Origin of the sequence: Variovorax sp. OV084 (assembly GCF_900111625.1) — a bacterium.
Taxonomy (GTDB): domain Bacteria; phylum Pseudomonadota; class Gammaproteobacteria; order Burkholderiales; family Burkholderiaceae_C; genus Variovorax.
Window position 1 is genome coordinate 53,121 of sequence record NZ_FOII01000010.1, and the last position, 54,549, is coordinate 107,669.

The window sequence follows — 54,549 nt, forward strand, 5'->3', positions numbered from 1 at the left end:
CCCCAGGGCCCGGTGTGCAGGATGTCCTTGGCGTAAATCGGCAGCAGCGCCACCGCGCCGCCCAGCAGCACCGCGAACAGATCGAGCGAGACTGCGCCGAGCACGGGCTTGCGCTTCCAGATGAAATCGACGCCCGCGAACACGGTGGCCAGCGTCACCGGCTCGCGCGCGGCCGGCGTGTAGGCGTAGCGAAGCCGCAGCACCAGCGCGCAGGCGACGACAAAGAAGGCCACGCTGGCGCCGTAGACCACCGCCATGCCCGCCACGAACAGCAGCCCGCCGAGGGCCGGCCCGCCGATGATCGCCCCCTGCATGCCCGCCGAGCTGAAGGCCATCGCGCGCGACAGCATGGTGGGCGGCACCAGCAGCGGCGTCAGCGCCTGCTGCGCCGGCATCTGGAAAGCCCGCACGGCGCCCAGCACCAGGGACAGGCCCAGCAGCAGGCCGCGCGAATCATGCTTTTCCAGCACCGCCAGCAGCAGCACGAGCGCCACCAGCCCCTGTACCGCGAAACAGGCCGCCACGATGCGGCCCCGGTGGTGGCGGTCGACGACGTGGCCGGCCAGCAGCGCCAGCAGCAGCGCGGGCACGAACTGGTAGAGGCCGACGAGGCCCAGGTCCCAGGCGCTGCTGGTGAGCTCGTACATGTGCCAGCCGATGGCCACCAGCAACATCTGCGAGGCGGCGGTGCCGAACAGGCGCGCCGTCCACATCTGCATGAACGGGCGTTCGCGCGTCAGGTCGGAAAAGCTGGGGGGAGAAGAGGAAACGGAGGCTGGGGCGGGGCCGGACATCCGCTCAAGGATAGCCGAGGCCGGATGAGCGGGGCATGAGGGGCCGGGAACGCGGGAGCAGGCCGCCATCGCGCTATCTACACTCTGCGGCATCCATGACGACCGCGCCGCCGCTCCTGCAACCCGTTCACGAAGACCCGCACCTGCTGGTGCTCGACAAGCCCGCCGGCCTGCTCTGCGTGCCCGGCCGTGGCGAGGACAAGCAGGACTGCCTGAGCGCACGCGCCATGCGGCAGTGGCCCGACGCGCTGATCGTGCACCGGCTCGACATGGCCACGAGCGGGCTGGTGGTCATGGCACGCGGCATCGAAATGCAGCGTGCGCTGAGCGCGGCCTTTGCCGAGCGCCGAATACACAAGCGCTACGAAGCCATCGTCGATGGCGCGATGCCGCTGCTGGAAGACTGGTCGCTGATCGATGCACCGCTGATGGCCGACTGGCCGCGCAGGCCGCTGCAGAAGACCGACCCGGCCGGTAAGCCCAGCGTCACGCGATGGAAGGCGATTTCATTGCTGCCCGGCGAGCCTGCCGCGACCCATGTGCTGCTGGAGCCGCTGACGGGCCGTTCGCATCAGCTGCGCGTGCACCTGCTGTCGATCGGGAACCCGATTCTTGGCGATGCGCTGTACGGCGATGCCGCCTTGCAGGCACGCGCGCCACGGCTGCTGTTGCATGCGAGCGAGCTGGGGTTCGTGCACCCAGTGACGCAGCAGGAGCTTTACTTCAAACGGCCGCCCGATTTCGCCGTCGTTTCCTGACCAATCAGTCAGCCTCCCTTGACGACCAGCACCGGCATGTTGGCGTCCTGCAGCACGCGCTGCGTCACGCTGCCTAGCAGCAGTTTCTCGATGCCGCTGCGGCCGTGCGAGCCCATCACGATCAGGTCGGCCGCGATGGCGATGGCCGTGTCGACAATGCCTTCGTGCACCACGTGGCCGTCGATCACGCGCTGGTCGCTGTGCAGGCCTTCGGCCGCCAGGGCAGCCACGCCGCGTGCGAGCGCCGCGTTGGCGCTGGCCGTGGCTGCTGCGAGATATTCGTTCTGGCCGAGCGCATAGTCCGCGCCCACGCCGATGAAGGGGTAGTTGTCGATCACGTGAATGAGCGTGATACGGCTACCGAAAGCCAGCGCGAGGCCGCTGGCCTTGCTGACGGCGAGCATGGAAGTTTCGGAGCCGTCGATCGGAACCAGGATGTGATTGAACATGGCGGGACCTCGCTTTCGTTCGCAGACAGACACGGCCCACATGGAGCCGGGCCCCGAATTTAACCGCTGTTCCGCGGACGGACTGTAGGACTCGTGCCAGCGACGGCGCACTGCACCGCCGCGCGGCTTCAGTCCCCCTGGAAACCCTTGGCGCGGCAGGTGATCACGAGCGTGTCGCGCCAGCCTTCGCCGCCCTCTTCCAGCGGCTGGATCGGCGTCGATTCGTGGATCACGCGCGCATCGTCGAGCACCAGCAGGGTCCAAGGCTCGGTCATGGTGAAGCGCTCGCCGCGGCGGCCGTTGGCTTCGAACACACGCGTCTCGCCGCCCTTGATGCCGTGCCGGCCGACCAGTGCCACGGCCACGAGATCCACACCATCGCGGTGCGCGCCCTCGGGCGTCGGGCGGCCGATGCCTCCGGCGGTGTCGATGCGGAACTGGTGCGCTTCCACGTACCAGCGCTGCGGCGCACCACGCATGTCGCTGCTGGCCTTGCCGAGCTGCTGCAGCAGCCGCTGCCACACGGGTTGCGCCACGGTGGCCTCGAGCATAGGCGCGAACCAGCGCTGCATGCCCCCGTGCAAGGCGTTGTATTCGACCGGCTGCCAGTGCGCGCGATGCGGCACCTGCGCCAGCGTGGCATGGTCGTCGGCTTCGACGGTGAAGCAGGCATGGCGCCGCGTGCGGTAGCGGCCGCCGTCCTTCAGGTATTCGTCGGGCGGGAGATCGTTCCAGTCCGCGTGCAGCGCATTCAGCTGCGCGAGCGGAACGCCAAGCCATTCGCCGACGCCCTGCGGGCTGAGCACCGCATAGCCTTGATCGCGCAATGCGGCAGGCAGCTCGGCGGGGGCGATGAACGGGGGAGTGAAAGCGGCCGTGGTCACTGCGCGCTGACCTTCACGTCCTTCCAGAACGCGACGCGGTCGCGGATCTCTTCGGCTTCGGGCTTCGGGTCGGCGTAGTACCAGGCGGCGTCGGTGTTGAGTTCGCCGTTGACCAGCAGCGAGTAGTAGCTTGCGGTGCCCTTCCAGGGGCAGGTGGTCTTGTGGTTGCTGAAGGTGACTGCGTCGCGATTGAGCGAACTCATCGGGAAATAGTGGTTGCCTTCGACGAGCACGGTGTCGTCGCTTTCGGCGATGGTGACGCCGTTCCAGGTTGCTTTCATGGTCTTGGTCTCCAGGGGGAGGGTTGCGGGCGCTGGCCGTTGCGCTGCCGCACGGGGCTTGGGTATTGTGCCGTTGCTTGGCTTGCCCGCTTTCTTCGGGGCGATATGGGCACTATTGCTTTGTTTGTTTTCCGGGGCCGGGTCTCGGCCCGGCGGCCGACTCACTTTCTTTTGCTTCGCCAAAAGAAAGTAAGCAAAGAAAAGGCGACCCTGCTGTCTGCGTCCCTTCGCTTCGCTACGGGCAACCTGCGGTGCTCGACGTAGACGGGGGTCCGCAGAACTCGCTTCGCTCAAACAGCTGCGGCCCTGATCCCGTCTACGTCTGCGCTCCTCGGCGCAGCCAGAAGGGATGGGGGAGCCCAACAGGCCTTCGCTGCGCTCGGCCTCTGAACAGCCGATACCAAGCCGAGCGAAGCAAAGGCCCGAGTTGTCTCCACCCCCTCTGGCTGCGCCGAGGAGCGCAGCGTTTCGCGGATCAGGGCTCGCCCTTGTCTGAGCGAAGCGAGTTTGGGCGAGACCCCGCGAAACGCGAGCACCGCAGGTTGCCCGTAGCGAAGCGAAGGGTCGCAGACAGCAGGGTCGCCTTTCTTTTGCCTACTTTTCTTTGGCGAAGCAAAGAAAAGTAGGTCGCCCGCCGGGGCGAGTCCCGGCCCCGGAACAAAAACTAGGCAGCCAACCAGTGAACGCTAAAGAGCTTCTCAGGATCCGTCCAAACCGCACCAGGCCGAAACCCAGCCCGAGCAGCCAAAGCCCGAAGCCCTTCAACAGTGAACTTATGCGAGTACTCGGTATGAATAGTCTCGCCCTCCTCAAACCCAAACCGCTCCCCATTCAACGAAACGCTCTGAGCCCGCCGGCTAACAAGATGCATCTCGATCCGCTGCCGAGGCGCGTTGTAGAACGCCGCATGCGCAAACCCATCGACATCGAAGTCCGCATCCAGCTCGGCATTCGCCCGACGCAGCAGATTGAGATTGAACTCCCCCGTAACCCCTTGCGCATCGTTGTAGGCCGCATGCAACCGCCCCGGATCCTTCACCAGATCCACCCCAATCAGCAGCCCACCTCCACGCAACATCCGAGCAGCCAGCTGCAAAAAGGCCAGCGCCTCCTCAGGCTCGAAGTTCCCAATAGTCGACCCCGGAAAAAATCCGACTCGCCGCCCCGAACCAGCCATAGGCGCAGGCAACACCAGAGGCATCGTGTAGTCCGCAGCAATGGGCTGCACCACCAGCTTCGGATAGTCCGCCTTCAGCCGCTCGGCCGCAGCCTCCAGGTGCTCCCCTGAGATATCGATGGGCAGATAGCGCTTCGGCGCCTGCAGCGCATCGAGCAGCAGCCGCACCTTCGTGAGCGACCCCGCCCCGAACTCCACGATCTCCGCATTCGGTCCGATCTGTTCGGCGATCTCCCCGGCGCATTCGCCAAGAATGCGCAGCTCGGTGCGCGTCGGGTAGTACTCCGGCAGCTCGCAGATGCGGTCGAACAGCTGTGAGCCTGCTGCGTCATAAAAAAACTTCGGCGAGATGCTGCGTGGCGAGCGCGCAAGTCCTGCCTGCATCTCCCGCCCGAACTCAGACAACGGCGTCGCGGCCGTGGAAGAAGAAGAAACACGCGGCTTCGCAGCAGGCGCGAACGACAGCGACGAGGAAGAAGTTGGATTGCGCATGATCAAAGGTCTTTCGCGAGCCGCAGCCCCGAGAACTGCCAGCGCGCCGCCGGCGGAAAGAAGTTGCGATAGCTGGGCCGCGTGTGCCCTGCCGGCGTGGCCACGCTGCCGCCTCGCAGCACCAGCTGCCCCACCATGAACTTGCCGTTGTATTCGGCCGCGATACCGGGCATCGGACGGAAGCCGGGATACGGGTCGTACGACGAACGCGTCCACTGCCAGACGTGCCCGGTCATCTGCGAGATGCCGGGTGCGTCGAACGTGGCTTCCCATTCGAATTCGGTCGGCAGCCGAGCGCCGGCCCATTCGGCGTACGCGGCGGCTTCATAGAAACTGAGCTGCGATACGGGTGCATCGGCCTCCATCGGCCGCACGCCGTGCAGGCCGAACACTTGCCAGCCTGCGTTGCCCTGCTGCTGCGCGCCAAGCCCAAGGCGTGGATCGTCCGGCTCGAGCCAGTACGCCGGATGCCTCCAACCGTTCGCCTGCACGGCGGCCCAGCCATCGGACAGCCAGAGCTCGGCCCGTTGATAGCCGCCGTCCGCGATGAACTGCGCGTAGTCGCCGCAGTTCACCAGCCGGTCGGCAATCGCATAGGGCTGCAGCAGGGCCTTGTGGCGCGGGGTCTCGTTGTCGAAGGAAAAGCCCTGCCCCGCGAACCCCACTTCGAGTACGCCGCCGGCTTGCTCGATCCAGCGCACGGCGGGCGGCACGGCAGCCAGCCGCAGCGCGGGCCCGCTCGCGGGCTTGTAGGCCGGCAGCAGCGGGTTGCACGACAGCGCGTGCAGGATGTCGGTGAGCAGCAGTTCCTGGTGCTGCTGCTCGTGGTTCAGCCCGAGCGTGACGATGGGCTCGACGGTAGCCCAGTCGAGCCCGCCCTCTTCGAGCAGCGCGACCACGGCCTCGTCAACGTGCCGGCGGTAGGCATGCACCTCGTCTACCGAAGGCCGCGTCAGCAGACCGCGCTGCGGCCTCGGATGCCGCGGCCCGAGTGCCTCGTAATACGAGTTGAAGAGGTAATGAAAACGCGCGTCGAAGGGCTGGTAGCCGCTGGAATGCGGCTGCAGCAGCACGGTCTCGAAGAACCACGTGGTGTGCGCGAGGTGCCACTTGGTCGGGCTCGCATCGGGCATCGACTGGATGCACTGGTCTTCGGCGGAAAGCGGAGCGGCAAGCGCCAGGCTCGTGGCGCGCACATCGCGAAACCTGTCGCGCAGTGTGCTCGCCGCCTGTGTGATCGGCCGGGAAAGCGTCATGGGGTCTCCAGTCGGGTCAGCCGCAAGTTTTAGCCCATCCGGGCTGCGGCGGCGCGTAGGACAAAACGCCGCAGCCCTGCCGCCGGCACTTCGGCAAAGGGCAGCCACTGTGGCACAAGATTCGAGGCCTTGCAGGCGGCTGCGTATCATCCGTGCGATGCAAACGACCAACCCCTCGGGCAGGCCCAAAGTCGTCATCGTCGGCTGCGGATTCGGCGGACTCGAAGCGGCACGCAAGCTGCAGAGCGCCGACGTGGACGTGACGGTGATCGACAAGACCAACCACCACCTGTTCCAGCCGCTGCTGTACCAGGTGGCAACCGCCGGGCTCGCCGCGCCGTCGATCGCGGCGCCGGTGCGCGCGCTGTTCCGCAAGCAGCCGAACATCACGACGCTGCTGGGCGAGGTGGGCGGCATCGATCCGGCCACGCGATCGGTGCAACTGGCCAATGGGGACCGCGTGCCGTACGACCACCTGATCGTCGCGGCCGGTGCCACGCACAGCTATTTCGGGCACGACGAATGGGCGCCCATGGCCCCGGGCCTGAAGACGCTGGCCGATGCCTTCGAGATCCGCCGTCGCGTGCTGCTGTCGTTCGAGAGCGCCGAGGTCGCGGCCGACCTGGAGCGCCGCCGCGCCCTGCTCACCTTCGTGGTGATCGGTGCCGGCCCCACGGGCGTCGAGATGGCCGGCACGCTGGCCGAGATCGCCAAGCACACGCTGTCGGGCGAGTTCCGCCACATCGACCCCGCCAGCGCGCAGGTGCTGCTGGTCGAAGGCGGCCCGCGCGTGCTGCAGGCCATGCCCGAATCGCTGAGCCAGAAGGCGCTCGAACAGCTGGAGAAACTGGGCGTCGAAGTGCGGCTCAACGCGCGCGTGACGTCCATCGATGCCACCGGGCTCGAAGTGCAGACCGGCGGTGGCGCAGACGGTGCACCGGTCGCCAGCTACCGAATCGATAGCAGCTGCGTGGTGTGGGCGGCGGGTGTTGCAGCCTCGCCGCTGGGCCGCATGCTGGGCACGGCCACCGGCGTCGAATGCGACCGCGCGGGCCGCATCAAGGTCGAGCCCGACCTGAGCCTGGCGGGCCATCCCGAAATCAGCGTGGTCGGCGACCTCGCCGCCGCCATGAGCCATGCGCCCGGCAAGCCGCCCAAGCCCGTGCCCGGCGTATCGCCCGGCGCCAAGCAGATGGGGCGCGCGGCGGCCGCCAACATCCTGCGCCGTATCGCGGGCCAGCCCACGGTGCCCTTCCGCTATGCGGACTACGGCAACCTCGCGACCATCGGCCGCAATTCGGCGGTGGTCGACCTGGGTACGCCCTTCGGCCCGCTGCGCTTCAGTGGCCGGCTTGCGTGGCTGTTCTGGCTGTTCGCGCACGCGTATTTCCTGATCGGCTTTCGCAACCGCATCGTCGTGATGATGGACTGGGCCGGTGCCTACTGGAGCTTCCAGCGCAATGCGCGCGTGGTGGCGGATGTGCAGGGCAAGAGCGAGTCCTGAAGAAGGAGATCACGCGAAATGTCGCTGGCCTTGTGGATCGCGGTGCATGCCGCCGAAGCGCTCTTCTGCCTCTGGGTGCTGCGCTGGGGCGGTGCCGAACGGCTCGAAGGCAGTTTCGCCTCGGGCCTTGTCAGCAACTTCGCGCCGCGCTGGGGCGCCGAGGGGCTGCGCATGGCGGCGCTGATCCTGCTGGTCTTCTGCGCCATCACTTTCGTCGTGGGCCTGTTCGTGCCCTCGCTGCGCTGCTGGGTCGGCGGCTCCTGCTGAGCGCCGCCAACCCACCCTACCCCATCAAGTCCCGATCACGCCGCCATCGTTCTTCGTGATGGCAATGGTTGCCGAGCGCGGACGGCCCGCGCCGTCGGGCCACTTCGACACGGCGAGCGGACGATCCGGATCGCTGCGCTCGTTGGCCGGCTCGCCCGGGTGCTGGATGTTGATGAACAGCGTGCGCAGATCCGGCGTGGCCGTGAGCCCGGTGATCTCGCAGCCGGCCGGGCCGAGCAGGAAGCGGCGGATTTCGCCCTTGGTCGGGTCGCAGGCCAGCATCTGGTTGTTGGGCAGGTTGGCGTACTCGCCCTTGCCCAGCGTGGAAGTCGACACGTCGGTCTCGATCCACAGCACGCCGCGCGCATCGACCATCAGGCCGTCGGGGCTGCCGAAGGTGTCGCCCTTGATGTTGCCCTGTGCTTCATAGCGCGTCTGCTTCGGGTCACCCGCGAGCACGAGGTGGTTCCAGGCGAACTTGGTGGCGTCGAGGTCGCCGGTTTCCTTCCAGCGGATGATCTGGCCCATCGTGTTGTTGGAGCGCGGATTGGCCGCGTCCATGAAGGGCTGGCCGGCGCCGCCGCGGTTGCTGTTGTTGGTCAGCGTGCAGTAGACCTCCTTGGTGAGCGGGTCTACGGTGGTCCACTCGGGGCGGTCCATCTTGGTGGCGCCCAACAGGTCGCTGGCCTGACGTGCCTTGATGAGCACGTCGCCTTGCGTTGTGAAGCCCTTGTCGGCCACCAGGCCGTTCTTGCCCTGCACCAATGGCAGCCATTCGCCGGTGCCGTCCACGTCGAAGCGGCCGACGTACAGCGTGCCGTGGTCGAGCAGGTCGCGGTTGGCCGCGGCGCCGCCGGGCTTGACGCTGTCGCGGCTCACGAACTTGTAGATGTATTCGAAGCGCGAGTCTTCGCCCATGTAGATGACGGCGCGGCCGTCGTTGGTGAGCGCGGTGGCGGCGCCTTCGTGGGCGGCGCGGCCGAGCGCGGTGCGCTTGCGCGGCGTCGAGGTGGGGTCTTGCGGATCGATCTCGACCACCCAGCCGTAGCGGTTCGATTCGTTCGGATTCTTCGACACGTCGAAGCGCGCTTCATGCTCGTGCCAGCGGTACTTCGCGCCATTGCCCTTCCTGATGCCCCAGCGCTTCTGGTGGGCGTCGGGCGTGTCGGTGCCTTCGAAGTAGTCGGCGAAGTTTTCTTCGCAGGTCAGGTACGTGCCCCACGGCGTGTGGCCGTTCGAGCAGTTGTTGAAGGTGCCCAGCACCTGCGTGCCCGACGGGTCGGCGGCGGTGCGCAGCATGGCGTGGCCGGCTGCGGGGCCGGTGAGCGTCATCGGCGTCAGGGCGGTGATGCGGCGCGCGAAGCGCGAGGGTGCAAGCTGCGTCCACTTGCCGCCGTCGCGCTGCAGCTCGATGACCGACACGCCGTGCGCATTCATCGACTTGCGCACCTTCTCGGGCGTCCATGTCTTCATGCCGTCGGTGTGCAGCAGGCCGTCGTCGACGTATTCGTGGTTCAACACCAACAGGCCGCGGTTGGAGCCATCGATCGGAAAGAAGGCCATGCCGTCGTGGTGCATGCCGGCCTGCAGTGCCTGCTCTTCAGCGGTGTTGGAGCCGTCGGTCTTGAAGGCGGGCATGGCGCCCGCGATGCCGGTGGCGTCGCCCCAGCGGTAGAGCACCTGGGTGCTGTAGCCCTCGGGCACGACCACGGTGTCGACGGCAGCCATCGGCACGCTCTTGAACCCGATGGCGCGGCCCAGTGAACCCGCCGTGCCGCCTGTTGCCGCACACCCGGCCAGCGGGCCGAACAGCCCGGCAATCGCGGCAGCGAGGCCGCCTTGCACGAGCATGCGACGCTTCGGGTCGGACACTTCGTGGATCGTGGGGTTGGCGGACGGGTTGGAGTCCTCCATGCGGGCGAAGTCTTTGGCCATGCTCTTGTCGTCGTGGGGTTACGGAGCCGGGCATAGTGTCGCCGCCTCGTGAATTCCGCATGACACGGGCCTGTAACAGGAACTCAGAAGAAGCCGCCCCAATGCGGCTGCTCGCCGCGCTGGCGCTTGCGCCAGTCCCAGGGCGGCGTCGGCTTCGAGTCGGCCCACAGGCCGGCGTGCCGGGCACGCGCGCTGTCCTGCAGCTTGAACAGCCCGCCGCCGCGTTTGGTGGCCAGGTGGTTGTAGTCGTACACCCAGGCCCAGCCTTCGGACACCATGCGGCTGCCGGCGTCCTCGCCGTTGCAGCGCACGTCGGCCACCGTGCGGCCATAGCGGTCGGTGTCGATCTCGGTGATGAGCGCCTGCTCGCGAAAGCAGATGTTGCTCAGCGCCTGCTTGCTGCGCTGGCCGTAGGGCTGGGCTTTTTCGGGCGCGTCGATGGCGGCGATGCGCACCTTCACGCGCTCGTAGGCGCCGATGCGGCCGCAGCGGGCGGTGAGCGTGTCGCCGTCGCTGATGCCCACGACGAGGCAGGTGCGGGGAGCGGCTTGGCTCAGGAAGGGAGAAAAGGCAAGAAGGCAGGAAAGCAGCAGCGCGCGTGAATGCATGAAGAAGCGGGGAGATAGGCAGAATGGCAGGACCGATCGAGGCTAAGTGATCCACCCGGCGGAACCGATCGGTACACAGACTTTTTCTTTTGAACCACGCTTCGAAGGAGAGCACGCACCATGCAAGAACCCACCCAGGACGACTGGTTCCTCGCGGCCAACGACGCATGGGACGCTGGCGCGCACAAGAAGGCCCTCTCGCTGTTCCTCAAGGCCGCAGCCGCGGGCGAGACCCACGCGCTCAACAGCGTCGGCTATTTCCTCGACCACGGCATCGGCGTGAAGAAGAACCCCGCGGCCGCGCGCGACTGGTACCGCAAGGCCGCCAAGGCGGGCGACGTGGCGGGCTGCGCCAACCTCGCCATCTGCTACCGCGACGAGGGCAATTTCCGCTGGGCGCGCTTCTGGTTCGAGAAGGCCTATGCGCAGGGCGACGGCGATGCAGCGCTGGAGCTGGGACGGCTCTTCCTGTGGGAAGGGCCGAACCAGAATCGGCACAAGGTGGTGGACTACCTGGGCAAGGCGGTGGCCTCGCAGTCCATCACTCCGAACGGACGCACAGAGGCGGGGGCGCTGCTGAAGTCGCTGGGCCTCATCAAGTGAAGCGCGCTCACTTCGCCGCGTTCTCGTCCTCCTGCAGCAACCGCCACATCACCTTCCCGCTGCCGCTCTTCGGCAGCGCATCGACGAACTGCACCTTGCGCGGAATCTTGTAGACAGCCATGTTCTCGCGGCACCAGTCGATGATCTGCTGCTCGGTCGTGTCCTTGTGCGTGGCGCGCAGCACCACGACGGCCTTGACCGACTCGCCGCGGTAGTCGTCCTTGGTCGAGATGACGCAGGCCTCCTGAATCGCGGGGTGGCGGAACATCAGCAGCTCGACCTCGGCCGGCCACACCTTGAAGCCGCTCGCATTGATCATCCGCTTGAGACGGTCGGTGATGAAGAAGTAGCCGTCCTCGTCCATGCGGCCCATGTCGCCCGAACGGAAGAAGCGCTTGCCCTCGAATTCGACAAAGGCAGCGGCCGTGGCATCGGGGCGCTTCCAGTAGCCCTGGAACACCTCGGGGCCGTGGATGATGATCTCGCCTGATTCGCCGATGGGCATCTCCTTCAGCGTGTCGGGGTCGACCACGCGCGCGTCGGTGCTCATGAACGGAATGCCCAGGCATTGCTGCTTGGGATGGTCCGACGGGTTCGTGTGCGAGGGCGCGGCGGTTTCAGTGAGGCCGTAGCCCTCCTGGTACTTCAACCCGTACTGCTCGAGCAGGCGCTGCGCCACGGCCTGCGGCATCGCCGCGCCACCACCGCCGATGTAGGTCATGCTCGACAGGTCATAGCTCGCGAAGTTGGGGCTGGCCATGAGGTCGATGACCATGGTCGGGATGTTGGTCCAGGCCGTTACCTTCCAGCGCGAGATCAGCCGGCCGGCCACGTCGCGGTCCCAGCGCGGCATGATGATCAGCGTGGCCGCGGCGAGGATGGCCGTGTGCATCATGCTCACCACGCCGGTGATGTGGAACATGGGCACAACGGCCAGCACCACCGTCTCCGAGGTCGACCCGCCCCACATCTGGCCGGAGACCGCGTTGTGCATCAAGCTCGAATGGTGGTGGATGCAGCCCTTGGGCAGGCCGGTGGTGCCGCTGGTGTAGGGCAGCAGCGCCATGTCGTTAGCGCCCACCATGTGCTCGGGCGGCGGATGGCCGGCCTCGAGCGCGTCGGTCCAGGCGATGACCTTGCCCCCGTCCAGCGCGGGCAGCGGATGGCGGGTGGTGAGCCAGTCTTTCCAGGCGGGGGCCGGGGCGTCGTCGCCCGACGCGTCGGCGTCGAAGGCGTCGGTGAACTGGGTCACGATCATGTCGGCGAGCCGCTGCTCTGCCGGCAAGGCGTTGCTGGCCTTGGCCAATTCGGGCGCTAGGTCGCCGGTGATGATGGCCACCTTGGCGTCGGGATCGGTGATGTAGTGCTTGAGCTCCTCGGCCCGGTTCATCGGGTTGACCGGCACCACCACCGCATTGGCACGCAGGATCGCGAAATGCGCGATCACCAGCTGCGGGCAGTTCTGCATGTCCAGGATCACGCGGTCGCCGCGCTTCACGCCCAGCGCGTGCAGCGCGCCGGCCAGGCGCTCGGCCTGGGCGGCGAACTCGCGGTAGCTGATCACACGGCCGAAGAACACGAGCGCGGGCTTGTCGGGGTAGCGTGCGGCCGAGGTGGCCAGGTTGTGCCAGAGGGAGGTGGCGGGGACGGTAATCGAATGCGGGAGGCGTTTGGGCCAGAACTTGTAATGCGGGCGTTGTTGCATGGTGAGTACAGGCGGGACAAAGAAAAGCGCGACAGCCCGCCAGCCTAAGCCGCCAAGGCCGCCGCTCCCATCGGGGAAGCCCCCGGAGCGTCGCCTAGGTGACGCCATTTCTTCTCACATGCGCAACCTTCTGCTCTCGCGCCTTGCGACTACAGACACGGGCCGCCTTCCGCGCGATACCTGTCAGCCCCCCACCCACCGAATGAAGGAACTCACATGGCAGCAGAAAAGCACGCAAGCGTTCACTGGGAAGGCGCCGGCAAGACCGGCAAGGGCCAAGTCAGCACCGAGACCGGCGCCCTGAAAGACTACCCCTACGGCTTCGCCAGCCGCTTCGAGGACGACAAGCGCGGCACCAACCCCGAGGAAATCGTCGGCGCGGCGCATGCCGCCTGCTTCACGATGGCCTTCGCCTTCGCGCTCGAAAGAGAAGGCCTGGCCGCCACGAAGATCGACACCAGGGCGGCCGTGCGGCTGGCCAAGGACGGCGACGGCTTCAAGATCGACCGTATTGCGCTCGAACTCGACGCCTCCGTGCCGAACCTCGACGAAGCCAGGTTCCAGCAGATCGCGGCCGCCGCCAAGGCCGGCTGCCCGCTGTCGAAGGCGCTGGCGAGCGTGCCCGAGATCACGCTGAAGGCCACGCTGGCCAGCTGAGTGCGCTGCTTATGATCGGCTCCCAATAAAGAGGAGACGGATCATGAACAAGCCTGCCCGGACCGCGCTCGCGGCCTTTTCTTTCGCCCTCGGCACGGCCACGATGGCGGCCTACCCCGACAAGCCGATCAAGGTCATCATCGGCTTTCCGGCCGGCGGCCCGCTCGACCAGCACGCGCGCCTGCTCACCGACAAGCTGCAGGCCGTGCTCGGCCAGCCGCTGATCGTCGACTACAAGCCCGGCGCGGGCGGCTCGGTGGGCGCCGACGCAGTCGCCAAGAGCCCGGCCGACGGCTACACGCTGATGCTGGCCAACACCGGCGTGGCCGTGATCAACGGCGCGCTCTACAGCAAGCTGCCCTACAACACGCAGCGCGACTTCGTGCCCATCGCGCGCACCGCCATGCAGCCGCTGGCGCTGCTGGTCACACCCAAGCTGCCGGTGCAGAACCTCAAGCAGTTCGTCGACTACGCCAAGGCGCGGCCGGGCCAGGTCAACTACGGCTCGGCCGGCAACGGCGGCATCAGCCACCTGGTGCCCGAGATGTTCAAGACCGCGACGGGAATCTTCATGGTGCACATCCCCTACCGCGGCAGTGCGCCGGCCTTCACCGACCTGATGGGCGGGCAGGTGCAGTTCATGGCCGAGTCGATTCCGCAAGCCGCCAGCTATCACAAGCAGGGCAAGGTGCGCGCACTGGCCGTGACCAGCCGCGAGCGCAACCCCGCCCTGCCCGACGTACCGACCGTGATCGAGTCGGGCGTCAAGGGCTTCGAGGTGGTGGGCTTCTATGGCTTCTTCGCGCCGAAGGACACGCCGAAAGACGTGGTCGCCAAACTCAGCGACGCATTCAGGCAGGTGCTGAACAACCCCGAGGTGCGCGACCGCATGGTGAGCCAGGGCGCAGACCCGGCCTTCCTGGGCAGCGAGGATTTCGGGCGCTTCCTGGCGACGGAAACGCCGCGCTGGGAAAAGGCCGTGAAGGCGTCGGGCGCGCGGATGGACTGATTCGGCACGCCTTCAGCGCGGCTCAGCGCGGCGTTGCGGCGTGCCGCTCCAGCTGCGCGCGGTCCAGCAGTTCGATGCCCCGGTAGCGCACGCGCAGCGTGCCGTCTTCTTCCCACAGCTTCAATTGCCGGTTCACGCTCTGGCGCGACACGCCGAGCATGAACGACAGGTCTTCCTGCGACACGCCCAGCAGCGTGCCGCCGCCCTCGCCCGGGCTTTGGGCGCGCGCGTCCAGCGTGAGCAGCCGGTGCGCGAGCCGCACCTGCAGCGGCATCAGGATCACGTCGTCGATCCACGCCAGCGCTTGGCGCAGCCTCAGGCAGACCAGCCGGGTGAAGGCCATGTGCACGTCGGGATGTTCGGCCACCAGCCGGTGGAAGTCGGCCGCCGCGACCACCGCCATCTCGGTCGTGTCGACCGCGCAGGTGTCGTAGACGCGCTCGCGCCCGACCAGCAGCGACACCTCGCCGAACCAGTGGCCGGGTTCGAGCATCGCGATCACCGCCTCGCGCCCGCCCGGCGCGACCACGCTCACGCGCAACGAACCGCTGACCACGCCGAACAGCGCATCGGGCGACGACCCCTTGTGAAAGAGCGACTCGCCGCGCGCCAGCATGCGCCGGTGCGCCACGGCGAGCAGCCGCTGCTGCACGTCCCCGGCCAGCCGCATGTCGCTGTTGTGCACCGGTGACGGCTGCGCGTCCGGCGCGGCGCTGGTGGCGTTGGATGAAGGGAGCGTGCGTGGCATCGCGGGTTTGTCCCGAGCGGCGATTGCCAACACCGGACAGTCTTGTTGCGGGAGCGTGCCGATAGTAAGCAGCGAGCCCGGACCTGCGCATTCGCAGCAACCCGATGTCACCTGTCATCCCTGTCACATGGAGCACACCCCGATGAACGACAACAACACCCCACGCACCGAACTTCAAGCCCGCCGCGAGCGCCTCGTGCTCGACCATTTCGCCGACGAGACCCGGCAGGACTTCGACGCCGTGCTCGGCACCTTCCCGCATCCGCACTACGAGCTGATTCCCAGCGGCGAAGTGCATGACGGCATTGCCGACGTGCGCCAGTACTACGCCGACACGCGCCGCGCCTTTCCCGACCAGCGGCACGAGATCATCCAGTTGCGGCACGCCGACGACTCGGTGGTCGTCGAGTTCTGGCTGCTGGGCACGCACCGCGGTCCGCTCAAAGGCCTGCCGCCGACAGGCAACAGCTTTCGCTGCCGCATGAACGCGTTCTTCATCTTCGAAGGCGACCGGCTGGTATGCGAGCGCGTGTACTTCGACACGCTGACGATGCTTCGGCAGCTGCTGGCCGGTGTGCCCGCGGAGCATGTCGCCGCGCTGGTAGGCGGGTTGCTGGGGCAGCCAGCCGCAACTCGCGCACCCGAGGCGGCGGCTGCATGACTGCGCTGCGCAACGATGCGCTCGCAGGCCGCCACGCCATCGTGACGGGCGGCGCGCGCGGCATCGGCCTTGCAATAGCGCGGCGCTATCTGGCAGCCGGCGCCAGCGTCGCGCTGTGGGACCTCGATGCGTCAGTACTGGCAAATGCGCTGCGAACGCTCGCACCGCTCGGCACCGCCACCTCGGCAGTCGTCGACGTGCGCGACGAAGACCAGGTCGCCCGTGCCGCCGCCCAGTCGCAGGAACGCTTCGGCGGCATTGACATCCTCGTCAACAACGCGGGCGTGCTCGGCCCGACCGTGCCTGCCTGGGAGCACACGCCCGCGCAGTGGCGCAATGTGCTCGACATCAACCTGACGGGCGCATGGCTGTGCTGCCGCGCGGTCGCACCGGTGATGCTCGCCCGGCGGCGTGGCCGCATCGTCAACATCGCCTCGGTTGCCGGCAAGGAGGGCAACGGCTTCAACGCCGCCTACTCGGCCTCCAAGGCCGGGCTCATCGCGCTGACCAAGTCGCTCGGCAAGGAGCTGGCTGCATCGGGCGTGCTGGTGAACTGCATCACGCCCTCGGCGGCCGACACCGAAGTGTTCGCGGCCGTGCCCGCCGAGCACCGCGAACAGCTGCGCACCGCCCTGCTCTCGAGCGTGCCGATGGGGCGCTTCGTCGAGGTCGACGAGGTGGCCGCGATGGCGGCATGGCTGGCGTCGGACGACTGCTCTTTCAGCACCGGCGCGGTGTTCGACATTTCGGGCGGCCGCTCGATGTACTGAGAGCCTGCGCGCCAAAAGCCAAGGAGAACTTCCCATGACCCGAGACCCCGACCCGACCGGCTTCGCACACCTGGCGGATTTCGACGGCACCCGCGACGCCGCCATGCCGCAAGACCGCCTGCGCGCCATCCGCCGCTCAGCCGAAGGCCTGCGCGAACGCCTGCTCGATGCGCCGCCGGTGCGCTTCGCGCGCAGCTTCAACCTGCTGCGCATTCCGTACCCCGCGTGGTTCGCCTTCACCGGCGTGTATTCGCAGCAGCTGCTCAAGCCGCACATGGTCCACCTGCTGGCGCGCACCGTGCTGATCCAGTACGACGACTTCGAGGGCCGCCTGCGCACACTGCTGTTCACGCCGGCCGACTTCGAGGCCGGCAACGAAACGCCCTACTTCAAGCGCCTGGGCGAGCAAACGCCGAAATTTCTGCACAAGGCCATCGCACCGGTCTACCAGACTGTCCTGCAGGCGCTGGCAAGCTGCGGCGTCGCGCCGGAGCAAGTCGACTTCATCACCTACGACCACCTGCACACGCAGGACGTACGCCGCTGGCTCGGCAGCGCCGCCATGCCGGGCCTGCTGCCGAACGCCAGGCTGCTGGTGCACCGCCAGGAACTCGCCAGCGTGCAAGGCTTGCTGCCGGTGCAGGCCGAGTGGTACTGCCCGCACGGGCTGGGCGGCGTGCCGGCCGAGCGCATCGTGCCCTTCGACGGCAGCATCCAGCTGGGCCGCGGCCTTGCGCTGGTGCATACGCCGGGCCACACAGAGGGCAACCATTCGCTGGTCTACCGCATCGCCGACGGCCTGCGCGTGAGCAGCGAGAACGGCGTGGCGGCCGACAGCTGGGCGCCGCTGCAGTCGCGGCACAACGGCATCCGCCGCTACGCGCAGGCTACCGGCGCGGAGGTGATCCTCAACGGCAACACGCAGGAAAGCAGCAACGACCAGTACCTGTCGATGGTGCTGGAGAAGACTCTCGCCGGCACCTCGTCTTCGCACGGGTTCAGCAATGTCGTGCCGTCGGCCGAATGCTCGCCGCACTGGCTGTTTCCGGGCGCGCCGGCCAGCCACCTGTGGGGCGAGACCTGCTTCGGCACGCCCACCGTCGCCTGAAACGCCGCCGCCGCAGGAACAACACAGAAGGAGACACAGACGATGAACACCGCCACCCTCGATGCCGCGCACGCACGCACGCTGGCCGACACCACCGACGCCGCGCTCTTCCGCAAGATCACCTGGCGCCTGATGCCGCTGCTGTGCGCCTGCTACGTGCTGAACTATCTCGACCGCACCAATGTCGGCTATGCACAGCTGCAGATGAAGGACCAGCTGGGCTTCAGCGACGCGGTGTTCGGCCTGGGCGCGGGCATCTTCTTCATCGGCTATGCGGTGTTCGAGATTCCGAGCAACCTGATGCTCGCGAAGATCGGCGTGCGCGCGACGCTGCTGCGCATCATGGGCCTGTGGGGGCTGGCATCGGCGGCGATGATGTTCGCAACCACGCCCACGCAGTTCTACGTGCTGCGCTTTCTCATCGGCGTGTTCGAGGCCGGCTTCGCGCCAGGCGTGCTGTTCTACCTGACGCTGTGGTTCCCGTCGCACCGCCGCGCACAGGCCACAGCGCTGTTCTTCATGGCTTTCGGCGCGGCGCCCATCGTGGCAGGGCCGATCGCCGGGCTCACCATGACCTACCTGGACGGCGTGCTGTCGCTGCGCGGCTGGCAGTGGCTGTTCCTGCTCGAAGGCATTCCGAGCGTGCTGCTGGGCGTGGCGGCGTTCCGCTGGCTGTCGAACAGTCCGTCGCAGGCGGCCTGGCTGTCCGCAGTCGAGAAGCAGCGCGTGACGCGCCTGCTGGCCGAAGACCAGGCCGCGAACGGCGCCACCGGGCGCCACACCTTCGGCGCGGCCATGCGCGACGCCCGGGTCTGGCTGATCGGCTTCATGTCGTTCCTGATCATCCTGGGCATCTACGCCATGTCGTTCTGGCAGCCCACGATCCTGAAGTCGATGGGGCTCAGCGTGCTGCAGATCGGCTTCTATTCGGTCATTCCGGCGGTGGCGGGCATTGCGGCCAACATCGTCGTGGGGCGGCATTCGGACCGGTGCAAGGAGCGCCGCTGGCACTTTGCGCTGAGCGCCGTCGTAGGCGCGACCGGGCTGGCGCTGACCACGCTCTTCATGCACAACGCCTTTGCCGCCGTGCTGTGCCTGGCGCTGGCGGCCATGGGCATTTCCGCCGCGTTCACAGTGCTCTGGTCGGTGCCCGGCAATTTCATGTCGAAGAGCGCCGCGGCCGCGGGCATCGCGCTCATCAGCACCATCGGCGGGAGCGCAGGGCTGGTGGCGCCGATGATGGTCGGCGCGCTGAAGACGCTGACGGGCGGCTTCACCCTCAGCCTCTACGTGCTGAGCGGGGCCCTGGTGCTGTCGGCGTTGCTCATGCTTGTGGCCCTGCCGGCGAGCGCACTGGGCCGGGGACAAGCCCGGCGCTGAGCCCGCGCGCCCCTTTCGGGGTCATGTTCCATTTAGGTGCACAGATCTTGCATACCAGTTGGCACAGAAGCTGCTGGTATGCAGGCCTATGGCCATCTCCGCATCCGAAATCAGTGCACGCATCGTCGAAGCGGTGATGGCGCAGAAGCTCGCGCCGGGTTCGCGCCTGGGCGAGCAGCAGCTGGCGATGCTGTTCGACTGCAGCCGCACCATCGTGCGCGAGGCCCTCACGCGGCTGGCGGCGCGCGGCATCGTCACGGTGAGCGCACGGCGCGGCTGGTTCGTCATCGAGCCCTCGCAGGACGAGGCGCGCGAGGCCTTCGAGGCGCGGCGCGTCATTGAGCTGGGCCTCATCCGCAGTGCGGGCAGCACCGGAAAGATCGAGAAGACCGCTCTGCGCCAATTGAAGGCGCACCTCCAGCGTGAAAAGGCCGCACTGAAAGAAAGCGACGTCGGCAACCGCAGCTTCCTGCTGGGCGACTTCCATGTGTGCCTGGCCGAATGCCTGGGCAACACGCTGCTGGCCGACACGCTGCGCGACTACACGGCGCGCACCACGCTGATCGCCATGCTCTACCAGTCCACGCACGACGCGGTGCAGTCGTGCGAAGACCACGTGCAGATCGTCGCGGCGCTGGAGCGCGGCGACCATGCCGCCGCCGAAGCATTGATGGCCGCGCACATCGGCACGGTGCAGTCGGCGCTGCGCGTGCAGGCGCCCACCGATCCGCTCGCGCAACTGCGCGATGCGCTGGCGCCGCTGCAAAACACCAATGCCGCCCCGGCGCCCAAGGCCAAAAAGCGCCGCAAGGCCGCCGACGCCGCGTCCCCCGATTCAGATTCTTCGACTTACCTAGGAGCCCTGCTATGACCTTCTCTGCATCCAAACGCCACCTCGCCCTTGCGCTTGCTTCAGTCGCCATGCTGGCTTCGGCCGGCGGCGCGTACGCCCAGAACGCGCTCGACAACGTGCTCAAGGCCAAGACGATCAAGATCGCCGTGCCCACCGACTACCCGCCCTACGGCTCGGTCGACAAGAACATGAAGCCGCAGGGCCTCGACGTTGAAATGGCCGAGCTCATCGCCGCCAAGCTCGGCGTGAAGGTCGAACTGGTGCCCGTGACCAGCGCCAACCGCATTCCGTACCTGCAGACCAGGAAGGCCGACCTCGTGATCTCCACGCTCGGCAAGAACCCGGAGCGCGAGAAGGTGATCGAGTTCACGTCGGCTTATGCGCCCTTCTTCCAGGCCGTGTACGCCGCCAAGAGCATGAAGCTCACCAGCTTCGCCGACATGGCCGGCAAGACCGTCGCCGTGACGCGCGGCGCGATGGAAGACCAGGAGCTGAACAAGGTGGCGCCGCCGAACGTCGACTACCGCCGCTTCGAGGACAACAACGCGACGATCGCGGCCTTCGTGGCCGGCCAGACGCAAACCCTCGCGACCAGCGCGGCGGTTGCTGGCGACATGCTCGCCAAGAATCCGAAGGTGAGCGCCGAGTTCAAGCTGCTGCTGAAAGACAGCCCCTGCTTCGTCGGCGTAGCCAAGGGCGAAACCGCGTTGAAGACCAAGGTCAACGAAATCATTGCCGCCGCCAAGAAGGACGGCACGCTGGACGCCATGTCGAAGAAGTGGCTCGGCAAGGCAGCCGGCGACCTGCCCGTCTGATCGAACTGCGCGGCCATGAACATCGAGTTTGACTTTGGCGCGGTGCTCGCCGAATGGCCGCTGCTGCTGCGCGGCGTGGCGTGGACCGTCGGCCTCACCGCCGTGGGCACCGTGCTGGGCATGATCGTCGGCACCTTCTGCGCATGGGCGCGCTCGGGCGGCCCGAAGTGGCTGCGCGCCATCGTGGGCACCTATGTGGAGCTGATCCGCAACACGCCCTTCATCGTGCAGCTGTTCTTCATCTTCTTCGGGCTGCCGGCGGCGGGCGTCAAGCTCTCGCCGGAGGTGGCTTCGGTGATCGCGATGGTGATGAACCTGGGCGCCTATTCCACCGAGATCATCCGCGCCGGCATCGAAGCCACGCCCAAGGGGCAGATCGAGGCGGCCGTGAGCCTGGCGCTGAGCAAGTCGCAGGTATTCCTGCGCGTGGTGCTGCCGCCGGCGCTGAAGAAGGTGTGGCCCGCAATGGTGAGCCAGATCGTCATCGTGATGCTGGGCTCCGCCGTGTGCGGGCAGATCTCGACCGAGGAGCTGAGCTACGCGGCCAACCTGATCCAGAGCCGCAACTTCCGCGCCTTCGAGGCTTTCATCATCGCCACGCTGATTTACCTGGCGCTGTCGGTGGCGCTGCGGCGGCTGCTCGACTGGGCGGGGCCGAAGTTCTTCTTCGGCCGCTGACCGAATACCGAGGCCTTTTTCACCATGGCTGATTTTTCTCTCTGGGACATCCTGCGCAACCTGCTGATGGCGTTGCGCTGGACCGTCGTGTTGTCGCTCATCGCCTTCATCGGCGGTGGCCTCGTGGGCGCGCTGCTGCTGTTTTTGCGGATGCGCGGCGGCAAGGCGATCGGCAGGGCCGTGAGCCTTTACGTGCAGCTCTTCCAGGGCACGCCGCTGCTGATGCAGCTGTTCCTGGCCTACTTCGGCATTGCGTTGTTCGGCATCGATGTGTCTGCGTGGACGGCCGCGAGCGTGGCGCTCACGCTCTACACCAGTGCGTTCCTCACCGAGATCTGGCGCGGCTGCGTGGCCTCGATCCCGAAGGGCCAGTGGGAAGCCTCGGGCAGCCTGGCCTTGAGCTTCGGCGAGCAGATGCGCCACGTGATTCTTCCGCAGGCCGTGAAGATCGCCATCGCGCCAACGGTCGGCTTTCTGGTGCAAGTCATCAAGGGCACGGCGCTGGCGTCGGTGATCGGCTTTGTCGAACTCACCAAGGCCGGCAGCATGATTTCGAACGCCACCTTCAAGCCCTTCGTGGTGTTCAGCTGCGTGGCCCTGCTTTATTTCGTGCTGTGCTTCCCCGTGAGCCTGTACGCCAAGAATCTCGAGAGGAAAACCCATGGCCGCCGTGCTTGAACCGCAACAACCCGCCACCTCGGTGGGCGCTCCCATCGTGCGCATCACCGCGCTGCGCAAGTCGTACGGCACCAACGAAGTCCTGAAGGGCATCGACCTCGACGTGAAGCGCGGCGAGGTGATCGCCATCATCGGCAAGAGCGGCTCGGGCAAGAGCACGCTGCTGCGCTGCATCAACGGACTCGAAGTGTTCCAGGAAGGCTCGCTCACGGTCGACGGCAAGCCCCTGCTGCACGAAAGCGCCATGGCCATGCGCGAGCTGCGCCAGCGCGTGGGCATGATCTTCCAGAGCTTCAACCTGTTCCCGCACCTCACGGTCGGCAAGAACGTGATGCTCGCGCCCACGTTGGTGAAGAAGCGAGGCAGCCTCGAAGCCGCCTCGCAGGCGCGCAAGCTGCTCACGCGCGTGGGCCTGGCCGAGAAGTTCGACGCCATGCCCGACCAGCTCTCTGGCGGCCAGCAGCAGCGCGTGGCCATCGCCCGTGCGCTGGCGATGGAACCGGCCGTGCTGCTGTGCGACGAAATTACATCGGCGCTCGACCCCGAACTGGTGGGCGAGGTTCTGCGCGTGGTGGAGTCGCTGGCCGACGAGGGCATGACGCTGCTGATGGTCACGCACGAGATGAGCTTCGCGCGCAAGGTCAGCGACCGCGTGATCTTCATGCACCAGGGCCGCGTGCACGAGATGGGGCCGCCGGCGGAACTGTTCGGAAATCCGCAGACGGCGGAGCTCAAGCAGTTCCTGTCGTCACTGCATGACTGAGTGATTGAGGCCGAGAGGGGTCTTGCGGTCGGTCGGCTATCCTCCGCCACCGCGATGTACATAGAGCAAGCAACACCCTCCGAAGCGGCCACAGTTGCCGCCGTTCTGAACGAAGCCGCCCAATGGCTCGTCGCCGATGGCCGGCCGCTGTGGTCGGCCGCCGACGTCGGCCTCGAGCGCGTGCAGCGCGACACCGATGCCGGGCGCTACTTCATCGCACGCGAGAACGGCGACGTGGCCGGCGTGGTGCGGCTCGACATGGAAGACCCCTTCTTCTGGCCCGAGATCGAACCGGGCAGTTCGGCGTTCGTGCACAAGCTGGCTGTTCGCCGGGCGTGGGCCGGGCGCGGCGTGTCGACCGCCCTCCTGGCCTTTGCACGAGAGCGCGCCTTCGAGCTCGGGCGCAGGCATCTGCGGCTCGATTGCGTGGCAGACAGGGCGGCCCTGCGAAGCCTCTACGAACGCTTCGGTTTCCTGCTGCACAGCGAGATTCAAAAGGGCACCTCGTCCTTTGCCCGCTACGAACTCCCCTTGGGCAACTAGCCAGCCTCGCTCCGCACCATGCAATTCAAATGGATGGAGGACTTCATCGCGCTGGCGCAGACGCGAAGCTTTACGCGCGCGGCCGAGCTTCGCCACGTCACGCACCCGGCCTTCGGGCGGCGCATCCGCGCACTCGAGTCGTGGGCCGGCGCAACGCTGATCGAACGCGGCAGCTCGCCGGTCGTGCTGACGGCGGCAGGCGAGAGCTTCCTGGACAACGCAAGCCAGGTGGTGCGCAGCGTCGAGGGCTCGCGTGAAGAGGTGCACAACGTGGCCGGCCGGCAGGCCCGCACTGTGACGCTGGTCACGGGCCGCACGCTGGCGCGCACGGTGATGGCCGACTGGCTGGTGCGGCTGCAACCCGTGCTGCGCGATGGCGAGGTGCGCGTGCTGACGGGTGCGCTGGCGGAAACGGTGCGGATGCTGGAACACAACGAGGTGGATTTCTCGCTGATCTTTCATCACGCCGCGCTCACTTTCCGGCTCGATGGGCGGCAGTTTTCCCATGTGACGGTGGCGTCTGACAAGCTTGTGCCCGTGTCGCGCACCGATGCGCAAGGCCTTGCCAGGCACAGCTTCGACGGCAACGGCCAGGTGCCGTTTCTGTCTTATGTCCGCACGCTCGCCATGGGCCGCATGGTGGAAGACCTGCTTGCCAACAATCCGCAGGCGCCGCGCCTCCAGCGTCGCATCGAATGCGATTCGGCCGATGCGCTCTACGAGTACGTGCTGAGAGGGCTGGGCGTGGCATGGCTGCCCTGGTCGATGGTGCAGGGCGATTGCAAGGCCGGCCGGCTGGTGCCCGTGGGCGGCCGGCGCATGGAGGTGCGCTTCGAGGTTCGGCTCTATCGGCCGAAGCGCCGGCTGGGTCCGCTGGCCGAGGATGTGTGGCGGGCAATGACGCCGCGCTAGCCCAATCGGCACGGCTTCGTGCCAGTACGGCACCACGCAGGAATGATCGGCTCCGCAGAATCCTCGGGATTACTACAACTCCGAGGCAACGATGCGTCTTCCCCGTGCTTTCTCCTCCTGTCTCGCCGTGGCCCTGTGCGGCCTTGCCTGGGCCGCCTCCGGCCCGGCCAATGCCCAGGCCTACCCGAACAAGCCCATCACGCTAGTGGTGGCCTACCCGCCGGGCGGCTCGACCGATCTCACCGGGCGTGCGCTCGGCGTCGAGTTGTCCCATCGCCTTGGCGTACCGGTGATCATCGACAACGTGGGCGGTGCCGGTGGCGCCATCGGCGCGCAGAAGGTCGCCAATGCCGCGCCCGATGGCTACACGCTGCTCGCCGGTGCCAGCAACGAAGTGGCAATCAACAGGCTGGTCAACAGCAACGTGAAGTACGAGCCGAAGGACTTCACGCCCATCGGCCTGATTGCCTCGCAGCCGCTGGTCCTGGTGGCCGCCCCGGGCGCCGGCGTGAAGAACACCGGCGAATTCCTCGCGCTGCTGAAGAAGAACCCCGGCAAGTACAGCTACGGCAGCTCCGGCGTCGGAACCTCGCTGCACCTGGCCGGAGAAATGCTCAAGCAGCAGGGCGGCGTCTTCATGACGCACGTGCCCTACCGCGGCGTGGCGCCGCTCACCAATGACCTTCTGGGCGGCAACATCGACTTCGGCGTGTTCGTCCTCTCCAGCGCCCTGCCCTACATCCGCAGCGGCAAGATGGTGGCGCTGGGCACCACCGAGGCCAGGCGCTCGGCCATCACGCCCGACCTGCCGGCGCTCAGCGAGAGCCCGAGCCTCAAGGGCCTGGACATCGGCGTCTGGTTCGCGCTGCTGGGGCCGGCGAAGCTGCCGGAGCCGGTGCTGGCCCGGCTGAAGACGGCACTGAACGAGACGCTGCAGTCGCCCGACTTCCGCAAGAAGATGGAAGCCGCCAGCTCGGTCGTGCCGACGTCGAACGTGGACATCGACAAATTCCTGGTCACCGAGACCGCCAAGTACAAGACCATCGTCAAATTCGCCAACATCAAGGAATGAGCTTGTCCACGCTGTTTCAACTCCCCGCCCCCGACCTCTCTGCCTGGCGCGCCGGCAACACCGGCGTCGAAGGCGTCTGGCACTTCGAAGCCGAAGCGCCCGGCCGGCACGTGATGATCAGCGCACTCGTGCACGGCAACGAAGTGTGCGGCGCCTGGGCGCTCAAGGGCCTGCTGGAGGCCGGCGTGCGCCCGCAGCGCGGCACGCTCACGCTGGCGTTCTGCAACCTGGAAGCCTTCGACACCTTCGACGTGGCCGACCACGATGCCTCGCGCTTTGTCGACGAAGACCTCAACCGCCAGTGGCTGCCCGATCGCATCGAGGCCGGTGGCACGCGGGAGAGGCGTCGTGCCGCGGCGCTGCTGCCCTATGTGACTCAGGCCGACTGGCTGCTCGACCTGCACTCGATGCACGAGCCCTCGGCGCCGCTGACGCTCACCGGCATCCAGCCGCGCAATCTGCGGCTGGCGCAGGCAATGCGCAGCCCGGAGCACGTGGTCATCGACGCAGGCCACAAGGACGGCGTGCGCATGCGCGACTTCGGCCGGTTCGGCGCGCCCGATGCCGACGCGCAAAGCGACGCCCTCGCACTGCTGGTCGAATGCGGATTCCATGGCGACCCGGCCAGCCGCACGGTGGCGCAAGACCAGTGCGCGCGCTTCCTGCGGGCGGCCGGCACGCTGGACGATGCCGCCATCGCGCAGCAACTGCCCGGCTGGCTGCAGCCCGACGCACCCCGGCAGTGGGCGCTGGACGTGACCGGCCCCGTGGTGGCGCGCGGCGAGGACTTCCGCTTCGCGCAGCCCTTCACCGGCCTGGAAGTGATCGAACGCGCGGGCACCGTGATCGGCTGGAACGAGGGCGAGCCCGTGGTCACGCCCTACGACGACTGCGTGCTCGTGATGCCCTCGACACGCCAGGCCAAGCCGGGCGTGACGGTGGTGCGATACGCCCGTCGCCGGCTCCTCTAAGGCCTCCCCGGGGGCGGCTGGCGGGAACCTTTGCGGCTGTGGCAAGCTCGGGCCGGTATGAACCTCCGCACCCCGTCCCCCACCTCCCGTCGCCGGGTGCTGCGCGCGCTGCTGGGCGCCGCGGCCCTGCAGGCGCCCTTCGCGGCGCTGGCCGGCTTCAATTTCTTCACCAGCGAATACACCGCCACCCGCGACGAGCTGCAGACGCAGATCGCCAAGCGCTTCCCGGTGGCCGAGCGCTATGCCGAGATCTTCATGGTCGGGCTGCGCGATCCGCAGCTGGGCCTGGACGCACGCGGCAACCGCGCGGCCATCACGGCCACGCTGACCATCGCCAGCCCGCTGCTGGCGGCCTCGCCGGTGCAGGGCCTGGTGTCGGTCAGCAGTGCGCTGAGGTACGACCCGGCCACGCGCGCGCTGCGGCTCGACCAGCCCAAGGCCGAGCGCCTCGAGCTGCAGGGCGTCGAAGGCCGCGACGCCGAGCGGCTGCAGAAGATCGGCGCGGTGGTCGCGCAGGAACTGCTGCAGGGCCAGGTGCTGCGCAGCTTCACGGCCGACGAACTCACGGTCGGGCGCAAGACCTACGAGATCGGCGACATCACGGTGCAAGACAACGGGATCAAAGTGCAGCTCAAATGAAATACGCCCTTCTCTCTGCTGCCCTTTCCGCCCTGCTCATGGCAGGCTGCGCCGCCGTCCTGCCCACGGCCAAGCAGCACTTCGACCTCGAAGCCCACCGCGGCGGACGCGGGCTGGCTCCCGAGAACACGCTGGCCGCGTTCTCCAATGCCGTCGACCTTGGCGTGACCACGCTCGAACTCGACATCGGGCTCACGGCCGACGGCGTTGTCGTGATCTCGCACGACACCTCGCTCAACCCCGACCACACGCGCGATGCGAGCGGCGCATGGCTGGCGCCGAACACCGGCGCGGCCATCCGCTCGCTCACGCTGGCCCAGCTGCAGACCTACGACGTGGGCCGCCTCAACCCGACGAGCAACTACGGCAAGCAGTTCGCGCTGCAGCAGCCGCGCGACGGCGAGCGCATTCCCACTCTGGCCGCGCTGTTCGCGCAGGTGCAGGCACGCGGCGCCGACGCGGCCACGGTGCGTTTCAACATCGAGACCAAGATCGACCCGACCAAGCCTGAGGAAACCGCCGCGCCCGAGCCGATGGTGCGCGCGCTGCTCGCCGAGATCGACAAGGCGAAGATGGCCGACCGTGTGACGATCCAGAGCTTCGACTGGCGAACGCTGGCGCTGGTCGGCAAGCTCGCGCCGCAATTGCCGCGCGCCTACCTCACAACGCCCCGCACGCTGAAGGACAGCCGCTGGACCGCCGGAATCGATGCGGCCGGCTTCGCCTCGGTGCCGCAAATGGTCAGGGCCGCTTCGGCCAACGCGCCGGGCCCGGTGATCTGGTCGCCGGCTTTTGCCGACCTCACGCCTACCGTCATCAAGGAAGGGCAGAAGCTCGGCCTGAAGGTGCTGCCCTGGACCGTGAACCAGCGCGCCGACATGCAGCGGCTGATGGACTGGGGGGCGGACGGGATCATCACGGACTACCCGGACATCCTGCGCGACCTGATGCGCGAGCGCGGGCTGTCGCTGCCTCCGCCCGGAAAGAACACCAAGTCATGAGCGCCGCACAGCAACTCGACACCATTGCCGCGCGCATCGCGGCCCTGCGCACTAATGACGGCGGCTCCGTCACCACGCTGTCGAACGAAGCCCGTGCCTGCGCCGAGCTGCTCGGCGCCCTGCCACCGCGCTACGGCGAGGTACTGCTGAGCCTGCTCGACCGGCTGGAGTCGAGCGCGCTCTTCAGCGAAGAAAGCTGCTCCTTCAGCCAGAAAGACCTGCTCGACAACCTGCAGGCGTGGGTTGACAAGGCCCGGGGCCAGCTGGTGTCTTGAACTGATGTCTTAGGACGCAGGTTTATCATCCCGCCCATGCGCACCCTGCTGCTCGCCCTCATGATCGCCCTGCTGCCCATCCGCGGCTGGCTCGGCGATGCCATGGCGGTCGAGATGGTGCGGCATTCGCTGCCGGCGGCTGAGGCGGCCGTGTCCATGGCGACAACGGCCACCGAAGCCCACTGCCACGAGGCGATGGATGCCGGCAGCAGCATGGACATGCAGATGGACATGGCGGACCACGCCGGTTCGCATGACAACAGCAGCAACGACGGCGCCGGCCATCAAGGCTGCGGCACCTGCACCGCCTGCCAGGTCTGCCACACGGTGGCCCTTGGCGGCATGCCCCTCGTCGACATCGTGCACAGCGCGCCCCAGGCGCCGCCCGCGGCACACGCGGCCCGCTTCGCCAGCGCAGAGCCCGCACAGGGCCTGAAGCCGCCCATTTCCTGATCTCCCTGCCCGTAGTCCGTCCGCAGTGAGCCCTTTCCGGCTCGCAGCGTCCGTCGTATTGCTCATGGAGATCGAGCGTGAACCCCATTGTTCGCCGGCAGCTTGCCGGCCCCCCTTGCTATCGAAGAAGTAGCGCGCTGCTCAAACGCGCCACTGCACTCGCGAGCGTCCTGATACTGGCCGGCTGCGCCAGCCTCTCGCCCGACGGCGGCACCGCCGACGTGCAGGTGCTGGTCAACGGCAACCCGCTGATGGCGGGCACCGCAGCCCAGCGCACGCCCGACGAAGCCTCGCAAAAGAGCGTCGATGCCCTGCTCGCCAGGCCGCTGGACGTCGAAGCCGCGGTACGCATCGCGCTCATCAACGGCCCGCGCGTGCAAGACGCCTTCGCCACCCTGCAACTTAGCGATGCCGACCGTGTGCAGGCCGCGAGCCTGCCGAATCCGGTGCTTTCCTTCAGCCGCCTGGCGCAGGGCAGCGAACGCGAGTTCGAGCGGATGCTCAGCTTCAACGTGGTGGGCCTGGTCACGCTGCCATGGCAGGCCCGATGGGCTGGCCAGCGGCACGAGGCGGCCAAGCTGCAGGCTGCGCAAAGCGTGCTGATGCTCGCCGCTGACACTCGCCGCGCCTGGGTGCGCGCAGTGGCCGCGCAGCAAAGCGTGGTCTACCTGCGCGATGCGAAGGAGGCGGCCGAAGCCGGCGCCGAGCTCGCGCATCGCATGGCCCAGGTCGGCAACTGGAGCGCGCTGCAGCGCACGCGCGAACAGTTGCTGCTGGCCGATGCCTCCGCGCAGCTCGCGCGGGCCGAACAGGCGGCTGTCGCTGGCCGCGAGCAGCTCACGCGCCTGATGGGCCTGAGCGGCGCTCGCGCCGCCTACACCCTGCCCGACCGCCTGCCACCGCTGCCGCAAGCCGCGCCCGAACTGGGCGACGTGCAGGCGCTGGCGCTGCGCGACCGCCTCGACGTGCGTTCGGCGCAAGCGCAGAACACCGCCGTGGCCGGCTCGCTCGGCCTGACGCATGCCACCAGCGTGATCAACGCGATGGAACTGGGCGTGGTGCGCAACACCACCTTCGACAACGACGCCGACCGCACGAAAAAGACCAAGCGCGGCTTCGAACTCGACCTGCCCATTCCGATCTTCGACTGGGGACAGGCCCGCAACGGCCGCGCCGAGGCGCAATACCTGCAGTCGGCCGCCCGCGTGCGCGACGTGGGCGTGCTGGCCGCGAGCGAGGCGCGCGAAGCATGGCAGGGCTGGAACACCGCCTACGCCATCGCCCGCCGCTACCGCGACGAGGTGCTGCCGCTGCGCAAGAAGGTCAACGAGGAGATGGTCCTTCGCTACAACGGCATGCTCGCGAGCGTGTGGGAGCTGCTTGGCGAAACGCGCGCCAGCATGCTCGCCGTGAACGCCGGCATCGAGGCGCAGCGCGATTTCTGGCTGGCGGACACCGATCTGCAGCTGGTGCTCACGGGCAGCTCGCCCGGTGGAATGACGGCTGCGCAGACCGCGTCGGCCGGTGATGCCCCCGCAACGGGAGGCCATTGAAATGAATCGTCGCAACTTCTTCGCAGGCGCAGCCACCGCTGTTGCCGCAACCACCGTCAGCCGTGTGTCCATGGCAGCACTGCCCGAACCTGTGTCGCAAGGCTCCACCGCCACTGCGCCGCCGCTCGTTCCGCCGAACGGCCGCCCCTACAACCCCGTCGTCACGCTCAACGGCTGGACGCTGCCCTGGCGCATGAACGCCGGCGTCAAGGAATTCCACCTCGTCGCGGAGCCCGTGGTGCGCGAGATGGCGCCAGGCTTCAAGGTCAACATGTGGGGCTACAACGGCCAGTCGCCCGGCCCGACCATCGAGGTGGTCGAGGGCGACCGCCTGCGCATCTTCGTGACCAACCGGCTGCCCGAGCACACCACCGTGCACTGGCACGGCCAGCGCCTGCCCAACGGCATGGACGGCGTGGGCGGCATCACTCAGCCGCACATTCCGCCGGGCAAGACCTTCGTCTACGAGTTCACCGCGCGCCGGCCCGGCACCTTCATGTACCACCCGCACGCCGACGAGATGGTGCAGATGGCGATGGGGATGATGGGCTTCTGGGTCACGCACCCGAAGGAGAGCCATCCGCTGATCGAGCCCGTGCAGCGCGACTTCTGCTTCCTGCTCGGCAGCTTCGACGTGGAGCCCGGCAGCGCCACGCCCAAGGTCAACACCATGACCGACTTCAACATCTGGAGCTTCAACAGCCGCGTGTTCCCGGCCATCGACACGCTGAACGTGCGCAAGGGCGACCGCGTGCGCATCCGCGTGGGCAACCTCACGATGACCAACCACCCCATTCACATCCACGGTCACGAGTTCGAGGTGACCGGCACCGACGGCGGCCCTGTGCCGCGCACCGCGCGCTGGCCCGAGGTGTCGGTGGACATCGCGGTGGGCCAGATGCGGCAGATGGAATTCATAGCCGACGAGGAAGGCGACTGGTCGCTGCACTGCCACAAGGCGCACCACACCATGGGGCCAATGGGCCACGACGTGCCCACCATGATCGGCGTGGACCACAAGGGCGTGGCCGAGAAGATCCGCAAGCTCGTGCCCGACTACATGGTGATGGGAGACAAGGGCATGGCGGACATGGGCGAAATGGAGATGCCCATTCCCGACAACACCGTGCCGATGATGACCGGCACCGGCCCCTTCGGATCGGCCGAGATGGGCGGCATGTTCACGCTGCTGAAGGTGCGGCGCGACCAGAAGCCCGGCGACTACCGCGATCCGGGTTGGTTCAAGCACCCGCCCAGCACCGTCGCGCGCGAAGTGCCGAACGCGAACGTGCCACCGGCCACGCGCAAGGAAACACCCGCGCCGTCGATGAAGAACAGCAGCCCGGACGCAACCGTGCGCAAACCCTCCGGGTCTGGCGCACACAACCACTGATTCCTTTACCCCTTCCTCTCTGGAGCTCAAATCATGAACAAGACACTCATCAAGTCCATCGCCGCGGGCCTCGTGCTCGCGGCTGCCACTACTGCTTCGTTGGCCCACGAGGCCCACAACGGCCCCAAACCCAAAGGCGCCGCCGCGCTCGCGCCCGAGCAGAAGGCCTGGGGCATCGCAGGCAAAGCCAATGCAGTGAAGCGAACCATCGACATCGCGATGGCCGACGACATGACCTTCACGCCCTCGGTCATCGAAGTGCGCGAAGGCGACACCATCCGCCTGCGCCTGAAGAACCGCGGCAAGGAACTGCACGAACTCGTGCTCGGCACCACCGCCGAGATCGAGGCTCACGCGGCCATGATGAAGAAATTCCCGGACATGGAACACGACGATCCGTGGATGGTGCACGTGCCCGCCGGCAAGACCGGCGACATGGTCTGGACCTTCAACCGCGCCGGCGATTTCGACTTCGCCTGCCTCGTGAAGGACCACTACGAACTCGGCATGGCAGGCCGCATCCGCGTGCTGGCTGCCGCTGGCAAATCCTGAAGGAGAAACCATGCAACGAAGAACCCTGCTGCTGGCACTGGCTTCCACTGCCGTGCCTTTCACAGCGATGGCCGCGGCACCGATGGTCGAGATCTGGAAAGACCCGAACTGCGGCTGCTGCCAGGACTGGGTCAAGCATCTCAACAAGAGCGGCTTTGCCACGCGCGTGCACGACGAAGGCAACACGGCCGCGCGCACCCGCCTGGGCATGCCCGCCAAGCTGGGCTCGTGCCACACGGGCCTCGTCGGCGGCTACGCCATCGAAGGCCACGTGCCCGCACGCGAAGTGCAGCGGCTGCTCAAGGAAAAGCCCAAGGCCGTCGGCCTCGCCGTGCCCGGCATGCCGATCGGCTCGCCGGGCATGGACGGCCCTGCTTACGGCGACCAGCGCGATTCCTACGACGTGCTGCTGGTGCTGGCCGATGGCAGCACGCGCATCTATCAAAGCTATCGCTGAATCAACCATTTACCGAGGAAAGCAAACTCATCATGAAGAAACTGTTCACCGCACTCTCTGCCGCCCTGCTCGCCGCGGCGGCCTTTGCGCAGGCCGCATTGCCGTCCGTCGAAGGCGAGGTCCGCAAGATCGACACCGACGCGAAGAAGATCACGCTGAAGCACGGCGACATTCCCAACCTCGAGATGACGGGCATGACGATGGTCTTCCGCGTGAGCGATCCCGCGCTGCTCACGAAGGTGAAGCCCGGCGACAAGGTGCAGTTCACGGCCGACAAGGTCGACGGCGCACTCACTGTGCTGTCGATAGCGCCGGCAAACTGAGCTTCGCTCGCAGTGCCCCTTCGAACAGGGCATTGAGTTCGTGCTGGGGAATCTGGCTGCCCGCGTAAGAGACCGTTCCGTGCGCGTGCAGTTCCCGCGCGCTGCGCCTCACGAGCGCCATGACCGAGCGTGCGATCGATCCCCCGACGCTGATCCGCGCGGCCCCTGCATCGATCAGCTCGAAGGCGCTGGCAGAAGCCTCGTTCAGCCCCATCACGATGTTGAGAGGGCCCGCGATTTCGCGCGCCAGCGTCGCGACCCGGGACAGGTCAGTGACCCCGGGCACGAACACGCAGTGCGCCCCCGCCTCCATGAAGCGGTTGGCGCGCCGGATCGCGACGTTCAGCGCATCGTCGCCGGGAAGCAGGAACGCATCGGTGCGTGCGTTCAGCACGAAGCCGCCTCCTGCGGCATCGATGGCGGCACGGGCGGCTGCGATGCGGGCGACGGCCAGGCTTTCGTCGAACAGGCACCCATGCTCGGCATCGGTGTCCTCGATGTTGCCGCCCGCCGCACCCGCGTCGATGGCCATGCGAACGGTGTCGGCGACGTGCTCCGGCGCATCACCGTAGCCGGCTTCCAGGTCGGCACTCACGGGAATGGCCACCGCCTCGGCGATCTTCCTGACCACGGCGAGCATCTCCTCGCGGCTGACTGAGAGGCGGGCATCTCTGACGTTGTAGTCCGGCTTTCCCAGCGAGAACGCGATGCCGGCGCTGGTGGTGCCGATTGCCTTGAAGCCCTCTGATGCGAGCAGCACCGCGCTGCCCGGATCCCAGGCGTTGGGCATGATGAATCCGCGCTTCGCCCGATGCAGTTCGAGGAAGGTGCGGCCGCGCGCAACGCGTGTCTCCTGGTCCATGTCAACTCCGCCGTGATGGATGAAGGCGCGATGGTGATGTGGAGGCAGATGCGCGTCAAACGCATAATATTTCTTTGATCTATCGATCTCTTGCATGGGTGGCGTCACATGGATTCAGAAGCTCTTGCCACGTTCCTGACGGTGCATCGGCGAGGCGGCGTGTCTGCAGCCGCGTCTGCGCTTGCACGCACGCAATCGGCAATCAGTCGCCGCATCGCGCTGCTGGAGGAGGAGTTGGGCGCGCCGCTGTTCGAGCGCATCGGTCGCGGGCTCCGGCTGAGCCAGGCGGGCCAGGCCCTGCTGCCCCACGCCGAGAAGGTTGCCGCTGCGCTCGGCGACGCTGCCGCCGCGGTGGAGGCCGCCAAGTCCGGCGCGGCAGGCACGGTGCACCTCGCGGCTGTCGGAACGCTCGCAAGCTCCGGCCTCGCTGCCGTGCTCGCCACACTCAAGTCCTCGCTTCCCGACCTCGACATCCGCCTGCAGACGGCAACCAGCGCCGAGGTCAGCGAGAAGGTCCGTGCCGGCGATGCGGCCGTGGGGTTGCGCTACTACGAAGATCCGTCGCCGGACCTCCTGTGCAAGATCATTCACCACGAGCGACTTGTGATCGCATGCGCGCCGGCCCATCCGCTCGCGGGCAAGCGGTTGAAGTCGCTCGTCCGTCTTTCGGGGGAACGGTGGCTGGCTTTTCCGCAGCAGCCGCGGCGCGCAGAGCCCTACGCGGAGGCGATCTTTTCGCAGTTCCTCGTGCGGGGCGTGGAGCGGATCGACTGGACCGCCATCGACAGCCTGACCGCTCAGAAGCGCCTGGTCGAAGCGGGATTCGGCCTGGCGCTCCTCCAGGAAAGCGCCATTGCCGAGGAAGTCGGACAAGGCAATCTCGCGCTGGTCCGAGTCGCGGATCTCGATGTGAGCGTTCCCGTAGCTTGCGTCGTGCGCCGGTCGGCATTTCTCAGCCGCGCGACGCGCGCACTACTCACGGAGCTGGAGCGCGGCGAACTCTAGGACTTGAAGCGCCCCGGGTCGAAAGGCGCCAACGGTATCTCCGCAGCAACGCCCGTGAGCAACTGCGCCACCAGCCGCCCCGTGCGCGCCGAGCCACACAGGCCGACATGGCCATGCCCGAAGGCCAGCACGATGTCGGCGCTGCCGCCTGACGGGCCGATGCAGGGCAGCCCGTCGGGCAGGCTCGGGCGGTGTCCGAGCCAGTGCTTCACGGAAGGCGCGCCGGGCGCGGGTCGTGCAAGCGACGGAAACATCGATTGCAGATGCTCGTGCAGGATTTCGGCGCGGCGCCAGTCGGGCGCCGCTTCGAGGCCCGCGATCTCGACCTGCCCTGCCGCGCGCAGGCCGCCGTCCATCCAGTGCGCGATGAGCTTGCCGTCGGCCACCATGGTCGGCGTGCGCGGACCGGCCGTGGCGTCTTCGACGACCACGTGGTAGCCGCGCTCCGACTCCAGCGGCACCGCGGAGCCGGCGGCTGCGGCCAGCGTGCCCGAGCGGGCACCGGCGCAGATGGCGGCGCCGTCGCAGGCGATTTCGCCGGCCTCAGTGCGCACGGCGCGCAGACGGCGGCCCTCGATGCGAAAACCCGTCGCGCGGGCGGCGACACGTTCGGCGCCCACATCGAGTGCATGCTGCGCCAGGGCCGCCACGTAGGCGCCCGGATTGCGGCAGTGGCCGGCTTCGGGCACGAAGATGCCGAGCGTGTAGCGCGCCGCCAGATCGGGCTCGCGGCGGCGCAGTTCGTCTTCCGGCCATTCCTCCCACTGGACGCCGACGCGCTGGCGCACGCGCCAGCCCAGCGCATCGCCGTCGAACTCGGCGCGCGAACGGTAGGCGTGCAGCAGCCCGCGCCGCTCGATGAGCTGCGGCACGCCGGCCTCGGCGGCCAGTTGCGCATGCAGCGCGGGCGCGTCGGCCAGCAGCGTGCGGAGGGCATCGGCCGTGCGCTGCACGCGCGCCTCGGTCCAGCCCGAGGCCAGGTAGCGCAGCAGCCATGGCAGGGCCCTCGGCAGGTAGCGCCAGCGCAGGGCGAGCGGCCCGAGCGGGTCGGCCAGCCAGCCCGGCACCTTGCGCCAGGCACCCGGCAGCGCGGGCGGCACCACGGAGTGCGACGACAGCCAGCCGGCATTGCCGTAGCTCGTGGCCTGCGGACCACCCGGTTCGCCGGGCTCCACCACCGTCACGCGCAGGCCCGCGCGCAGGGCTTCGATGGCGGTGGCGCTGCCCACCGCGCCCGCGCCGATCACCACGACATGACGGCGGCCGCCGTCTGGGGAGAAACTTCTTGCAACTGTCATGGTGGGGATCGTAGAGGGTGCGGTCTCATAATCGGCCGCCATGTCTGCCCCGTCTTCCACCCCCACTCATTCCGCCGGTTCCATCACCGACGTCGCCGGCATCGAGGTCGGTCACTTCTCCGACACCCGCCGCCCCACCGGCTGCACCGTCGTCATGGCGCGCGACGGCGCCGTGGCCGGCGTGGACGTTCGCGGCGCTGCCCCCGGCACGCGCGAGACCGACCTGCTCGCGCCCGGCAACCTCGTGCAACAGGTACACGCCGTGATGCTCGCGGGCGGCAGCGCCTGGGGCCTGGCAGCCGCCGACGGCGCGATGCGCTGGATGGAAGAACGCAACATCGGCATGGACGTGCGCTTCGGCACCCTGCCCATCGTGCCGGCCGCCGTGCTGTTCGACCTGCCCATGGGCGACGCGCGCATCCGCCCCGATGCCGCAGCCGGCTATGCCGCCTGCGAGGCCGCGAGCACCGCTGCCCCCGCCGAAGGCAACGTGGGCGCGGGCACCGGCGCGCTGGTGGGCAAGCTCTTCGGCGTGCAGCGCGCGATGAAGGGCGGCATCGGCACCGCATCGGTCACGGTCGGCGGCGTCACGGTGGGTGCGCTGATCGCGGTGAACTCGCTGGGCGACGTGATCGATCACAACACCGGCCAGCCCGTGGCCGGCGCGCGCACCGAAGACGGCAAGGCGCTGCTCGACACCCGCCGTGCCCTGCTGCGCGGCGACAGCCCCAAGCCGCTGCTGGCGGGCACAAACACCACCATCGGCGTGATCGCCACCGACGCGGTGCTGACCAAGGTACAGGCCAACCGGCTCGCCATGGTCGCGCACGACGGGCTCGCGCGTTCCATCAACCCGGTGCACACCATGAGCGACGGCGACACGCTGTTCGCGCTGGCCACCGGCCGCGTGCCGCTGGAAGGCAACGCTCCCGGCATGACGGTGCTCAGCACCATGGCCGCCGAGGCGGTGGCCATCGCCACGCTGCGCGCGGTGCATGCGGCGCGCACGGTGACGGTGGGCGAGCTGCACATTCCCTGCGCGGCGGATCTCGCCGTAGCGCGCGGCTGAACACGAGAAGACCACCATGGCGTTCCCCAGAACCCTGAAGCTGATCCTGCTGTCGATCCGCGACCTCATCGCCTCGGCAGGGCCGATCATTTTCATCGTCATCGGCCTGCTGATCGCCGCCTACTGGTGGCTGCAGCCGCAGCCGCCCAAACACGTGACGCTGGCCACCGGCCCCACGGGCAGCGCCTATGCGCAGTTCGGCAAGCGCTATGCCGAAGCGCTCAAGCACAGCGGCATCGAAGTGGAGCTCAAGCCCACCTCGGGCTCGACCGAGAACCTGCAGCTGCTGCGCACCGGCGGGGCCGACGTGGCCTTCGTGCGCGGCGGCAGCGCCGACCCGGTGGCCGACGAAGAGGCCGGCCTCACTTCGCTCGGCAGCCTGTTCTACGAGCCGATCTGGCTCTTCTACCGTGCCGACTCGGCCCAGAAGATCGATCGCAAGAGCGGCACGCTGACCACGCTCGCCCAATTGCGCGGCCTGCGCGTGAACATCGACCTTCCGGGCAGCGGGCTGCCAGACATCATGGAGCGCCTGCTCAAGGCCAACAGGCTGGGCCCCGAAGACCTGCTGCTATCGAACCTCGAACAGGCGTCGGCCGCCGAGGCGCTGCAGGCCGGCCTTCTCGATGCCATCGTGCTGTCTTCCGCGCCGCAATCGCCGCAGGTGCAACGGCTGCTGCGTTCGGACGACATCAAGCTCATGGACTTCGGCCAGGCCGACGCCTACTCGCGGCGCTTTCCGTTCCTCTCGGCGGTGACGCTGCCGCGCGGCGTGGTCGACCTGTCGAAAGACCTGCCGCCGCACGACGTGGCTCTGCTGGCAGCCACCACCTCGCTGCTGTCGCGTGACGAAACCCACCCGGCCCTGCGCCAACTGTTCGCGCAGGCGGCGCAATCGGTGCACAGCGGCGCCGGCTGGTTCAACCGGGCGCGCGACTTTCCCAACACCCGCACCAGCGAACTGCCGGTGAGCCCCGAGGGCGACCGCGCCATCAACGGCACGCCGCCGATCTGGCAGCGCTACCTGCCCTTCTGGGCCAGCAACCTGGTCGAGCGCATGTGGCTGGTGCTGGGCGGCCTGCTGGTGCTGATGCTGCCGCTGAGCCGCGTGGTGCCGCCGCTGTACCAGTTCCGCGTGCGCCGGCGCGTGTTCCGCTGGTATGCGCGGCTGCGCGACATCGAGGCGAAGGTCGATGCAAAGACGGAAGTGAAAGAGGCCGAACAGAAGTCCCTGCTCGAAGACCTCGACCAGCTCGACCGTACGGTCAACAAGGTGGCGGTGCCGCTGTCATATGCCGACGAGCTCTATGCGCTGCGCAACAACATCTATGCGGTGCGCAAGCGGGTGCTGGCCCGTGCGCCGCAAGTCAGCAGTGCGGGCGGTGGGGCAGGACCGACGACCGCGGCGAACGATGCCGCCTGATGGCGCCCTGCATTCGACCTTGCGCACGCTGATCGATTTCGCACAGCCGCGCGGCGATGGTGCAAGTCGGCTGCGCCTGTCTTTCGGTGCGCCGTCGCGCGTGCTGGTGGCGCGGACAGCCGCAGAGGTGCTGCCTGTGCTCGAAGCCGTCGAGGCGATGGCGCGTGAGGGGCGCTGGTGCGTGGGGTATCTGCGCTACGAGGCTGCGGCGGCCTTCGACCCCGCGTTCGCGGTGCATGCGGCGGACGGGCCTTTGGCCTGGTTCGGCGTGCACGACGAAGCCCTGCCATGGCCGGAAGCCCGGAGCGACGCTTCGGCAGTGCCTTCGGTCGATTGGCAAGACAGCCTCTCGCGCGCCGACTTCGACCAGCGCATGCAGGCCATCCACCGCGCGATTGCGAACGGCGAGCTCTACCAGCTCAACTACACCGCGCCATTGCATACCGGCTTTCATGGCGATGCACAAGACTGGTTTCTTGCGCTGCGGCAGGCGCAGCCCGACGGCTACACCGCCTTCATCGACACCGGCGAAGAGCAGGTGCTGTCGGTGTCACCCGAACTCTTCTTCGACTGGCATGGCGATCGCATCCTCACGCGTCCCATGAAGGGCACAGCCCCGCGCGGCGCCACGCCCGCCGAAGACGAAGCGCTGGCGCAGCGGCTGCGCACCGTGCCGAAGGAGCGGGCCGAGAACGTCATGATCGTGGACCTGATCCGCAACGACCTCTCGCGCGTGGCCCGGCCTTTCTCGGTCCGCGTGCCGCGGCTGTTCCACACCGAGGCGCTGCCGACGGTGTGGCAGATGACGTCCGATGTCGAGGCCCTCGTGCGCGAAGGCACCACGCTGGCCGACGTGTTCGGTGCGCTGTTTCCGTGCGGCTCGATCACCGGGGCGCCCAAGGTCAGCGCGATGCGCATGATCCGCGAACTGGAGCCCGAGGCGCGCGGTGTGTACTGCGGTGCCGTAGGCGTGGTGCAGCCCGGCGGGCATGCGACTTTCAACGTACCGATCCGCACCGTGACGCTGCGCGGCAGCGAGGCACGCTGCGGCATCGGAAGCGGGATCACGGCCGATGCGCAAGCCGACGCCGAGTGGGAGGAGTGGCGGCACAAGCGTGCCTTCCTGTCGCACGCAAAGCGGCCCGTGAATCCGCCTTTCGAGCTGCTCGAAACACTGGCGCTGGCAGCCGGCGAATTGCGCGATGCACCGGCGCACCTGGCGCGCATGGCAAACGCCGCCCGGCATTTCGGCTACGCGTGGAACGAAGCGCTCGCCGCCGCCTGCCTACATCGTCTTCAGGCACAGCACACGGCCGGCACGTGGCGCGTGCGCCTGCTGTTCGATGCGCAAGGTACGCCCCGCGCCGAGGCGTTCGCGATGGAAGCGCCGCCCTCACGCGTGCAGCTGCAGCTCGCGGACCGCGCGTTCAACGAATCGGGCAGCGACTTCACCCGCTTCAAGACCACCCGCCGCGCCCACTACGAAGCCTTCGCGCCCACCGCTGCGGGTGTGTTCGACACCCTGCTGTGGAACCGCGACGGCGAGATCACCGAATGCACGCGCGGCAACATTGCCCTGCTGCTCGACGGCCGCTGGGTCACGCCGCCCTTGCGCTGCGGTTTGCTGAACGGCATCGGCCGCGCCAACCGCGTGCGCAGCGGCCAGCTTGCCGAAGCGGTCGTGCGGGTGGACGATCTACCCCGGGTGCAGGCGTTGGCCTTCGTGAACAGCCTGCGCGGCTGGCTGGATGCCGATCTGAATGTCCCGCAAAAATAGTTCGACAAAGCGCTTGACTTAGAGCGCGCTCTAATTTCGAGAATCAACGCCATGGAAACCAGTCTGACCATTGCGGAAGTCGCAGAGCGAACCGGCCTGACGGCCTACACGCTGCGCTACTACGAACGCATCGGGCTGATTGCCGCGGTGCCACGTGCACCGGGCGGTCAGCGGCGCTATGCGAGCGCCGACATGGACTTGCTGGATTTCCTGTTGCGCCTGCGCGAGACCGGCATGTCCATCCAGGGCATGCAGGCCTTCGTCAGGCTTCGAAGCCAGGGGGACGCCAGCGTCGGCGAACGGCGCGAGATGCTCGAACAGCACCTTGCCGAAGTTCAGGCCCGGGTGGCGGCGCTGCAGCAATCCATGCAGGCGCTGTCGCTCAAGATCGACCACTACCGCGAGGTCGAGAAGACGAAGAAGCGTCCTCCTTTATCGGGCAAAGCCCGGGAAGGAAAGACGAGCAATGACGAACACACAGAACCAGGGCCACAACGACAACCTGCGCTACACGCGTGGCCTGGCCAAGCTCCACGAGATCGACGGTGAAGGCGGCGTCAAGGTGGTCGAGAGCCTGGCCGACATCGCGCCCGACTTTGGCCGTCTGGTGATCGAGTTTCCGTTCGGCGACATCTACTCGCGCCCCGGCCTCGACCTGCGCTCCCGCGAGATCGCGACCGTGGCCGCGCTCACCGCCATGGGCAATGCCGCGCCGCAGTTGAAGGTGCACATCCACGCTGCGCTGAACGTCGGCGTGACGCGCGACGAGGTGGTCGAGGTCATCATGCAGATGGCGGTATACGCAGGCTTCCCGGCGGCACTGAACGGCCTCTTCGCCGCACGCGAGGTGTTTGCGGCGGACGATGAAAAAAGCGCGCAGCCCCTTGCGGAACCGCGCGCTCTTGCTGAAGCAGACTGAGCTTTTTTCAGAGGCCGTCTGCCCCCACCCAACCCTCCCCGGCAGGGGAAGGAGAAGCGACACGAAGTGCGCGCAGCCTGGGGGTGAGCCTTATTTCAGGGCCTTGTAGCGCATGCGCTTGGGCTTGGCGCCTTCTTCGCCGAGGCGCTTCTTCTTGTCGGCTTCGTACTCCTGGTAGTTGCCGTCGAAGAAGGTCCATTGGCTGTCGCCTTCGGCGGCCAGGATGTGCGTGGCAATACGGTCGAGGAACCAGCGGTCATGGCTGATCACCATGACCGTGCCGGCGAACTCGAGCAGCGCGTCTTCGAGCGCGCGCAGCGTTTCCACGTCGAGGTCGTTCGAGGGTTCGTCAAGCAGCAGCACGTTACCGCCCGCGATCAGCGTCTTGGCCAGGTGCAGGCGGCCGCGTTCACCGCCCGAGAGCGTGCCGACCTTCTTCTGCTGGTCGGCGCCGTTGAAGTTGAAGCGGCCCGCATACGCGCGGCTGGCCATCTGGAACTTGCCGACGTTGATGATGTCGAGGCCGTTCGAGATGTCTTCCCACACGGTCTTCTGGTTGGCCAGTTCGTCGCGATGCTGGTCGACGAAAGCCATCTTCACGGTCTGGCCGATGACGACCTCGCCCGAATCCGGCTTTTCCTTGCCCGCGAGCAGCTTGAACAGCGTCGACTTGCCGGCGCCGTTCGGGCCGATGATGCCGACGATGGCGCCCGGCGGCACGGTGAAGCTCAGGTTGTCGATCAGCATGCGGTCGCCGAAGGACTTGCTGACGCCGTGGAACTCGAACACCTGCTGGCCCAGCCGCTCCGCCACCGGAATGAAGATTTCCTGCGTCTCGTTGCGCTTCTGGTATTCCATGTCGCTCAGCTCTTCGAAGCGGGCCAGGCGGGATTTGCTCTTGGCCTGGCGTGCCTTCGGGTTCTGGCGCGACCACTCCAGCTCCTTCTTCAGCGCCTTGGCGTGGGCTTCTTCGCTCTTCTGCTCCTGCGCCAGGCGTTCGCCCTTCTGCTCGAGCCAGGTGCTGTAGTTGCCCTTCCAGGGAATGCCGCGACCACGGTCCATTTCCAGGATCCACTCGGCCGCGTTGTCGAGGAAGTAGCGATCGTGGGTGATGGCCACCACGGTGCCCGTGAAGCGCTGCAGGAACACTTCGAGCCATTCGACAGATTCGGCGTCCAAATGGTTGGTCGGTTCGTCGAGCAGCAGCATGTCGGGCTTGCTCAGCAGCAGGCGACACAGCGCCACGCGGCGCTTTTCGCCGCCCGACAGCACGCCGATCTTGGCGTCCCAGGCCGGCAGGCGCAGGGCGTCGGCGGCAATTTCGAGCTGGTGTTCGGAATCGGTGCCGGCGGTGGCGATGATGGCTTCGAGCTGGGCCTGCTCGGCCGCCAGCGCGTCGAAGTCGGCGTCTTCGGCACCATAGGCGATGTACACCTCTTCGAGGCGCGCCTTGGCCGCAAACACCGCGCCCATGGACTCTTCGACCGACTCGCGCACCGTGTGCTCGGTGTTGAGCTTGGGTTCCTGCTCCAGATAGCCGATCGTCATCCCCGGCATGGGCAGCGCCTCGCCCTCGAATTCCTTGTCCACACCCGCCATGATCTTGAGCAGCGTGGACTTGCCCGAGCCGTTCAGGCCGAGCACGCCGATCTTGGCGCCGGGGAAGAAAGAGAGCGAAATGTCTTTCAAGAGCTGCCGCTTGGGCGGCACGGTCTTGCTGACACGGTTCATCGAATAGACGTATTGAGCCATCTGGGGGTAGTTACCTTGGGTAGCGGAGATTCGGGAAAAGCGCGGGCGCCCGAAAGCGGTATTCGGGCGCGGCAAACCACACATTATCGACTCATGCGACAATAGGCCCCGTTGCCGGGTCCAGTTGCCCGCAACACCGGCTCTCTGCCGGGGACGAAGAAAGCCCTTTATCACGACGGGTTTTTCGGCTCCCACCCCTGACCTTCATCTGCCTTGACTGGCTCGGCGTCAACAAGACGCCTGGCGGGCCGATGCCACTGCGCCGTGTATGGCGCTTATTGTTTCCAATGAATTTTGACGAACTGAAGCTGGCCCCCGCCATCTTGAAGGCTGTGCACGAGCACGGCTACGACACCCCCACCCCCATCCAGGCGCAAGCCATTCCCGCGGTTCTCGAAGGCCATGACCTGCTGGGCGGCGCCCAGACCGGCACCGGCAAGACGGCCGCCTTCACGCTGCCGATGCTGCACAAGCTCAGCATGAGCCGCAGCGCCACCAACAAGTTCGGCGGCACCGGCATCCGTGCCCTCGTGCTGACCCCCACGCGCGAACTCGCGGCCCAGGTCGAAGAGTCGGTGCGCACCTACGGCAAGTACCTGCAGCTCGACTCCACCGTGATCTTCGGCGGTGTCGGCATGAACCCGCAGATCAGCAAGCTCAAGAAGGGTGTCGACATCCTCGTGGCCACCCCCGGCCGCCTGCTCGACCTGCAGCAGCAAGGCATGCTCGACCTGAGCCAGGTCCAGATGCTGATCCTGGACGAAGCCGACCGCATGCTGGACATGGGCTTCATCCACGACGTGAAGAAGATCCTGGCCCTGGTGCCCAGGGAAAAGCAGAGCCTGCTGTTCTCGGCCACCTTCAGCGACGAGATCCGCGACCTCGCGGCCACGCTGCTGAAGAACCCGCAAAGCATCCAGGTCACGCCGCGCAACACCACCGTGCAGCGCATCACCCAGGTGATCCACCCCGTGGGCCGCGGCAAGAAGAAGGCGCTGCTCGCGCACATCATCAACGAGAACAAGTGGAGCCAGGTGCTCGTGTTCACGCGCACCAAGTTCGGCGCCAACAGCGTGGCCGAATTCCTCACCAAGAACGGCATCGAGGCGATGGCGCTGCACGGCAACAAGAGCCAGAGCGCGCGCACGCAGGCGCTGGCCGGCTTCAAGAGCGGCGACATCCGCGCGCTGGTGGCCACCGACATCGCGGCCCGCGGCATCGACATCGACGAGCTGCCGCACGTCGTGAACTACGAGATCCCGAACGTCAGCGAAGACTACGTTCACCGCATCGGCCGCACCGGCCGTGCCGGTTCGAGCGGCGAGGCCGTGAGCTTCGTGTGCCTGGACGAAGAAGGCTTCATGCAGGAAATCGAACGCTTCACCAAGCAGACGATTCCCGTGCAGATCGTCGACGGCTTCGGTCCTGAAGAAGGCGAACGCGCCGAACCCATCGCCATGGGCCGCCAGACCATCTGGGGCGGCGCTGGTCGTCCCCCGAGCCGCGACGTGATGCAAGCAGCCGCCAAGGCTGCCCGCACCGAGATGCTGCAGCGCATCCGCGAGAACAAGGCCGGCCAGGGTGCTGGCGGTGGCGGTGGTGGCGGCAATGGCGGCGGTCAACGCCGCGGTGGCGGCCAGGGCGGTGGCGGTCAAGGCCGCAACGCCAACAACGGCGGCGGACAGGGCCAAGGCCAGGGTCCGCGCGGCCAGGGCGCTCGCCCGCCGCAAGGCCGCGGCCCGCAAGGTCCGGCACGCACGCCGCACCATGCCCCGCAGCACCAACAAGGCCATCTGCCGCATGACGAGCGCCAACCGCGCCATCACGGCAACAGCCACAGCCCGACGCAAGCCAACCAGGTCGCGCACCTGCGCGCCGAAGCGGTCGCAGGCGGCGCCGGCCAGCCGGATCCGTTGCGCACGAGCGTCGACCACATGGGTGGCGGCCGCGGACGCGGTCGTCCGGGTGGCGGCGGCGGTGGTGGCTACGGCGGCAATCGTTCGGGCGGCGGTGGCCGTTCGGGTGGTGGCGGCGGCTACGGCGGCGGTGGTGGCAACCGCTCGGGTGGCGGTGGCGGCGGACGTTCGTTCGGTCGCTGATATCCACGGGCAGAACACCTGCCCCGGAACATGAAGAAAGGGCACCTCGGTGCCCTTTTTCTTTGGTGCATCGGCACAATCGTTCCGCCATGCAATACATCCCACCCAACTACGCCACCCTCTTCATAGCCACCTGCAACCTCCTCAATCTCGCGGCCCCGAACCGCGTGTACTACGAGAACCAGGACGCCTACACCGAGCGCGAGTACGAGCGAAAGATCGACTGGACCGGCGAGCGCTTTCACGCGCTCAACGCCGACGTGCTGGCGGTGCAGGAGGTGTGGGACGAATCGGCATTGAAGGCGGCCATCGCGCGCAGCGGCCTGCGCTACGACTTTGTCTCGGTGCCCGGCGCCGAAAACACACCACCGCCCGGCAGCCCCGAGGGCACGCCTGCGAGAACTGGCGCACAAGGCACGCCGCGCGTAGGCATCGTCACGCGCCTGATGGTGGACGAGGTCCGCTCCTTCGTCGACTTTCCACCGGGCTTCGGCGTCGACGTGCCGGGGCTCGGTGCGCACACACGCTTCGAGCGGCCTCCCCTGCTGGTCACGGTGCGCATGAAGCACGGCCAGCAGGTGCATGTGCTCACGGTGCACCTGAAGTCCAAGCGCCCGAAGTTCCTGCAGGATGCGCAGGGCAACCACCTCGAGGACCGCGACGACCGCAAGATCGGCGTGATGGCGTCGCTGCGCTCGCTGCTGATGCGCGGCGCGGAGGCCGCGGCCCTGCGCTGCATCGTCATCGATCTGCTGCAGGGCACGAACGTGCCGCTCGTGGTGATGGGCGACTTCAACGACAACCCGCACAGCGTGACGACGCAGCTCGTGGCGGCCACCTCCGAAGTGGCCTACGACAAGGCCGCGCGCGACGTGGCCTTGTTCAACGCCTACGAGATGCAGGGTGAGTCGGCGCTCAAGAAGGACGTGGCGTACTCGCACATCCACCAGGGCTTTCCGGATGTGCTCGACCAGATTCTCGTGAGCGAGGAGTTCGTCGCCAGCAGCCGGCACAGCCTGGGCGACGTGCGGCGTGTCGACTACTTCAACGATCACCTGCACGAAGGGCGCGACCGCTCGCGCTCCGACCACGGCTTCGTGCGCGCCCTGCTGCGGCTGCGCACGGCCTGACCCAGGCGACTCAGCCCATGCGCCGGCCGGTCTGCCGGTCGAACATGTGCACGCTCTCGGCCTCGATGGCCAGCCGCACCGTGTCGTCGGGTCCGGCATCGACACGCCCATGCACCGCAAGCACCAGCTTGGCTTCGCCGACCTGCACCAGCAGTTCGGTCTCCGCGCCCGTGGGCTCGACCACGATCACCCTGGCCTCCACGCCGTGCGAGCCGCCGCCGAGCGTCATGTCACCGGGCCGGATGCCGTAGTGCACAGGCTGGCCGTCTGGCGCCGAGGTGCCGATGGGAACCGGCCAGCGCGCACCCTGCGACTCGACCCAGCAGTCGCCACCCGAACGCCGCACCGTGCCTTCGATGACGTTCATCGACGGCGAACCGATGAACTGGGCGACGAACAGGTTGTCGGGCCGGTCGTACAAATCCAGCGGGGTGCCGATCTGCTCGACGATGCCGTCGTGCATCACGACGATGCGGTCGGCCATGGTCATAGCCTCGATCTGGTCGTGCGTCACATAGACGGTGGTGGTCTTCAGCCGCTGGTGCAGCGCCTTGATCTCGGCGCGCATTGCCACACGCAGCTTGGCGTCGAGGTTCGACAGCGGCTCGTCGAACAGGAAAACCTTCGGGTCGCGCACGATGGCGCGGCCCATGGCCACACGCTGGCGCTGGCCGCCCGAGAGCTCGCGCGGGTAGCGGCCCAGCAGCGCGTCGAGGTTGAGAATTTTTGCGGCCCTGGCCACGCGTTCGTCGGTCACCGACTTCTCTGCGTTGCGCAGCCGGAGGCTGAAGCCCATGTTCTCGCCCACCGTCATGTGCGGGTACAGCGCGTAGCTCTGGAACACCATCGCGATGTCGCGGTCCTTCGACTCGAGGTCGTTGACCACGCGGCCGTCGATGACGATCTCGCCGCCGCTGATGTCTTCCAGGCCCGCGAGCATGCGCAGCAGCGTCGACTTGCCGCAGCCCGAAGGGCCGACCAGCACGACGAACTCGCCGTCGGTGATGTCGAAGCCCAGGCCCTTGATGATCTGGACCTTGCCGAAGGATTTCTCGATATTGCGAAAGGATACGGATGCCATGTGTTGTCCCTGAAATCGTTCAGCTCTTGACGGCGCCGGCGGTCAGGCCGCCGACCATGTAGCGCTTGAATGCGTAATAGATGGCCGCGGGCGGCAGTGCGTAGATGAGGCCGGTGGCCATCAGCAGTTCCCACGGCGAATCGTCGGCCGACAGGAAATTGCCCAGCGCCACCGCCAGCGTCACGCTCTTGTCGTTCGACAGCAGCAGGAAGGCATAGAGGTACTCGTTCCAGGCCAGCAGCAGCGAATACGTGCCCACGGCCACCAGGGACGGCACCATCAGCGGCAGGTACACGAGGCGGAACAGCTGCAGCGGCGAGGCGCCGTCCATGCGCGCGGCTTCGTCGAGCTCGTAGGGCAGCTTGTCCGACGCCTGCTTCAGCACCCAGATGCAGTACGGCGAGGCGATGGTCACCATCGCCAGGATGAGCGCCCACTGGCTGTTGAGCAGCCCGTAGTTGCCCATGGTCTTGTACATGGGCACGGCCAGGAACGCCGCCGGAATGAAGTACGTGAACAGCGCCAGGTTCATCACCGTGCGCCCGCCACGCACGCGCAGCCGGCTGATCGCGAAGGCTGCCGTGGTTGCCACGAAGAGCGTGATCGCGCCTACCGACACCGCGATCAGCAGCGAGTTCCACAGCTGCAGCCAGAAGTGGTCGAGGTAGAAGTGCTTCTGCTGGAACACGATGCGGAAGTTGTCCAGCGTCGGGTTCTTGGGCCACAGGTGGCCCGAGGTCGCGGAGTCTTTCGACGAGATCGCGAACAGCACCATGTGATAGACCGGGATCAGCGTCCACAGCAGCACCGGAATGCCGATGAGCAGCAGCTTGGCCTCGGTCGCCACGGCCTTGGGGGTCCAGCGCTTCATTTCGAGAGCCTCTTCATCATGAAGTACACGAGCGGCAGCACGAGTGGCAAGGCCACCACGATGGATGCCATCGACAGGTCGACCTGGTCGAGCCGCAGGTAGCGGATGCCCAGCGTGGCGAGCACGTGCGTCAGGTCGGCGGGGCCACCACCGGTAAGCAGATAGACGCTGTTGAAGTCGCCCAGCGTCCAGATCATCGAGAGGATCAGCGAGGTGATGTAGAGCGTCTTGAGCGCAGGCCAGCTCACGAAGCGGAACTTCTGCCACGACGAGGCTCCGTCGACCGAAGCCGCTTCATATTGCTCGGTGGGAATGGCCAGCCGCCCCGCCACGAGGATGAGCGTCCAGAACGGCAGCGACTTCCACACGTGCACCACCATCGCGAAGCTCAGCGCCAGCGCAGGGTCGTTGAGCCAGTTGGGACCATCGGCGCCGGTCAGGCGAAAGATGGTGCTGTTGATCACGCCCCACTCCGGGTTCAGCATGAAGCGGATCGACAGGATGGTCGGAATCGAGGGCATCGCCCACGGGAGGATGAAGATCGCCGAAATGATCTTGATCCACCAGCGAGACGTTACGAAGAAGCCCGAGAGCACCAGCGCCACGAGCATCTTGAGGTTGATCGCCACGACCAGAAAGATGGCCGTGTTGATCACGGAGCGGAAGAAGATCGGGTCTTCGACCAGCTTCACGTAGCTTTGCGGGTGGCGGGCGAGCCAAAGCCCGTAGCCCACCGGGTACAGCACGAACACCACGAACACCAGCAGGTAGGGCACGACCATGACCGCGCCCCAGAACTGCCAGCGCGCATGCCGCGCCCCGAGATTGACGACAGGCGCCGGTGTGGTCGACGCGGCGGCGGTGGCAGTGGCGCTCATGGCATGCAGCTGCTGTTGTGACGGGTGCCGTGCGTGCGCGGCTTACTGCCCCGCCACCGTCTTGATGCGCGCGATCATCTCGTCCACGGCCTTGTCCACCGGCACCTTGTCGGTCACGACGCGGCTCATGGCCTTGGCCCAGACGTTCTCGTTGTTCAGCACGGTGAACTTGTAGTTCTTGGTGAATTCGAAGGTCACGGTGCCGGCGGCGTACTGGTTGTAGACCGAGAGGCGGTGCGGGTCGGCCTTCCAGAAGTCACGCTGCTGCGCGGTCTTGGTCACGGGGAACCAGCGGCCCAGCGAACCCTCGACGTACGGCGTCAGGTTTTCTTCCTGCAGCAGGAAGGTGACGAACTCCTTGGCACGGGCCTTGTTCTTCGCGTCCTTGAACACCACGCCGGTCTTCACGGCCGTGCGGTAGACCATCTTGCTGCCGTCGGGCTTGCTCGGGAAGCCGGCCGTGCGGATGCGCTCGGTGTAGTTCTTGCGCGCTTCTTCACGCTGCTCGGGCGTGAGCGAGGCGTTGTTCGAATCGTCGAGCCACTTGGCGGCAATGGAGATGGTCGCGTTGTGCGTCATCACGGTCGTCTTGTTGTGGAATGCGACGTTGTTGTCCGGGTCCTTCCAGCTGGTGGAGGAAGGCGGCGTGCAGCCCTTGGTGTAGGGCGTGGTGTAGTCGGTCATGGCGCCGATCAGGCCGGTGCGCACCTTCGGGTCGTCGACCAGCAGCTTGCCGTTGTCGTCCACCAGCTTGACGTTGTAGGCGTCCATGAAGGTCAGGAACGAATAGAACGCATCGCTCGAATCAACGCCCATCGGCATGCCGATGCCGAAGTTGCGCTTGCCGCTTTCCTTGCGGCTGGCGGGCTGCACCTTGTCGCACCAGAACGACCAATACTCCTTCCAGGTGGTCGGGATGTCCGACTCCTTGAAGCCCGCCTCGGCCAGCATGTCGCGCCAATACTCGATGTGCATCGTCTGCTGCTTGATCGGGAAGGCGTAGTAGGCCTTGGTCTTGGTCTGGTCGTTGTAGAGGTAGGTGGTCTCCAGCGTGTTGGGCGCGAAGCGGTCCTTCATGGGCGTGAGCACGCTGCTGATGTCTTCGAGCTTGCCGTCGTAGGCCCACTTGCCGGTGACCTGGAAGTCGTACACGTCGGCGTACGCCACATCAGGAGGGCTGCCCGAGTCGAGCGCGGACACGGTCTTGGGGATCATGTCCTGGATCGGGTACTGCGACAGTTCGATCTTCACGTTCTTGTTCTTCTCCTCGAACTTCTTGATGGCGGCGAACAGCGCGTCGTCCTCCGCCTTGTAGAAGCCCTTGACCCACCATACGGTGAGTTTTTCCTGCGCGGCAGCGTGGCCTGCCGACAGCAGGCCCAGCGCGACCAGCGTCGGCGCAATCAGCGACTTGACGAGTTTCATGGTTGGTGTCTCCTTCTTCTCTTGGGTGGAATTTGCTCGGGGCGCGAGCGTAGGGTGAAAGAACCGGATGCGAACTGCGGACAAACGCGTAGACGACGCCGATGCGGCCAGCTAACTGGCCTTGAGCCTGGGCGGTGGTCTGCTCAGGCGCGGCAATCGCCGGCGCGAACCCAGCACGTCCTCGATGTCCTGGCGCGCGCCGTCGATGAGACGGATGATCGCGAGCTCGGCCCTGGCCGGGTCGTGCGCGATCACCGCGTCGAGCACTGCGCGGTGCAGCGGCAGCGAGAGCGTGGGGCCGTCGGGCTTGGTGGTCGAAATCTCGAAGCTGGTGCGCAGCAGCGCGTTGAGCACCTTGCTCATCTGCGACAGCATGCGGTTGCCCGCGGCACTCAGCAGGCCGTTGTGAAAGCGCAGGTCGAAAGTGACGTAGTCGCCGCCGTTCTCCACGGCTTCCTTCATGCCCGCGAAGGCGCTTTCTATTTCCTCGATGTCGGTGGCCGTGGCCCGTTCGGCCGCGAGCCTTACTGCCGCCGGCTCCACCACGCGGCGCAAGTCCTGCAGGTCGCGCAGGAACTCGGGCGTGAGCCCCGCGCGCGCCTGCCAGGTAATAACGTCGGGATCGAACCAGTTCCACTTGTCCTTGGGCAGCACGCGCGTGCCGACCTTCGGCCCCGTGACGATCAGGCCCTTGGCCGCCAGCGACTTGATGGCCTCGCGCACCACGGTCCGGCTCACGCCGAGTTCCTCGCCGAGCACGGGCTCGGAGGGGATCGACGCGCCGATCGCATAGCGCCCCGCCACCACGGCTTCACCGAGGAGTTCGAGCGTGCGACCGTGGATGTTCTTGATCATGTGCGATGTGAAATCTGGTATCTCGCCGCTCGAAAACACTAAGGCTCCGGCGCATTGTTCACGCTTATCATATGATGATTGAAACGCTGGATCGGCAGGACAAACCCTGAGGGTCGAGCCCACGCATCGACAACAAAGAGAGACATTTCATGAGCACCGCACCAAAGAAAAAACCCGGTGAACTTCGCAGCCAGCAATGGTTCGGCCGTCATGACCGCGACGGCTTCATCTACCGCAGCTGGATGAAGGGCAAGGGTGTGCCGCACGACCAGTTCGACGGTCGCCCGGTCATCGGCATCTGCAACACCTTCAGCGAACTCACGCCTTGCAATTCGCACTTCCGCACGCTCGCGGAGCAGGTGAAGATCGGCGTGTACGAGGCAGGCGGCTTCCCGCTCGAGTTCCCGGTGATGTCGCTCGGCGAAACGCTGCTGCGCCCCACCGCCATGCTGTATCGCAACCTCGCGAGCATGGACGTGGAAGAAAGCATTCGCGGCAATCCGCTCGACGGCGTGGTGCTGCTCATGGGCTGCGACAAGACCACGCCCGCGCTCATGATGGGCGCGGCCAGCGTCGACCTGCCAACCATCGGCGTGTCGGGCGGCCCGATGCTCTCGGGCAAGTGGCGCGGGCAAGAGCTCGGCTCGGGCACCGGCGTATGGCAGATGAGCGAGCAGGTGCGCGCCGGCACGCTCAAGCTGCAGGAATTCTTCGAGGCCGAGAGCTGCATGCATCGCAGCCACGGCCACTGCATGACGATGGGCACCGCGAGCACCATGGCCAGCATGGTCGAGTCGCTGGGCATCGGCCTGCCGGGCAACGCGGCCTACCCCGCCGTGGACGGCCGCCGTAACGTGCTGGCACGCCAGGCGGGCAGGCGCATCGTCGACATGGTTCATGAAGACATGAACATGTCGAAGATCCTCACGCGCCAGGCCATCGAGAACGCGATCAAGGTCAACGCGGCCATCGGCGGCTCGACCAATCTCGTGATCCACCTGCTGGCCATTGCGGGCCGCATCGGTGTCGACCTCTCGCTCGACGACTTCGACCGTCTCGCCTCCGATCTGCCCTGCCTCGTGAACCTGCAACCCTCGGGCCAGTACCTGATGGAAGACTTCTGCTACGCAGGCGGCCTGCCGGTAGTCATCAAGGAAATCGCCGAGCACCTGCACAAGGACATCCTCACCGTCACCGGCCAGAGCCTGTGGGAGAACGTGAAGGACGCCGAGAACTACGGCCCGCAAGTCATCCGCACGCTGGCGGAGCCCTTCAAGGAAAAGGCCGGCATCTGCGTGCTGCGCGGCAACCTCGCGCCCAACGGCGCCATCATCAAGCCCAGCGCGGCCACGCCCGAGCTGCTGGTGCACAAGGGCCGCGCGGTGGTGTTCGAAAGCGCCGAAGACCTGCACAAGCGCATCGACGACGAGAACCTCGACATCGACGAGCACTGCATCATGGTGCTCAAGAACTGCGGCCCCAAGGGCTACCCCGGCATGGCCGAAGCGGGCAACATGCCGCTGCCGCCGAAGGTGCTGCGCAAGGGCATCACCGACATGGTCCGCATCAGCGATGCACGCATGAGCGGCACGGCCTACGGCACAGTGGTTCTGCACACCGCGCCCGAAGCGGCCGCGGGCGGCCCGCTGGCGCTGGTGCAGGACGGCGACATCGTCGAGCTCGACGTGCCGAACCGCAAATTGCATCTGCATGTGAGCGACGAAGAACTGGCCGAGCGCCGTGCGAAGTGGGTGGCACCGAAGGCGCCGCTCGATTCCGGTTACTGGAAGTTGTACGTCGATACAGTTTTGCAGGCTGACCAAGGGGCTGACCTGGCCTTTCTGCGTGGTCGCCGCGGGGCATTCGTGCCGCGCGACAATCACTGAGATGACAAGACTGGTAGCAATCGACTGGGGCACGAGTTCACTGCGCGGCGCACTGCTGGATGCCGGCGGCAAGGTGCTGGAAGAACGCAGCGATGCGCGCGGCATCCTCACGGTGCCCGAAGGCGGTTTCCCCGCCGTCTTCGAGACGCTGTTCGGCGACTGGATGCGCCTTGAGGGCACGCGCTGCCTGATCTCCGGCATGGCCGGCAGCAAGCAGGGCTGGGTGGAAGCGCCCTACTGCGCCTGCCCTGCGGGCCGTGTCGAAGTGGGCCGCAAGATCATCGACATCGATGCCATTCCCGGAGCCCGCATCGCGATCGTGCCGGGCCTGAGCGACGAGCACGCCGGCGTGCCCGACGTGATGCGCGGCGAAGAGGTGCAGATCTTCGGCGCGATGGAGCTCACCGGCCTGAGCGAAGGCGTCTTCGTGCTGCCCGGAACCCACAACAAATGGGCCACGGTAAAAAAGGGCCGCGTCGCGGGCTTTCGCACCTACATGACGGGCGAGTTCTATGCGCTGCTGAGCCAGCACTCGATCCTGGCGCGCATGCTCGATGCCTCGGCGCCGCTCGACGAAGCCTCGTTCCTCGAGGGCGTGACCCGCTCCGAGAACGGACACGGCCTGCTGCACAACGCCTTCGGCACGCGCACGCTCGCGCTGTTCGAGCGCATGCCGAAGGAAGAACTCGCGAGCTACCTCTCGGGCCTGCTGATCGGCGAAGAGTTGCGCACGCAGTCGCTGCAGGCGGCCGGCGAGGTGATCCTGATCGGTTCGTCTGCCCTCACCCAGCGCTACACGCTGGCCCTGCGCGCCACCGGCGTCGCCACGCGCACGCTGGGGGCCGAAGCCACCTGGGCCGGGCTGCATGCGCTGTCCGGCTTTCTCGATTCCGACAGAATTCCCGCATGAGCACCCCCACACCCCTCGACAAATTCGGCGCCGCGATGCGCGAGCTGCCTCTGGTGGCGATCCTGCGCGGCCTCACGCCCGCCGAGGCAGCCGATGTCGGCGACGCCATCGTCGAGCCCGGCTTCCGGCTGCTCGAAGTGCCGCTCAATTCGCCGCAGCCGCTGGAAAGCATCGCGCTGATGCGCAAGCGCTTTCCGCAGGCGCTGGTCGGCGCCGGCACGGTGCTCGGCGCGCGGCAGGTGCGCGAGGTTCATGCGGCCGGCGGCGAGCTGATCGTCTCGCCCAACTTCAACGCCGAAGTCATCGCCGAAGCCGTGCGGCTCGGCATGGTC

Annotated in this window: 57 protein-coding genes (2 of these 57 running past the window's edge); 39 read left to right on the forward strand and 18 right to left on the reverse strand. The window is 67.1% G+C overall.

The window, feature by feature from the left end:
• Nucleotides 1–794, reverse strand: the 5' portion of a protein-coding gene (locus BMW87_RS22645; protein WP_256216870.1) for an MFS transporter. The gene continues 487 nt to the left of window position 1, outside the view; only the first 794 of its 1,281 coding nucleotides appear in the window; its start codon is at nt 792–794; the stop codon falls past the left edge of the window.
• A 95-nt stretch (nt 795–889) separates the two neighbouring features.
• Between BMW87_RS22645 and BMW87_RS22650 the strand changes: the two genes are divergently transcribed.
• Nucleotides 890–1,552, forward strand: coding sequence for an RluA family pseudouridine synthase (locus tag BMW87_RS22650; protein WP_093078762.1), 663 nt, complete (start codon nt 890–892; stop codon nt 1,550–1,552).
• Nucleotides 1,553–1,560: 8 nt separating this feature from the next.
• Here the strand turns inward: BMW87_RS22650 and BMW87_RS22655 are convergent, their stop codons facing one another.
• The 5 genes from BMW87_RS22655 to egtB all read right to left on the reverse strand — a co-directional run bounded on the left by BMW87_RS22655 (nt 1,561) and on the right by egtB (nt 6,091).
• Nucleotides 1,561–2,001, reverse strand: coding sequence for a universal stress protein (locus tag BMW87_RS22655; protein WP_007833935.1), 441 nt, complete (start codon nt 1,999–2,001; stop codon nt 1,561–1,563).
• A 128-nt stretch (nt 2,002–2,129) separates the two neighbouring features.
• Nucleotides 2,130–2,885, reverse strand: a complete 756-nt coding sequence (locus BMW87_RS22660) for a 2OG-Fe dioxygenase family protein (RefSeq protein WP_093059106.1) — start codon at nt 2,883–2,885, stop codon at nt 2,130–2,132.
• The gene (locus tag BMW87_RS22665) at nt 2,882–3,166 is read right to left on the reverse strand and encodes a DUF427 domain-containing protein (protein ID WP_093059105.1); all 285 of its coding nucleotides are present in this window, start codon (nt 3,164–3,166) and stop codon (nt 2,882–2,884) included. The genes BMW87_RS22660 and BMW87_RS22665 overlap by 4 nt, the downstream gene beginning before the upstream one ends.
• Before the next feature lie 664 nt (nt 3,167–3,830).
• Nucleotides 3,831–4,835, reverse strand: coding sequence for an L-histidine N(alpha)-methyltransferase (egtD, locus tag BMW87_RS22675; protein WP_093078764.1), 1,005 nt, complete (start codon nt 4,833–4,835; stop codon nt 3,831–3,833).
• A 2-nt stretch (nt 4,836–4,837) separates the two neighbouring features.
• Entirely contained in the window at nt 4,838–6,091 is a 1,254-nt protein-coding gene (gene egtB / locus BMW87_RS22680; RefSeq protein WP_093078765.1) for an ergothioneine biosynthesis protein EgtB, read from the reverse strand.
• A 157-nt stretch (nt 6,092–6,248) separates the two neighbouring features.
• Here egtB and BMW87_RS22685 point away from each other — a divergent pair, with 157 nt between their 5' ends.
• Nucleotides 6,249–7,595 carry an NAD(P)/FAD-dependent oxidoreductase gene (locus tag BMW87_RS22685; RefSeq protein WP_093058314.1) on the forward strand — a complete coding sequence of 449 codons (1,347 nt, stop codon included), beginning with the start codon at nt 6,249–6,251 and terminating at the stop codon, nt 7,593–7,595.
• Nucleotides 7,596–7,613: 18 nt separating this feature from the next.
• Entirely contained in the window at nt 7,614–7,862 is a 249-nt protein-coding gene (locus BMW87_RS22690) for a hypothetical protein (protein ID WP_093078767.1), read from the forward strand.
• Nucleotides 7,863–7,886: 24 nt separating this feature from the next.
• On the opposite strand, the gene BMW87_RS22695 is transcribed toward BMW87_RS22690, so the two are convergent.
• Nucleotides 7,887–9,797 carry a PhoX family protein gene (locus BMW87_RS22695; RefSeq protein WP_093058312.1) on the reverse strand — a complete coding sequence of 637 codons (1,911 nt, stop codon included), beginning with the start codon at nt 9,795–9,797 and terminating at the stop codon, nt 7,887–7,889.
• Nucleotides 9,798–9,880: 83 nt separating this feature from the next.
• Nucleotides 9,881–10,405, reverse strand: a complete 525-nt coding sequence (locus BMW87_RS22700; RefSeq protein ID WP_093078768.1) for a thermonuclease family protein — start codon at nt 10,403–10,405, stop codon at nt 9,881–9,883.
• A 120-nt stretch (nt 10,406–10,525) separates the two neighbouring features.
• Between BMW87_RS22700 and BMW87_RS22705 the strand changes: the two genes are divergently transcribed.
• On the forward strand, nt 10,526–11,008 hold the full coding sequence (locus BMW87_RS22705; RefSeq protein WP_093058310.1) for a tetratricopeptide repeat protein: 483 nt from the start codon (nt 10,526–10,528) through the stop codon (nt 11,006–11,008).
• 7 nt (nt 11,009–11,015) lie between these two features.
• On the opposite strand, the gene BMW87_RS22710 is transcribed toward BMW87_RS22705, so the two are convergent.
• On the reverse strand, nt 11,016–12,713 hold the full coding sequence (locus BMW87_RS22710) for a long-chain fatty acid--CoA ligase (protein WP_093078770.1): 1,698 nt from the start codon (nt 12,711–12,713) through the stop codon (nt 11,016–11,018).
• Between the two features lie 216 nt (nt 12,714–12,929).
• Here BMW87_RS22710 and BMW87_RS22715 point away from each other — a divergent pair, with 216 nt between their 5' ends.
• On the forward strand, nt 12,930–13,370 hold the full coding sequence (locus BMW87_RS22715; protein WP_093078771.1) for an OsmC family protein: 441 nt from the start codon (nt 12,930–12,932) through the stop codon (nt 13,368–13,370).
• 43 nt (nt 13,371–13,413) lie between these two features.
• Entirely contained in the window at nt 13,414–14,379 is a 966-nt protein-coding gene (locus tag BMW87_RS22720; RefSeq protein ID WP_093078773.1) for a Bug family tripartite tricarboxylate transporter substrate binding protein, read from the forward strand.
• Between the two features lie 22 nt (nt 14,380–14,401).
• Here BMW87_RS22720 and BMW87_RS22725 read toward each other — a convergent pair whose 3' ends face one another.
• Complete coding sequence (locus BMW87_RS22725; protein WP_093078774.1) at nt 14,402–15,127, reverse strand: Crp/Fnr family transcriptional regulator; 726 nt, start codon at nt 15,125–15,127, stop codon at nt 14,402–14,404.
• Nucleotides 15,128–15,269: 142 nt separating this feature from the next.
• Between BMW87_RS22725 and BMW87_RS22730 the strand changes: the two genes are divergently transcribed.
• The 22 genes from BMW87_RS22730 (at nt 15,270) to BMW87_RS22835 (ending at nt 32,977) form a co-directional block, all read left to right on the forward strand.
• The gene (locus tag BMW87_RS22730; protein ID WP_093058326.1) at nt 15,270–15,788 is read left to right on the forward strand and encodes an ester cyclase; all 519 of its coding nucleotides are present in this window, start codon (nt 15,270–15,272) and stop codon (nt 15,786–15,788) included.
• On the forward strand, nt 15,785–16,558 hold the full coding sequence (locus BMW87_RS22735) for an SDR family NAD(P)-dependent oxidoreductase (protein WP_093078776.1): 774 nt from the start codon (nt 15,785–15,787) through the stop codon (nt 16,556–16,558). The genes BMW87_RS22730 and BMW87_RS22735 overlap by 4 nt, the downstream gene beginning before the upstream one ends.
• A gap of 34 nt (nt 16,559–16,592) precedes the next feature.
• Nucleotides 16,593–17,666, forward strand: coding sequence for an MBL fold metallo-hydrolase (locus tag BMW87_RS22740; RefSeq protein ID WP_093078777.1), 1,074 nt, complete (start codon nt 16,593–16,595; stop codon nt 17,664–17,666).
• 42 nt (nt 17,667–17,708) lie between these two features.
• Entirely contained in the window at nt 17,709–19,046 is a 1,338-nt protein-coding gene (locus tag BMW87_RS22745; RefSeq protein ID WP_093078779.1) for an MFS transporter, read from the forward strand.
• 88 nt (nt 19,047–19,134) lie between these two features.
• Nucleotides 19,135–19,917 carry a GntR family transcriptional regulator gene (locus tag BMW87_RS22750; RefSeq protein WP_093058302.1) on the forward strand — a complete coding sequence of 261 codons (783 nt, stop codon included), beginning with the start codon at nt 19,135–19,137 and terminating at the stop codon, nt 19,915–19,917.
• Nucleotides 19,914–20,714 carry a transporter substrate-binding domain-containing protein gene (locus BMW87_RS22755; protein ID WP_093078781.1) on the forward strand — a complete coding sequence of 267 codons (801 nt, stop codon included), beginning with the start codon at nt 19,914–19,916 and terminating at the stop codon, nt 20,712–20,714. The genes BMW87_RS22750 and BMW87_RS22755 overlap by 4 nt, the downstream gene beginning before the upstream one ends.
• A gap of 15 nt (nt 20,715–20,729) precedes the next feature.
• Entirely contained in the window at nt 20,730–21,392 is a 663-nt protein-coding gene (locus tag BMW87_RS22760) for an amino acid ABC transporter permease (protein WP_093058300.1), read from the forward strand.
• Between the two features lie 24 nt (nt 21,393–21,416).
• Nucleotides 21,417–22,070 carry an amino acid ABC transporter permease gene (locus BMW87_RS22765; protein ID WP_093058299.1) on the forward strand — a complete coding sequence of 218 codons (654 nt, stop codon included), beginning with the start codon at nt 21,417–21,419 and terminating at the stop codon, nt 22,068–22,070.
• Complete coding sequence (locus BMW87_RS22770; RefSeq protein ID WP_093078782.1) at nt 22,054–22,833, forward strand: amino acid ABC transporter ATP-binding protein; 780 nt, start codon at nt 22,054–22,056, stop codon at nt 22,831–22,833. The genes BMW87_RS22765 and BMW87_RS22770 overlap by 17 nt, the downstream gene beginning before the upstream one ends.
• 54 nt (nt 22,834–22,887) lie before the next feature.
• Nucleotides 22,888–23,376, forward strand: a complete 489-nt coding sequence (locus BMW87_RS22775) for a GNAT family N-acetyltransferase (RefSeq protein ID WP_093078784.1) — start codon at nt 22,888–22,890, stop codon at nt 23,374–23,376.
• A gap of 18 nt (nt 23,377–23,394) precedes the next feature.
• The gene (locus BMW87_RS22780) at nt 23,395–24,288 is read left to right on the forward strand and encodes a LysR family transcriptional regulator (protein WP_093078786.1); all 894 of its coding nucleotides are present in this window, start codon (nt 23,395–23,397) and stop codon (nt 24,286–24,288) included.
• 91 nt (nt 24,289–24,379) lie between these two features.
• Entirely contained in the window at nt 24,380–25,360 is a 981-nt protein-coding gene (locus BMW87_RS22785) for a Bug family tripartite tricarboxylate transporter substrate binding protein (RefSeq protein ID WP_093078787.1), read from the forward strand.
• 2 nt (nt 25,361–25,362) lie between these two features.
• Nucleotides 25,363–26,331 carry a M14 family metallopeptidase gene (locus tag BMW87_RS22790; RefSeq protein ID WP_371127407.1) on the forward strand — a complete coding sequence of 323 codons (969 nt, stop codon included), beginning with the start codon at nt 25,363–25,365 and terminating at the stop codon, nt 26,329–26,331.
• 57 nt (nt 26,332–26,388) lie between these two features.
• On the forward strand, nt 26,389–26,970 hold the full coding sequence (locus tag BMW87_RS22795) for a DUF1439 domain-containing protein (RefSeq protein ID WP_093078789.1): 582 nt from the start codon (nt 26,389–26,391) through the stop codon (nt 26,968–26,970).
• On the forward strand, nt 26,967–27,971 hold the full coding sequence (locus BMW87_RS22800) for a glycerophosphodiester phosphodiesterase (protein ID WP_093078790.1): 1,005 nt from the start codon (nt 26,967–26,969) through the stop codon (nt 27,969–27,971). Before BMW87_RS22795 ends, BMW87_RS22800 begins: the two co-directional genes overlap by 4 nt.
• Nucleotides 27,968–28,246 carry a hypothetical protein gene (locus BMW87_RS22805; RefSeq protein ID WP_093078792.1) on the forward strand — a complete coding sequence of 93 codons (279 nt, stop codon included), beginning with the start codon at nt 27,968–27,970 and terminating at the stop codon, nt 28,244–28,246. Before BMW87_RS22800 ends, BMW87_RS22805 begins: the two co-directional genes overlap by 4 nt.
• Nucleotides 28,247–28,282: 36 nt before the next feature.
• Nucleotides 28,283–28,699, forward strand: coding sequence for a hypothetical protein (locus BMW87_RS22810; RefSeq protein ID WP_093078793.1), 417 nt, complete (start codon nt 28,283–28,285; stop codon nt 28,697–28,699).
• Nucleotides 28,700–28,776: 77 nt separating this feature from the next.
• A complete protein-coding gene (locus BMW87_RS22815) occupies nt 28,777–30,252 on the forward strand; it encodes a TolC family protein (protein WP_093078795.1) in 1,476 nt (491 codons plus the stop codon).
• A 1-nt stretch (nt 30,253) separates the two neighbouring features.
• Entirely contained in the window at nt 30,254–31,645 is a 1,392-nt protein-coding gene (locus tag BMW87_RS22820) for a multicopper oxidase family protein (RefSeq protein WP_093078796.1), read from the forward strand.
• Between the two features lie 33 nt (nt 31,646–31,678).
• Nucleotides 31,679–32,197: a cupredoxin domain-containing protein gene (locus tag BMW87_RS22825; RefSeq protein ID WP_093078798.1), complete on the forward strand. Its 519-nt coding sequence runs from the start codon at nt 31,679–31,681 to the stop codon at nt 32,195–32,197.
• Between the two features lie 10 nt (nt 32,198–32,207).
• Nucleotides 32,208–32,654: a DUF411 domain-containing protein gene (locus BMW87_RS22830; protein WP_093078800.1), complete on the forward strand. Its 447-nt coding sequence runs from the start codon at nt 32,208–32,210 to the stop codon at nt 32,652–32,654.
• 32 nt (nt 32,655–32,686) lie between these two features.
• On the forward strand, nt 32,687–32,977 hold the full coding sequence (locus tag BMW87_RS22835; RefSeq protein WP_093078801.1) for a copper-binding protein: 291 nt from the start codon (nt 32,687–32,689) through the stop codon (nt 32,975–32,977).
• Here BMW87_RS22835 and BMW87_RS22840 read toward each other — a convergent pair.
• The gene (locus BMW87_RS22840; RefSeq protein WP_218149766.1) at nt 32,946–33,935 is read right to left on the reverse strand and encodes an isocitrate lyase/PEP mutase family protein; all 990 of its coding nucleotides are present in this window, start codon (nt 33,933–33,935) and stop codon (nt 32,946–32,948) included. The genes BMW87_RS22835 and BMW87_RS22840 overlap by 32 nt on opposite strands.
• A gap of 12 nt (nt 33,936–33,947) precedes the next feature.
• Between BMW87_RS22840 and BMW87_RS22845 the strand changes: the two genes are divergently transcribed.
• Nucleotides 33,948–34,844: a LysR family transcriptional regulator gene (locus BMW87_RS22845; RefSeq protein WP_093078804.1), complete on the forward strand. Its 897-nt coding sequence runs from the start codon at nt 33,948–33,950 to the stop codon at nt 34,842–34,844.
• On the opposite strand, the gene BMW87_RS22850 is transcribed toward BMW87_RS22845, so the two are convergent.
• A complete protein-coding gene (locus tag BMW87_RS22850) occupies nt 34,841–36,142 on the reverse strand; it encodes an NAD(P)/FAD-dependent oxidoreductase (RefSeq protein ID WP_093078909.1) in 1,302 nt (433 codons plus the stop codon). The two genes, BMW87_RS22845 and BMW87_RS22850, sit on opposite strands and share 4 nt — an antisense overlap.
• A 40-nt stretch (nt 36,143–36,182) precedes the next feature.
• Between BMW87_RS22850 and BMW87_RS22855 the strand changes: the two genes are divergently transcribed.
• From BMW87_RS22855 to BMW87_RS22875, 5 genes are read left to right on the forward strand one after another with little or no spacing between them, the layout of a single operon-like run.
• On the forward strand, nt 36,183–37,211 hold the full coding sequence (locus tag BMW87_RS22855; protein ID WP_093078806.1) for a P1 family peptidase: 1,029 nt from the start codon (nt 36,183–36,185) through the stop codon (nt 37,209–37,211).
• A gap of 16 nt (nt 37,212–37,227) precedes the next feature.
• Complete coding sequence (locus BMW87_RS22860) at nt 37,228–38,634, forward strand: TAXI family TRAP transporter solute-binding subunit (protein WP_093078807.1); 1,407 nt, start codon at nt 37,228–37,230, stop codon at nt 38,632–38,634.
• A complete protein-coding gene (pabB, locus tag BMW87_RS22865; RefSeq protein ID WP_093078809.1) occupies nt 38,624–40,411 on the forward strand; it encodes an aminodeoxychorismate synthase component I in 1,788 nt (595 codons plus the stop codon). The genes BMW87_RS22860 and pabB overlap by 11 nt, the downstream gene beginning before the upstream one ends.
• Nucleotides 40,412–40,462: 51 nt before the next feature.
• Nucleotides 40,463–40,960 (forward strand): MerR family transcriptional regulator, encoded by a 498-nt coding sequence (locus BMW87_RS22870; protein WP_093078810.1) that lies wholly within the window; start codon nt 40,463–40,465, stop codon nt 40,958–40,960.
• On the forward strand, nt 40,878–41,330 hold the full coding sequence (locus BMW87_RS22875; RefSeq protein WP_093058281.1) for a carboxymuconolactone decarboxylase family protein: 453 nt from the start codon (nt 40,878–40,880) through the stop codon (nt 41,328–41,330). Before BMW87_RS22870 ends, BMW87_RS22875 begins: the two co-directional genes overlap by 83 nt.
• A 90-nt stretch (nt 41,331–41,420) precedes the next feature.
• Here the strand turns inward: BMW87_RS22875 and ettA are convergent, their stop codons facing one another.
• Entirely contained in the window at nt 41,421–43,082 is a 1,662-nt protein-coding gene (gene ettA / locus BMW87_RS22880; RefSeq protein ID WP_093058280.1) for an energy-dependent translational throttle protein EttA, read from the reverse strand.
• A gap of 287 nt (nt 43,083–43,369) precedes the next feature.
• Here ettA and BMW87_RS22885 point away from each other — a divergent pair, with 287 nt between their 5' ends.
• Both BMW87_RS22885 and BMW87_RS22890 read left to right on the forward strand, forming a co-directional pair.
• Nucleotides 43,370–45,181 (forward strand): DEAD/DEAH box helicase, encoded by a 1,812-nt coding sequence (locus tag BMW87_RS22885; RefSeq protein ID WP_093058279.1) that lies wholly within the window; start codon nt 43,370–43,372, stop codon nt 45,179–45,181.
• Nucleotides 45,182–45,270: 89 nt separating this feature from the next.
• Nucleotides 45,271–46,311: an endonuclease/exonuclease/phosphatase family protein gene (locus BMW87_RS22890; protein ID WP_093078910.1), complete on the forward strand. Its 1,041-nt coding sequence runs from the start codon at nt 45,271–45,273 to the stop codon at nt 46,309–46,311.
• Between the two features lie 10 nt (nt 46,312–46,321).
• Here BMW87_RS22890 and BMW87_RS22895 read toward each other — a convergent pair whose 3' ends face one another.
• The 5 genes from BMW87_RS22895 to BMW87_RS22915 all read right to left on the reverse strand — a co-directional run bounded on the left by BMW87_RS22895 (nt 46,322) and on the right by BMW87_RS22915 (nt 51,421).
• Nucleotides 46,322–47,392 (reverse strand): ABC transporter ATP-binding protein, encoded by a 1,071-nt coding sequence (locus BMW87_RS22895; protein WP_093058277.1) that lies wholly within the window; start codon nt 47,390–47,392, stop codon nt 46,322–46,324.
• Nucleotides 47,393–47,411: 19 nt separating this feature from the next.
• On the reverse strand, nt 47,412–48,263 hold the full coding sequence (locus BMW87_RS22900) for a carbohydrate ABC transporter permease (protein WP_093058276.1): 852 nt from the start codon (nt 48,261–48,263) through the stop codon (nt 47,412–47,414).
• On the reverse strand, nt 48,260–49,141 hold the full coding sequence (locus tag BMW87_RS22905) for a carbohydrate ABC transporter permease (RefSeq protein ID WP_093058275.1): 882 nt from the start codon (nt 49,139–49,141) through the stop codon (nt 48,260–48,262). Before BMW87_RS22905 ends, BMW87_RS22900 begins: the two co-directional genes overlap by 4 nt.
• Before the next feature lie 42 nt (nt 49,142–49,183).
• Nucleotides 49,184–50,566, reverse strand: coding sequence for an ABC transporter substrate-binding protein (locus BMW87_RS22910; protein ID WP_093078812.1), 1,383 nt, complete (start codon nt 50,564–50,566; stop codon nt 49,184–49,186).
• Between the two features lie 111 nt (nt 50,567–50,677).
• Entirely contained in the window at nt 50,678–51,421 is a 744-nt protein-coding gene (locus tag BMW87_RS22915) for a FadR/GntR family transcriptional regulator (protein ID WP_093058273.1), read from the reverse strand.
• A gap of 149 nt (nt 51,422–51,570) precedes the next feature.
• Between BMW87_RS22915 and BMW87_RS22920 the strand changes: the two genes are divergently transcribed.
• The 3 genes in view from BMW87_RS22920 to BMW87_RS22930 are tightly spaced (at most 1 nt apart) and all read left to right on the forward strand, a layout consistent with a single transcriptional unit that may run on beyond the window.
• A complete protein-coding gene (locus tag BMW87_RS22920; protein WP_093058272.1) occupies nt 51,571–53,307 on the forward strand; it encodes an IlvD/Edd family dehydratase in 1,737 nt (578 codons plus the stop codon).
• A gap of 1 nt (nt 53,308) precedes the next feature.
• Nucleotides 53,309–54,217 (forward strand): 2-dehydro-3-deoxygalactonokinase, encoded by a 909-nt coding sequence (locus tag BMW87_RS22925; protein WP_093078813.1) that lies wholly within the window; start codon nt 53,309–53,311, stop codon nt 54,215–54,217.
• Nucleotides 54,214–54,549, forward strand: partial view of a 2-dehydro-3-deoxy-6-phosphogalactonate aldolase gene (locus tag BMW87_RS22930; protein ID WP_093078815.1) — the 5' portion only. It continues 312 nt past the right edge of the window; 336 of the gene's 648 nt are visible here — the first part of the coding sequence; its start codon is at nt 54,214–54,216; its stop codon lies off the right edge, out of view. The genes BMW87_RS22925 and BMW87_RS22930 overlap by 4 nt, the downstream gene beginning before the upstream one ends.

Bases quoted from the DNA above. Each gene is read 5' to 3' on its own strand.
- BMW87_RS22695 (WP_093058312.1), bottom strand. From the start codon at position 9,797: ATGGCCAAAGACTTCGCCCGCATGGAGGACTCCAACCCGTCCGCCAAC.
- BMW87_RS22655 (WP_007833935.1), bottom strand. From the start codon at position 2,001: ATGTTCAATCACATCCTGGTTCCGATCGACGGCTCCGAAACTTCCATG.
- BMW87_RS22875 (WP_093058281.1), top strand. From the start codon at position 40,878: ATGACGAACACACAGAACCAGGGCCACAACGACAACCTGCGCTACACG.
- ettA (WP_093058280.1), bottom strand. From the start codon at position 43,082: ATGGCTCAATACGTCTATTCGATGAACCGTGTCAGCAAGACCGTGCCG.
- BMW87_RS22750 (WP_093058302.1), top strand. From the start codon at position 19,135: ATGGCCATCTCCGCATCCGAAATCAGTGCACGCATCGTCGAAGCGGTG.
- BMW87_RS22715 (WP_093078771.1), top strand. From the start codon at position 12,930: ATGGCAGCAGAAAAGCACGCAAGCGTTCACTGGGAAGGCGCCGGCAAG.
- BMW87_RS22845 (WP_093078804.1), top strand. From the start codon at position 33,948: ATGGATTCAGAAGCTCTTGCCACGTTCCTGACGGTGCATCGGCGAGGC.
- BMW87_RS22770 (WP_093078782.1), top strand. From the start codon at position 22,054: ATGGCCGCCGTGCTTGAACCGCAACAACCCGCCACCTCGGTGGGCGCT.
- BMW87_RS22700 (WP_093078768.1), bottom strand. From the start codon at position 10,405: ATGCATTCACGCGCGCTGCTGCTTTCCTGCCTTCTTGCCTTTTCTCCC.
- pabB (WP_093078809.1), top strand. From the start codon at position 38,624: ATGCCGCCTGATGGCGCCCTGCATTCGACCTTGCGCACGCTGATCGAT.
- BMW87_RS22705 (WP_093058310.1), top strand. From the start codon at position 10,526: ATGCAAGAACCCACCCAGGACGACTGGTTCCTCGCGGCCAACGACGCA.
- BMW87_RS22905 (WP_093058275.1), bottom strand. From the start codon at position 49,141: ATGAGCGCCACTGCCACCGCCGCCGCGTCGACCACACCGGCGCCTGTC.
- BMW87_RS22925 (WP_093078813.1), top strand. From the start codon at position 53,309: ATGACAAGACTGGTAGCAATCGACTGGGGCACGAGTTCACTGCGCGGC.
- BMW87_RS22805 (WP_093078792.1), top strand. From the start codon at position 27,968: ATGAGCGCCGCACAGCAACTCGACACCATTGCCGCGCGCATCGCGGCC.
- egtD (WP_093078764.1), bottom strand. From the start codon at position 4,835: ATGCGCAATCCAACTTCTTCCTCGTCGCTGTCGTTCGCGCCTGCTGCG.
- BMW87_RS22890 (WP_093078910.1), top strand. From the start codon at position 45,271: ATGCAATACATCCCACCCAACTACGCCACCCTCTTCATAGCCACCTGC.
- BMW87_RS22850 (WP_093078909.1), bottom strand. From the start codon at position 36,142: ATGACAGTTGCAAGAAGTTTCTCCCCAGACGGCGGCCGCCGTCATGTC.
- BMW87_RS22720 (WP_093078773.1), top strand. From the start codon at position 13,414: ATGAACAAGCCTGCCCGGACCGCGCTCGCGGCCTTTTCTTTCGCCCTC.
- BMW87_RS22685 (WP_093058314.1), top strand. From the start codon at position 6,249: ATGCAAACGACCAACCCCTCGGGCAGGCCCAAAGTCGTCATCGTCGGC.
- BMW87_RS22690 (WP_093078767.1), top strand. From the start codon at position 7,614: ATGTCGCTGGCCTTGTGGATCGCGGTGCATGCCGCCGAAGCGCTCTTC.
- BMW87_RS22915 (WP_093058273.1), bottom strand. From the start codon at position 51,421: ATGATCAAGAACATCCACGGTCGCACGCTCGAACTCCTCGGTGAAGCC.
- BMW87_RS22735 (WP_093078776.1), top strand. From the start codon at position 15,785: ATGACTGCGCTGCGCAACGATGCGCTCGCAGGCCGCCACGCCATCGTG.
- BMW87_RS22800 (WP_093078790.1), top strand. From the start codon at position 26,967: ATGAAATACGCCCTTCTCTCTGCTGCCCTTTCCGCCCTGCTCATGGCA.
- BMW87_RS22710 (WP_093078770.1), bottom strand. From the start codon at position 12,713: ATGCAACAACGCCCGCATTACAAGTTCTGGCCCAAACGCCTCCCGCAT.
- BMW87_RS22785 (WP_093078787.1), top strand. From the start codon at position 24,380: ATGCGTCTTCCCCGTGCTTTCTCCTCCTGTCTCGCCGTGGCCCTGTGC.
- BMW87_RS22870 (WP_093078810.1), top strand. From the start codon at position 40,463: ATGGAAACCAGTCTGACCATTGCGGAAGTCGCAGAGCGAACCGGCCTG.
- BMW87_RS22775 (WP_093078784.1), top strand. From the start codon at position 22,888: ATGTACATAGAGCAAGCAACACCCTCCGAAGCGGCCACAGTTGCCGCC.
- BMW87_RS22795 (WP_093078789.1), top strand. From the start codon at position 26,389: ATGAACCTCCGCACCCCGTCCCCCACCTCCCGTCGCCGGGTGCTGCGC.
- BMW87_RS22755 (WP_093078781.1), top strand. From the start codon at position 19,914: ATGACCTTCTCTGCATCCAAACGCCACCTCGCCCTTGCGCTTGCTTCA.
- BMW87_RS22730 (WP_093058326.1), top strand. From the start codon at position 15,270: ATGAACGACAACAACACCCCACGCACCGAACTTCAAGCCCGCCGCGAG.
- BMW87_RS22910 (WP_093078812.1), bottom strand. From the start codon at position 50,566: ATGAAACTCGTCAAGTCGCTGATTGCGCCGACGCTGGTCGCGCTGGGC.
- BMW87_RS22780 (WP_093078786.1), top strand. From the start codon at position 23,395: ATGCAATTCAAATGGATGGAGGACTTCATCGCGCTGGCGCAGACGCGA.
- BMW87_RS22650 (WP_093078762.1), top strand. From the start codon at position 890: ATGACGACCGCGCCGCCGCTCCTGCAACCCGTTCACGAAGACCCGCAC.
- BMW87_RS22900 (WP_093058276.1), bottom strand. From the start codon at position 48,263: ATGAAGCGCTGGACCCCCAAGGCCGTGGCGACCGAGGCCAAGCTGCTG.
- BMW87_RS22840 (WP_218149766.1), bottom strand. From the start codon at position 33,935: ATGCAAGAGATCGATAGATCAAAGAAATATTATGCGTTTGACGCGCAT.
- BMW87_RS22745 (WP_093078779.1), top strand. From the start codon at position 17,709: ATGAACACCGCCACCCTCGATGCCGCGCACGCACGCACGCTGGCCGAC.
- BMW87_RS22725 (WP_093078774.1), bottom strand. From the start codon at position 15,127: ATGCCACGCACGCTCCCTTCATCCAACGCCACCAGCGCCGCGCCGGAC.
- BMW87_RS22885 (WP_093058279.1), top strand. From the start codon at position 43,370: ATGAATTTTGACGAACTGAAGCTGGCCCCCGCCATCTTGAAGGCTGTG.
- BMW87_RS22825 (WP_093078798.1), top strand. From the start codon at position 31,679: ATGAACAAGACACTCATCAAGTCCATCGCCGCGGGCCTCGTGCTCGCG.
- egtB (WP_093078765.1), bottom strand. From the start codon at position 6,091: ATGACGCTTTCCCGGCCGATCACACAGGCGGCGAGCACACTGCGCGAC.
- BMW87_RS22820 (WP_093078796.1), top strand. From the start codon at position 30,254: ATGAATCGTCGCAACTTCTTCGCAGGCGCAGCCACCGCTGTTGCCGCA.
- BMW87_RS22760 (WP_093058300.1), top strand. From the start codon at position 20,730: ATGAACATCGAGTTTGACTTTGGCGCGGTGCTCGCCGAATGGCCGCTG.
- BMW87_RS22810 (WP_093078793.1), top strand. From the start codon at position 28,283: ATGCGCACCCTGCTGCTCGCCCTCATGATCGCCCTGCTGCCCATCCGC.
- BMW87_RS22860 (WP_093078807.1), top strand. From the start codon at position 37,228: ATGGCGTTCCCCAGAACCCTGAAGCTGATCCTGCTGTCGATCCGCGAC.
- BMW87_RS22895 (WP_093058277.1), bottom strand. From the start codon at position 47,392: ATGGCATCCGTATCCTTTCGCAATATCGAGAAATCCTTCGGCAAGGTC.
- BMW87_RS22855 (WP_093078806.1), top strand. From the start codon at position 36,183: ATGTCTGCCCCGTCTTCCACCCCCACTCATTCCGCCGGTTCCATCACC.
- BMW87_RS22740 (WP_093078777.1), top strand. From the start codon at position 16,593: ATGACCCGAGACCCCGACCCGACCGGCTTCGCACACCTGGCGGATTTC.
- BMW87_RS22830 (WP_093078800.1), top strand. From the start codon at position 32,208: ATGCAACGAAGAACCCTGCTGCTGGCACTGGCTTCCACTGCCGTGCCT.
- BMW87_RS22665 (WP_093059105.1), bottom strand. From the start codon at position 3,166: ATGAAAGCAACCTGGAACGGCGTCACCATCGCCGAAAGCGACGACACC.
- BMW87_RS22765 (WP_093058299.1), top strand. From the start codon at position 21,417: ATGGCTGATTTTTCTCTCTGGGACATCCTGCGCAACCTGCTGATGGCG.
- BMW87_RS22835 (WP_093078801.1), top strand. From the start codon at position 32,687: ATGAAGAAACTGTTCACCGCACTCTCTGCCGCCCTGCTCGCCGCGGCG.
- BMW87_RS22920 (WP_093058272.1), top strand. From the start codon at position 51,571: ATGAGCACCGCACCAAAGAAAAAACCCGGTGAACTTCGCAGCCAGCAA.